The sequence below is a fragment of the Burkholderia sp. Bp9099 genome (assembly GCF_003857805.1).
Classification (GTDB): domain Bacteria; phylum Pseudomonadota; class Gammaproteobacteria; order Burkholderiales; family Burkholderiaceae; genus Burkholderia.
Window position 1 is genome coordinate 56,877 of record NZ_QTPU01000010.1, and the last position, 56,815, is coordinate 113,691.

The window sequence follows — 56,815 nt, forward strand, 5'->3', positions numbered from 1 at the left end:
CCGGTCTCGGTCGAGTTGTCGCGTGCGTCGGGCATCGACGGCACGTCGTGCCTTTCTTGTGCAATCCGGCTGACGAGCAGTGCCAGCGAAGCCAGCGTGACCAGCGGCATGAACTGGAACGACAGATGCGGCACCAGCACGAGGCCGGCGAGCGGCATCACCCACATCAGCAGCAGCCATTCGCGATCGAAGCGCCGCCAGCCGTGCGTCCACGCATAGCGTGCGTACCATGCGATCACGAGCCCGTACCAGGTCAGGTCGTAGTCGTACAGATAGGGGCTGACGATCAGGCATGCGCAGGCGAGCGTCGCGGCACGCAGCGCGTACGAACACGCGCCGCGCCATGCGTACACGACGGCGATCGCGGCGGCCGCGGCCGACAGCAGCTGCAGGCCGCGCGCGACGTAGACTGGCCAGCCGGCGAGGGTGGCGAGCGCGAAGACGGTCGGCATGCGCGCGAGCCGTGCGTGGCCGGCGCCGACGAGCTGCGCTGCGTCGTGAATTCCGTGTGCGAATGCGAACCACGCGCCGAGGCCGAACGCGAGCGTCGACAGCGCGAAGCCGCCGGCGATCGTTGCCGCCCACGCTGCCAGCGCGCGCCATTGAGCGGCGCACAGCAGCGCGAGCGGGAACAGGATCGCCATTTGCGGCTTCATCGTCAGCAATCCGAAGCAGATGCCGGCGATGACGGGACGACGATTCAGCATCAGCAGCCCGCAACCGGCGAGCGTCGCGCTCAGGAGGCTCGTCTGCCCGACGATCACCGTGAGAAACGCGCCGGGGAACGCGAGCGCGCAGAGCAGCGCCGCATCGCGCTGCACGGTCGCGCGGATCGTCACCGCGAACAGCACGTAGGTGACGCCGATCCACAGCACGAGCGCGAACATGTACGGCAGCCAGCCGAGCGGTAGCACGAACAGCAGCATGGTCGGCGGGTAGAGCCACGGCAGCGAGCCGTCCGCGGCGTTCATCGTCGGAATCGCGAGTTTCTCGATCGCGAAGAGCGACGGGAAATGCCACGCGTCGATCGCATGACCGTGCGCGGCGAGCCGTGCAGCGCTCCAGATCGGCGCGAGATCCTGCGCGAGCGGCCCGGGCACGGACGTATGCGACCCGTGCACGCGTGCGAGGTAGACGCAGAGGAACAGCAACTCGGTCAGCAGTACCGCTGCCGCATAGAGGCGTACCCGATCGCGATTGAGCCAATGCGGGAACCGGCGCGGGCCGGCGATCGGCAGTTCCGGGTGTGCGTCGAGCACCGAATCGCCGTGCAGAAGGGAGCGCGGCGATCTCATCACGCATTCCCCGATGCAAGGGTCGAGCGCCGCACGACGACGAACAGGACGGCGAGCAGCACGACCGGGCCGATCTGCGGCAGCTTCGTGATCCGGTTGAATATCTCGAATATGGGCAGCAGCCACGCGAGCACGATCACGATCTGGTCGCCCGGCAGCCAGCCTTCGTCGAGCCCGTGGGCGATCACGCAGATGAACGCGATGCCGAGCCACGCGAGTTCGTAATGCCAAAGATAGGGGGTCGTCAACAGCGTGGCGATCACCAGCGCCGCGCCGCGCAGCCGAATGTCGGCGGTGCGACGCCACACCTGGACGGCGGCGGCGATTGCGAGCAGCCCGACGGCGGCCTGGGCGGCGAGCGAGACCGGAATCGATGCGCCCGCAAGCCGCAGCGCCGCGAACGTCGTGGGCGAAACGAACCAGTAGGCAGGAAGGGTGAAATGCATGCCGCGCACGATCGACATCGCCTGAGCCAGGCCCTGCAGGGAGCTGGTGCCGGTCAGCGCAATGCCGGCCACGGTGAACAGCACCGTGGTGATCGCTGCCGACGCGAAGGTGCGCCACGAGCGGGTCGCGACCAGCACGAACGGAAACACCACCGCCAGCTGCGGCTTGATGGCGAGCAGCCCGATCAGCACGCCGGCGACGATCGGGCGTCGGCCGAGGAAATGCAGCGCGAATGCGGCGATGCCGGCGGTCAGGATGCTGTTCTGCCCGTACAGGACGGACGCGAACACGCCCGAGTAGGCGAGCACGACGAGCGCGGCGGCGCGCGGAGCGGGCAGGTGCGCACGCAGACCCGACAGTCGCAGGACTGCGTACGCATAGCATAAAAGACTGCCCGCAAAAAAGAGGAAATACGCGGGCAGGAAAGGCACGAGGGCGACCGGCGCGATGAACAGCAGCATCGTCGGCGGATAAAGCCAGGGCAGCGACTGGTGGCCAATGTAGGCACCGAATTGCGCGACCTCGGCATGGGAGAAGAGGACCGGATCGTAGATCGCGGCGGCATGGCCTTGCAGCACGAGCTGCGACGCGGTCCAGAAGACGGAGAAGTCGACACCCGGCCGTGCGGTGGTCTGTGACGTGAAGGCATCCGTCACGAAGCCCCAGGTGATCAGGAATCCAACACACAGCATCAGCATGATGCAGCTGTACGGAATGATCCGGTCGGCTGTCAGCCATTGAGCACAGCGTTTGGCGCGATAGCGCACTCCACGATTGGCTGTGTACATGATGCCCCGTTTGCGGTGAAGGCTGCTTCTCTGCCGCAGCCTTTTTGTGTTGCTGTGTATCCGGATCGAATCGCGTTCGATGGCGCTGTCCGGTGAATGCATTGTTGGAGAAAAAATCGCGTGACGCAAACCGCGGGCTGAATCGTGAGATATCGATTCGGCAGCGACAGCGCGGAAAACCGGGTTTTCACGTCTGAGAAAACCGTAGCGGCGCAAATGATGTTTCTCGCTTGAAACATTCCGGGTTTTTCGCCGGTCCGGCGGTGTGCGGAATTCGTGTCCGGCGACGGGCTGCATGGATTCGGGAAAATCCCGAGAAAATTTTTGGGTGCCCTTGCACAGCACGGCGGCGCCCCGCCGGCATCCCGGGCCGGCCTGCGTGCGTATATCAAATCTGAAACATTTTGTGCAGCGCGCCGAAATACGACTGACGGGGGGATCGCCGGAACCCTTGCTGCGTCTGGATTTCCTTCTGGCTGGCCTGCTCTTTGCGTCAAGGTCCGCACGAAAGTCGACGACGTGATGAACGACCGGTTGAAGCAACAGGCTGACAAGACCGGACTCAATCACCTGCGGAAAGCAACGGATCGGGGGCGCGTCGGGGAATACGCCGCCCAGGCCGTGAAAACCGCCGGAAACGTCGACCGAGCGAATAGGCGACGGCATCGTCCGCGCAACAAGAATCACATGACAGCATTTGGGGAATAAAAATGAAAGACCAGAGCACGTCGCGGCTCGCATGCCGCGAAGCATATCCGCAGCAGCATCGACGCGCTTGCGTCATCCGTTCAATCCGTATCCATGCACGGGGCGGTCGTTGCGCCGTTCTCGCTCTGCTCGATCGCGCCATTCGCCAGATCGCAGCGCGCATGGATATCGCACGCATCAGCCCACCGACAATCGTTCGCCCGGCCAGGCTCGTACCCTGCCGTGTCCGTCGCTGAGCGCCGCATCCGAATCCATTTGTTGTGCCGTTGTGCCGGTAGTGCCAGCTCCCCGCGTCGATACCCGACAACGGGATTTCAATAGTAGTGCGAAAGGAGATTAGCCATGTCCACGTTCATCCAGAAAGTCCGCGGTTTCGTCCAAGACGAGCAAGGTGTGACGGCCATCGAATACGGCCTGATCGCCGCGCTGATCGCAGTCGGCCTCGTTGCAGCATTGACGCTGGTCGGAAACGATCTCAAGACCGTGTTCAACACGATCGCAGACGACCTCAACGCGGCCATCTGAATGGCGGGGCGGCGAACGGTGAGTCCGGCCCGTTCGTCGTCATCCCGTCGCTCGATCAGGGCCGGACACCCAACCAACGGATGTCGAATGAACCGAACGGCGGATGACTCGGCCGGTGCACTGCTCGAGTCTCCCCCGCTCTCTTGATCAACCGAATCGGAGGTCGTCATGCGGACCAGGGGATGTGCGGTAGCGGTATCGCGATGGATCGCCGACGAGCAGGGGGTGACGTCGATCGAATATGCGCTGATCGCGGCAGTATTCGCCACCATCGTGCTGGGAAGCGTGGTCGTACTGAAGGGTTCGCTTGAAGACATGTACAACGCGATCGCGTCGATCGTGACCGCGGCGGTCAATACCGCACTGGGTCAGTGATCCTGATCATTACATCCCGTCGAGGTTCGCCATGTTGCCTGCTGCGCTGCCTTACCCGGTCCCGTTGTGCGTGACGCTGCTCGTCGTCGTCGCGGCCAGCACGGACATCACGAGCCGACGCATCCCGAACCGGCTCGTCGTGATCGGGCTGGCCGGTGCGCTGATTGCCCAGTGCGCGCTGCACGGCGTCCAGGCGGGTGCGCTCGCATGGCTTGCCGGCGCCGCGACCGGCTTCGGCCTGCTGCTGCCGTTCTATCTGCTGCGCGGGATGGCCGCAGGCGACGTGAAGCTGATGCTCGCGATCGGCGCGTGGGTCGGCGCCCAGATGACGTTCTACATCGTGCTGGCCGCCTTTCTGGCCGGCGGGATCGGCGCGATCGGTTTCGCGCTGCTGCGCGGACGCGTGCGCCAGATGTGGGCGAACGTCGTGGCGCTGATCGCGCGTCGCGCGTCCGGGGCGCGTGCAGGGGCAACCGACGGCCCCGTGGAGTTCGCGTCGGTCGGTGCGTTGCCGTATGGCGTGGCGATTGCCGCCGGCACGCTGGGCATGCTGTTCGTATCGTGCGCGTAGCGCGCCGAACCTGCAACGAGGATGGACCGAACATGAACACGAACCCCACCGAACCGAGACGCGACGCGCAGGTTGCACACCTGCCGCTTCCGTCGCCCATGCGGGAGGCGCACGCGAAGCCGGGCGCGCAACTGCCGGCGGCGCCGCGCTCGCTCGAGGAAACCGGACTGAGCCAGGCGTTCATCGCAGGGCTCGTGCTGAAGTCGACGCTGGTGCTCGGCCGCCCGTCCTACGGCGACCTGATCGAGCGTCACTGTCTCCCGCTCGCCGTGCTCGACGACATCTTCGCGTTCCTGGTGCGCGAGCATCTGGTCGAACTGACCCATCGCGGCAAGACGGACCTCGACGTGACGTTCCGCCTGACCGAGGCAGGCCGCCTGGCCGCGCTCGAAGAGCGCGCGCGCAGCAGCTACAGCGGCCCTGCGCCGGTGACGCTCGACGCGTATCTCGACTGCGTGTCCACCCATTCGGTGCGCAAGCTGCGCGTGGCCCAGAACGACGTGTGGGCCGTCTTCGACGGCGTCGTCATGGATACGGCGATCCTCGATTCGGCGGCCGCCGCGCTGAACTCCGGCCGTCCGCTTCTGATCTACGGCCCGGCCGGCAGCGGCAAGACGTTCCTCGCGGAGCGGCTCGGCGCGCTGATGGGCGGCCACGTGCCGGTGCCGTACGCCATTTGCGCCGCCGGCGAAGTGATCCAGATCTACGACCCGCTCGTGCATGTCGATGCGGCAGCGCAAGCGGACGGCCAATCGGTCGATCGCCGCTGGCGCCTGTGCGAGCGGCCGGTCGTGATGTCCGGCGGCGAGCTGACGCTCGACGAGCTCGACCTGCGCCGCGATGACGCGGCGGGCTTCTACCAGGCGCCGCCGCACATGAAGGCGAACATGGGCATGTACATCGTCGACGATCTCGGCCGCCAGCGTGTCGAGCCGCGCGACCTGCTCAACCGCTGGCTGCGCCCGCTCGATCGCGGCGTCGATTTCCTGACGCTCGAGTCAGGCAACCGCTTCGTGCTGCCGTTCGACGTCTGGCCAGTGTTCTCGAGCAACCTGGCGCCGGAGCAGTTCGCCGACGACGCGTTCCTGCGCCGGCTCGGCTCCAAGCTTCACGTCGGCGCATTGTCGATCGACCACTACCGCGCGGTGTTCGACGCCGCATGTGCGTCGCTCGGCCTGGTATCGACGCAGGACGCATTCGACTATCTGCTGCACCGGCTGCACCTGCCGACCGGCAAGGCCTATCTCGCATGCTTCCCGATGGATCTGCTGCGCCTCGTCGCCGCCGGCGCGCGGTATCGCGGCGATCCGCTCGAAGTGACGCACGACGCGCTGCACGACGCATGGGCCAGCTATTTCGGCACGGCGCCCGAGCGCGACGGCGTGTATCTGCCGCCTGCCGACCACGGCGGTCGCACGCACGTAACCGGTTGAGCCGTTTCTTTCACGATTCGTTGAGGAGCATTGCCATGAAAAACAGTCGAGCGCTCATGATGCTGATCGTCGCGATGGTCGCGGGGCTTGCCGCGGTCGTGTTCGCGTCCCGCTGGTTGATGAATACCTCCAGCAGCTCGATCACGTCGGTCGCGGTGGCGACCACCGACCTGAACCTGGGCGAGCCGCTCGGGCCGAACCAGATCCACATGGTGAGCTGGCCGTCGGGCAGCGTGCCGACCGGCGCGTTCACCGACACGAAGGAACTCGAAGGGCGCGTCGTGCGCACGAGCCTCGCCCGCGGCGAGCCGGTGATCGAGTCGAAGCTCGCGCCGGTCGGCACGAAGGGCGGCCTGTCCGCGGTGATCGCCGACGGCAGCCGCGCGATCACCGTGCGGGTGAACGACGTGGTCGGCGTCGCGGGCTTCGCGCTGCCGGGCAACTACGTCGACGTGATCGTCAACACGCAGGAACAGCAAGGCAAGACCGACGGGCAGAGCATCTCCAAGATCGTGCTCGAGCACATCCTCGTGCTGGCCGTCGCGCAGCAGGTCAGCCGCGACGACACCGCACCGAAGGTCGTCAACGCGGTGACGCTCGAAGTCACGCCCGACCAGGCCGAGCGCCTCGACCTCGCGCGTAGCGTCGGCACGCTGTCGCTCGTGCTGCGCAACCAGGTCGACCAGAAGACGCTGACCACCGACGGCGCGACCAAGCTCACGCTGCTCGGCAAGGCACCGGTACCCGAAGCGCCCGCACCCGCGCCGGTGAAGACCGTGCGCGTGCGTGTCGCATCCCATGCGGCACCGGGAGCACGCCGCGATTGCGTCGGGGTGCTGACCGGGGTACACGGCAGCGTCGAATGTTTCTGAATTCGTAGAACACGTGCAAATAACCACATTAACCAGATCGGCCGCCGTCAGGGCACGGCGGCCTTGAAAGTCGACAACCGGCGCCTCGCCGGTCACTCGGGGGATCAGACGAAATGAAGATCAATCCGCAACATTCAGGTACCGGCCCGGTGCGCACGCGTATCGCACGGGGCGCGATGATGGCCGCGATCCTCTGTGCCGGAACGCTGACCGTATACAGCGCACTGGCCCAGGAAGCCGCCGAATCGGCCGCGCTGATGAAGGGCGGTGCAGCCGCGCCGGCGGCGGCCGCCAAGGGGCCGATGCAGATGACGATCAGCATGACGCCGACTCCGGCCGCCGCGCCCGCCGCGGCGCCGGGGCCGCTGCGCGGGCCGAACTGCGTGGGCGCGGTACGCGAGTCGACCAGCGTCAGCGTGCCGCTCGGCAAGTCGCTGCTGGTGCCGATGCCGGAGCCGGTCCGCAACCGGACCATCGGCAACCCGGCCGTCGCGCAGGCGACGATGGTGTCGCCGCAGACGCTGTACATCCTCGGGCTGTCGGTCGGCACGACCAACATGATCGTGCAGGGTCGCAGCGGTGCGTGCCGCGTGATCGACGTGGCGGTCGGCGCGGACGCCGGCGGCCTGCAGGCGTCGCTGATGCAGCTGATGCCGAACGAACACGACATTCACGTGTCGACCGCCGCCGGCACGATCGTGCTGGCAGGCAACGTATCGAACTCGCAGGCCGCGCAGCAGGCGGTGCAGATCGCCCGTGCGTACAGCGACAGCGCCGGCGACGGCGGCGGCAAGGGCGCCGGCGTGCTGAACATGCTGGCCGTCACGTCGCCGCAGCAGGTGATGCTCGAGGTGAAGGTCGCCGAAGTGTCGAAGACGCTGATCAACCAGATGGGCAGCGCGTTCAACATCCAGGGCGGCTTCGGCTCGTGGAGCGGCGCGCTCGTCAGCAACCTGCTCGCGGGCGTCGCAAGCGGCGCGGTGTTCAACAAGGCGAACAACAGGCCGTTCAGCATCGCGGCCGATGTGCAGAACACCGACAACCTCGTCAAGATCCTCGCGGAACCGAATCTCGTGACGATCAGCGGGCAGGAGGCGACGTTCCTCGCCGGCGGCAGGATCTTCATCCCGGTGCCGCAAAGCAGCGGCAATGGCACGTCGTCGATCACGCTGCAGGAAGAGGAATTCGGCGTCGCGCTGAAGTTCACGCCGACGGTGCTCGGGAACGGCCGGATCAGCCTGAAGGTCGCGCCGGAAGTGTCGGAACTGTCGCAGACGGGCGTGACGCTGAGCGCGTCCAACATCGGCGGCACGTCGATCCTGCCGCTGATCACGACGCGGCGCGCGTCGACGACGGTCCAGATGGGCGACGGCGAGTCGTTCGCGATCGGCGGGCTGATCAAGGACAACGGGACCGGTGCGCTGAAGGCGATCCCGGGTGTCGGTGAAGTACCGGTGCTCGGCGCGCTGTTCCGCAGCACGTCGTTCCAGCAGGATCGCACCGAGCTGATCTTCGTGATCACGCCGCACCTGGTGAGGCCGCTGCAGACCGCCGACGTGCCGCTGCCGACCGACAGCTTCTCGAAGCCGAACGAAGCCGACGTGTATGCGACCGGCAACATGGAAGGCCGCAAGGGTGTCCGCCGGGCGGGCGCACAACCGGCGAGCGGCGCGATGGATGCACCGCAGACGCCGGCTCCCGCACCTGCTCCGGCGCCGCAATCGGCTGAGCCGGCCGCACCGGCCGCCGCATTGCCCGCACCGCGTGCGCCGCAGCCCGCCGATGCACCGGCGCCGGTGCCGGCGGAGCCGCAGAAGGCCGCGGCTGCCGACGCGGCTGGGACGGTGAGCGCCGAACCGGCGCCGGCCGCGCAGCCGCAAGAGCAACCGCAGTCGCAGCCGCAACAGCAGTCGCAGCCGCAGGCCGAAGCGGCCACCGCGGCTACCGCGGCGCGGATCGCGCGCATCGAAGCGGCTGCCGCGCGTCTCGCGGCCGCCGGCTCCGCCGCGCCGGCAAAACCCGCGCCGCGTTCGAAGCACGGCTTGCCGGCCGCCGCGCACGCGCAGATCGCGCGGGCGGGCACGGAACCCCAGTCCACCGATCGTTGAAGCCATTCAAGGGGAAGCTCATGAAATCCGCCTACCTCGTATTCGTGCGCCGCGCGGCGCTCGCCGTCCCGCTCGCGTTCGCGCTCGCCGGCTGCATGTCGTCGACGCCGGTGTGGGACACCCGCTTCGGCGATTCGGTCCGCGCCGTCACGCAAGCCCAGATCATCGATCCGCATGCCGCCGAACACGCGGCATCGAACCCGGGGGTCAACGGCAGCGCCGCCGCGTCCGCACTCGACAACTACGAAAAGTCGTTCAAGCAGCCCGAGCCGAAAGCCAATGCATTCGTGATCGGGATCGGCAAGTCGGCGCAGTAACACGCAGGCAAGCTCAGGGAGAACGCCATGTCCAGCGCAGCTCGTCATCCGAAACTCACGCGTCGCGGTATGCATCGCCAGCGAGGCGCCGTCGCGATCATCGTTGGTCTCGCACTGGCGGTGATGATCGGGTTCGTCGGTCTCGCGCTGGACCTCGGCAAGCTGTACGTCACGCGCAGCGAACTGCAGAACAGCGCCGACGCATGCGCGCTGTCCGCTGCGCGCGACCTTACATCGGCCATCAGCCTGCAGGTCTCGGAAGCGGACGGCATCGCAGCCGGCCACTCGAATTTCGCGTTCTTTCAGCAGAACGCGGTACAGATGCAGACGGATTCGAACGTCACGTTCAGCGATTCGCTGACCAATCCGTTCCTGACCAAGACGGCGGTTACCACGCCGGCGAACATCAAGTACGTGAAGTGCACCGCGCAGTTGAGCAACATCGCGCACTGGTTCATCGAGGTGCTCAACACGATTCCCGGCGTGCGGGTCGCGAACGCGGCCCAGGTCGCGGCGAGCGCGATCGCGACGGTCGGCGCCGGGCAGACCACCTGTGCGATTCCGGTGTTCGTGTGCCGCGCGGCGGCCGCCACGCCGTACAAGGTCGGCGACTGGATCTCGTCGCTGTCCGGTTCGACGACGACATACGGGCCCGGCAACTTCGGCTGGGCGGCGCTCGACGGCTCAACGAACGAGCCGACCATCGCCAGCGAACTGTCCGGCAATACCTGCAGCATCACGTCGCCGCCCGACCTCGGTTCGACGGGCCTGAAGTCCGCGTCGCTGCGCGCCTGGAATACCCGCTTCGGCATCTACACGAACGGCGCCAACGGCTCGAGCGGACAGCCGGACTTCACCGGCTATGCATACGTCGGCCCGAACTACGGGCCGCCGGGAACCGCGGGCATCGTCGGCGACGCCTACGCGCAGTTCGTGCTCGATCGCGCGAGCTTCAAGTCGTACCAGGGCGACGGCACGCCGCCCGCCGGCAGCGGCATCGCGACCAACGGGACCGCTACGGCCGGCAACTACCAGACGTATGGCGGCGACCGCCGGGTCGCGCTTGCCCCCGAGGGCGACTGCTCGACGCTGAACGGGGCAAGCAAAAAGCTGCACGTCACGCAGTGGGACTGTGTGCTGATGCTCGATCCGCTGCCGTTCAGCCCAGGCTCCGGCGGGATCGTGGCACACCTCGAATACCTCGGCTCGACGGCCTCCGGCACCACGCCGTGCGCGACGCACGGCCTGCCGGGCAGCGGCAGCCCGGCAGGCATCAAGGTGCCGATGCTCGTTCAATAGAGGAGACGCGATCATGAAAAGGCTCCCGATTCGCCGGTCACGCATGCGCGGTGTCGCCGCGGTCGAATTCGCGCTCGTGCTGATGCCGATGATCGTGCTCGCGACCGGCGTGGCCGAGTTCGGCCGCGCGATCTACCAGTACGAGACCCTCACCAAGGCGACGCGCAACGCGGCGCGCTACCTGTCGGTCTTTCTGCCGACCGACAGCGCGTATCCGCTCGCGGAGGCGCAGTGCCTGGTCGTGTACGGCAGCACCACGTGCGGCTCCGCCGGCACCGAGCTGGTGCCGGGGCTCACGACATCGATGGTGATCGTCTGCGACGCCGCGCATTCGACCGATTGCGCCGATGCGTCCGACCCGCCGCAGTTCGCGAACCTGCCGACGTACGACTCGACCAACAATGCGGCAAGCGGCACGGCGACCGGCAGCATCAACGTCGTCGAGGTGAAGGTGAAGGGCTACCAGTACCAGCCGATTCCGGCCTACCCGGGGCTGTCCTCGATCACCTTCGGCAACATCGTCACCGTGATGAGGCAAGTGTCATGAACGCGCGCCCCTTTCCGCTGTTGCGCCGGCGCACTCAACGCGGCGCAACGATCGTCGAGTTCGCGCTGATCGCATCGATCCTGATCATGCTGCTGATCGGCGTGTTCGAATTCGGGCGCGTGCTGTTCTACTGGAACACCGCGACCGAGGCCCTCCGGCTCGGCGCACGCACGGCGATCGTCTGCGACGTGAACGCCGCCGGCGTCGCGAAACGCGTGAAGTCGCTGATGCCGATGCTGTCGAACGCGAACGTGTCGGTGAGCTACACGCCGTCGGGCTGCGATGTGAGCTCCTGCTCGTTCGTGACGGTCAGCATCACCAACGTGACGGTCAGGACGATGATTCCGATCGCGAACGTCTCGATCACGATGCCGTCGTTCACCACGACGCTGTCGCGGGAAAGCCTGAATTCGTCGACGGGCGGCACGGCCTGTCAATAATCGAACCGACGAGGCACAGTCATGATCAATATCCTCGTAGCTGCCGACGATACCGCCCGGCTCACGCAGATCGCGCGCCTGGTCACCGAGAGCGGACACTATCGCGTGACGCGCGCGCACGGACGGCCGTCCCAGATCGAGCATCGAACCGACGGTCTCGATTCGTTCGACATCCTGCTGATCGACGGCGCGACGACAGACGCGGCCGAGCTGTCGGCGCTCGAGCGGATCTGCCGGCTGCACCCGGGCCTGACCGGCATCCTGGTGACCGCGGATGCGGCGCCGCACGTGCTGCTGGACGCGATGCGCGCCGGCGCGCGCGACGTACTGCAGTGGCCGATCGACCCCGCGGCGCTCGCCCGCGCGCTCGAACGCGCGGCCGCGCAAAGCACGCGGCGCGACAGCGACGATACGCGCTTCGTGTCGTTCATGTCGTGCAAGGGCGGCGCGGGTACGAGCTTCGCCGCGAGCAACGTCGCGTACGAGATCGCCGAAGGCCACAAGCGCCGCGTGCTGCTGGTCGATCTGAACCAGCAGTTCGCGGATGCCGCGTTCCTCGTCAGCGACGAGACGCCGCCGTCGACGCTGCCGCAGCTGTGCGCGCAGATCGAACGGCTCGACGGCGCGTTTCTCGACGCGAGCGTCGCGCACGTGACGTCGACGTTTCACGTGCTCGCCGGCGCGGGCGACCCGGTGAAGGCCGCGGAGATGCGCGAGGACGCGCTCGAATGGATCCTCGGCGTCGCGGCGCCGCGTTACGACTTCGTGATCTTCGACATCGGCGTCAGCATCAATCCGCTGTCGATGATCGCACTGGATCGCAGCGACCAGATCCAGCTCGTGCTGCAGCCCACGATGCCGCACGTGCGCGCGGGCCGCCGGTTGCTGGAGATTCTCGTGTCGCTCGGCTACCCGACCGACCAGTTGCGGCTGGTGGTGAACCGGATGACGCGAGCGAGCGAGCGGTCTCGTGCCGCGCTCGAGGAAGTGCTCGGCCTGCACGCCAGCAGCACGATACCCGACGACGCCGACACCGTGCGCGAAGCGCTCGACCAGGGGCATCCGGCCTCGCGCGTCGCACGCGGCGCGGCGGTCACGCGTGCGTTGCAGGCCTGTGCGAAGCAGATCGTCGAAGGGGACGTGCGCACCAGGCACGGCACGTCCAGCAGCGAACCGTTGATGTCCCGGCTGTTCGGCCGCAAGGCCACGCCGAAGCTCAAGTCCATGTGAATCTTGCGGGGAAACCATCATGTCATTGCGCGAACAGATGTCCTTGTACCGGACGCAGCCGCAGGCTGCGGGCACCGAACCGGCAGGTGCGACGCATTCGTCGGTACGCAACGCCTACCAGAAGCTGCGCCGCGAAATTCACCTGGCGGTGCTCGAACGCGTCGAGCTGGAGCGTCTGTCGCGCCTGCCGCAGGAACAGGTCCGGCAGGAAATCTCGGCGCTGATCTCGCGCATCCTCGACGAGGAGCGCCTGCTCGCGAACGACATCGAGCGGCGCCAGCTCGCGATCGACGTGTACGACGAGATGTTCGGTTTCGGCCCGCTCGAGGCGCTGCTGCGCGACCCCGGCATCTCCGACATCCTCGTGAACACGTACCGGCAGGTCTACGTCGAGCGTGCCGGCCAGCTCGAGCTGACCGACGTGACGTTCTACGACGACGCGCACCTGATGAAGGTGATCGAGAAGATCGTGTCGCGGGTCGGGCGCCGCATCGACGAATCGACTCCGATGGTCGATGCGCGTCTGCCGGACGGCTCGCGCGTGAACGCGATCATTCCGCCGTCGGCGATCGACGGGCCGCTGATGTCGATCCGGCGCTTCGCGGTCAACCCGCTGAAGATGGACGACCTCGTGAGTTACCAGAGCCTCACGCCGCCGATGGCGGAACTGCTCGATGCGCTGGCCCAGGCGAAAGTGAACGTGCTCGTGTCGGGCGGCACCGGCAGCGGCAAGACGACGCTGCTCAACATCCTGTCGGGCTTCATTCCGCGTTCGGAACGGATCGTGACGATCGAGGATGCGGCCGAGCTGCAACTGCAGCAGCCGCATGTGCTGCGGCTCGAAACGCGGCCGCCGAACATCGAGGGCAAGGGCGAGATCACGCAACGCACGCTCGTGCGCAATGCGCTGCGGATGCGGCCGGACCGGATCATTCTCGGCGAAGTGCGCGGCGCGGAAGCGCTCGACATGCTCAATGCGATGAACACCGGCCACGAAGGCTCGCTCGCGACGATCCACGCGAACACGCCGCGCGATGCGCTCACGCGGCTCGAGAACATGATTAGCGTCGGCGGCCTGACGCTGCCGCCGAAGACGATGCGCCAGCAGATCGCGTCTGCGATCTCGGTGGTGGTTCAGGCCACCCGGCTCACCGACGGCAAGCGCAAGATCGTCAGCATCCAGGAGCTGACCGGGATGGAGGGCGACATCATCAACATGCAGGAGATCTTCACGTTCAAGCGCACCGGCATGGATCGCGACGGCACGGTGCGCGGACACTTCTGCGCGACCGGCGTGCGGCCGAAGTTCGCCGAGCGGCTGCAGGCGTTCGGCATCAACTTGCCGGATTCGCTGTACGACCCGGCGCAGCGTTACGAGACGAAGTGACGACGCGCGGTCGTCTGATTCCGGGGAGGCCTCATGGACTCGATCTTTTACGGTTTTGTGATTCTCACCTTCGTCGCGGTCGTGCTCGCGATCGAGGGCGTCTATCAATGGTGGAACACGCGCCACGGTGCCGCGGCGCGCCGGATCGAATCGCGCCTGCGCGCGATGTCGGCCGGCGGCAGCGTGCAGCAGGAGCGGCTGTCGATTCTCAAGAAGCGGATGCTCGACGAGTCGAAGCCGTTCGACCGGCTGTTGTTGCGCATGCCGCGCGTGCAGTCGCTGGATCTGCTGCTGCAGCAGTCCGGGCTCGACTGGACGGTCGCGAAGCTGGTCACGCTCAGCGCCGCATTCCCGGTGGCGACGATGCTGGCCCTGACCCTGACCGTGTTGCCGCTGATCATCGTGGTGCCGATTGCGCTGCTGACCGTATGCATCCCGGTAATGTACGTGATGCGGCATCGCAACCGGCGGATGCTCAAGCTCGAGCGCCAGCTGCCGGATGTCTGCGACATGATCGCGCGCGCGCTACGCTCCGGCCACTCGTTTACGAGCGCGCTCGGGATGGTCGGCGAGGAGTTTCCCGATCCGATGGGCAGTGAATTCAGGATCACGTTCGACGAGATCAATTACGGCGTATCGCTGCACGATGCGCTGGTGAACCTCGCCACGCGCGTGCCGGCCCATGACCTGCGCTACTTCGTGATCGCGGTGCTGATCCAGCGCGAGACCGGTGGCAACCTGGCCGAACTGCTCGACAGCATCGCGTCGCTGGTGCGCGAACGCTTCAAGCTGTTCGACAAGGTCCGCGTGCTGTCCGCGGAAGGGCGGTTGTCGGCCTGGATCCTCGGCCTGCTGCCGTTCGGTACCGCGGGCATGATGGCGGTGTTGAACCGTGAGTTCCTGTCGGTGCTCTGGGAGGATCCGGCCGGCATCAAGATGGTTGGCGTGATGCTCGGGTCGATGGTATTCGGCCTGCTGTGGATTCGCCGCATCATCCGCATTCGCGTCTGACGCGTGTCCCGGGCTTCACGAACCGAATCGAGGCTGTCATGCAAAACCTGAGCGTAGTACATACCGTGATGCTGGCCGGCTTGTTCCTTTTCGTCGCCGGCGGCGTGCTGGTCGCGATGCTGCTGTTCGCGCCGCGCAACATGGAGCGCCGGATCCAGCAGGCGAGCGGAGCGAGCGTGGGCATCGGCACCGGTGCGAACGACGGCGGCGGGCAAACATCGCACTGGGTCGCGAAACTCGTCGAACTGTCGAAACCGATTTCCCGGCTGTCGCTGCCGCAGGAGGGCTGGGAGAACTCGCCGCTGCGGATCCGGCTGATGAATGCCGGCTGGCGCGATGCGAACGCGGGCGCGCTTTACTTCGCGGCGAAGACGGTACTCGCGCTGGCGCTGCCGGGCGCTGCGCTGCTGGCGCTCGCCACGACCCGCCTCGCGGGTCAACGCATGCTGCTGTCGTTCCTCCTCGTGGCGCTCGCCGGGATCGGCTACTACGTGCCGAACGTGATCCTCCGGCGCCGGATCGCGAAGCGTCAGCAGGTGATCTTCGAGGACTTCCCGGATGCGCTCGACTTGCTGACCGTATGCGTCGAAGCAGGGCTCGGGCTCGATGCGGCGCTGATGAGGGTGAGCGAGGAGCTGCGCTTTCGCAGCGAAGTGGTCGCGGGCGAACTCGACTTGCTGCTGCTCGAGATGCGTTCCGGGTTCACGAAGGATACCGCGCTGCGCAACCTGGCGCTGCGGACCGGCGTCGAGGACATCGAATCGTTCTGCGCGATGCTGATCCAGGCCGATCGCTTCGGCACGAGCATCGCGGAATCGCTGCGCGTGCTCTCGGACATGCTGCGCACGCGGCGGCGGATGCGCGCCGAGGAGCGGGCCGCGAAGATCGCGCTGAAGCTGCTGTTTCCGCTTATCTTCTTCATCTTCCCGGCGCTGATGTGCGTGTTGCTCGGGCCGGCGATGATTCACGTGTATCGCGTGCTGCTGCCGACCTTCACCAGCATCGGGCAGTAAGCGGCGGCGGGGGGCCGCGCGAACCGGATGTGCGTGTCGGCCCGGCGTCGCCGGCCGGCACGGTCACCGTCTTCATGGGAGGCTCCTTCTCCCCCCGGGCGGCGCCGCGAGACAGGTCGATCATAGCGGCGTCAACGCAACCCGGACCCATGGTCGGCCATGGACGCAGCCGTAGTCCACTGCCCGCGCGGGTGGCCCCCTACGGCTAACCCTCAAGGCCGCCCCTCGCTCGGCACATCGGCCGCCTTGCTGAGCTCGCCCATGATGATCCGTGCGATCTCGTTGGCCGGTGCGCGTCCGTCCGGGCCGGACGCCGTGTTCGCCCACGTGACGATCGTCGTCTTCGTTGCCGGATCGTAGCCCGCGAACGTATTGAAACCCGGTATTTCCCCGGTGTGCCCGTAGAACGTGCCGAACTTCGCGAGCCCCATGCAGTAGCTCGCCGACGCCGGATTCGACGGATCGATCGGCGTGCAGCTCGCGAGGCGTTGCGCCTGCAGGTCCGCATTCAGGTAGCCGCCGCCGACCATCCGCTGCACGTACGCACCCAGTTCGGCCGCGGTAGAGATGCCGGAGCCGGCCGTCCATGCCCACGACGTATTGACCGTCGTCACGTCGGCCGGCTGCAGCGTGCCGTTCTTCGCGGCGGCCTGGCGCGTGGGAGACAGCGCGTCGCCGTCGATCGTCTCCACGTTGGTGCCCCATTGATAACCGCGCGGCGCCGGCGCGGGGAGCGCCGTGTTGTCTTGCGGCGGCAGCGATGTCTCGGTCAGCCCGAGCGGCGCGAACAGCCGCGTCCGGATCGCATCGGCGGCGCTCATGCCGGTGCGCTGCTCGATGATCAGGCCGAGCAGCACCGTATTCGTGTTCGAGTAGCGAAAATCCGTGCCCGGCGCGAAATAGACGGGCTGGTTCTCCGCGATACCCAGCAGTTCGTCGACGGTCCACACCTTGTCCGGCTGCGTGTCGAGCGACTGGTTGAACGCAAGGCTGGTCGAGTAGTTGTAGAGACCGCTGCGCATCGTCAGCAACTGTTCGATCGTGATCGTGTCGCCGTTCGGCACGTTCGCGACGTACTGGCTGACATGATCGGTCAGGCGCAGCCTGCCTTCCTGCACGAGTTGCAGGATCACGGTGCCCGTCCACGTCTTCGTCACGCTGCCGATGCGAAAGTGCGCGTTCGTCGGGATCGGCGAGTTCGTGCCGCGCACGGCCGTGCCGAACGACGCGAGCCAGTTGCCTTGCGGCGACTGCACGTAGACGACCGCGCCGGGCGTCATCGTGCTCGCGAGCAGCGCATTGATCTGCGGGCGTGCCTGGGTGGCGTAGGCAGGCTCGTCGCTGTTCAGCGAGCTGTCGCCGCCGCAGGCGGAAACGGCGATGCCGACGGCCAGCGCCGGTGCAACCGTCGCCAGGTGATGCACCAGCCGCTGCGCGGCGCGCGGGAAAAGCCGGGGAGGAGCAGAGGTCGCCATCGCGTGTTCCCTTCCTTGTTGTGTTTAAGTGGTCTCCTTGCATCCCCGAAACTATAGGACACGCAACCGGGCTCCGAAGGTGCGCGATGCATTCGTCATACGATATCGGCCGGCAAGGCCGGCCTGGTTTGCGCGTCACTGAAAATGATGCACGTACCTCAACACCATCCGCGAACCCTGCGGCCGGTTGCGCGCAAGGACCTCGAAGTACGCGTTGAACAGCAGGTGATCCTGCGGCGAGAAACTGACCATCGCACCGGGCCCGATCGCGAGCACGGATTCCCGTGTGCCGGATACCGCCTGCCCGTTCGCCTTCATGTCGGTGGTCTGGCGCAGCCAGTAGCCGTTGAGCCCCAACCGCAGCCCGGGCCGCACTTCGTACTCGGTCGCGAAGTTCGCATGAACGGCCTGGCCGGCCTGCGTCGACGTCACGTCGGGTCCGAGCGCGGTCGCCGGCTCGTGATTGGTCGCATTCCACAAATAGTGCAGGCGCCACGACACGGTCCACTTCGGTGTGACCCAGAACGTCGCGGCCCAGTACGGATCGAACGACCAGAAATGGCTGCCCGGATTGATCGCCCGCGCCGGGTCGTATGCGCCGGTCGGCGCGATGAACTGGAATTCCACCCGCTGCGCGAAGCGCGGCCCCTGCGGGCCCATCACCGGATCGAACTGGATGAACGGGCCGATCAGCAGGTCGCCGAACCCGGCCCGCGAATTCAGCGCGACGTTGCCGATTCCGTCGTTCGTGTGCACGGACGCCACCCACGGCAGGATCACGTCGAGCCCCGGATGCATGCCGCCGAACGCCAGCGGCGACTGGTAGACGAGCTGGCTCAGCCCTGCGAACAGGTCGATGTCCTGCTTCGGCAGCCCGACCTTGTTGCCGGCATTGTCGTTGACGCGTCCGGCCGTGTAGTACTCGAGATACTGCGTGCCGTACCAGCCGGCACCGGCCGGCGGCATCCCGTCGAGGAAGCTGGTCATCCCCAGGTTGACCGATGGCAGGTCGGTCGCATGCGCCGGCACGTGCCCGGTCAGGCCGAAGCACACGAGGCCTGCGATCGCAAGCAGGCGAGAGCCGCAATTCATCATCACCACCTCCTGAATATTTGTTTGTATAACTAATCAAGCGGCACGAGAAAGATCGGGGTGTGCCGAGATCGCGCGATACTGGCCCGCATGGAACACGAGCGGTGCATGGCCGAACGCATCGAATGCCTCGATCTGGCCGATGAACAGCAGGTGGTCGCCGCCTTCGTAATGGCCGACATGGCGGCACACGAAACGCGCGCTTGCGCCGTCGAGACAGGGCACGCCGCCCGCATCGGCATCCACGTGCGGCACGCCGTCGAACTTGTCGGCGCTCGGCGTCGCGAAACGGCGCGACAGTTCGATCTGGTCGTGCGCGAGGATATTGATCGCGAAGTGCGTGGCCGCGACGAAATCCGGACGGCTCGGCGCGACCTTGCGCAGGCTCCACAGCACGAGCGGCGGATCGAGCGACAGCGACGAGAACGAATTGGCGGTGAGGCCGACCTTGCGCCCGTCCGGCGCGCGCGTGGTGATCACGGTGACGCCGGTCGGAAACTGCCCGAATGCGGCGCGCAATTGCTGCGGGTCGAGGCCCGGATTGCCGGAAGCGGTGGCGTTCATGTCGCTTACTCCGAACGTGCGGCGTGTTCGCGGATCAGCGCGGCGCAGGCCGTCGGCTCGAACCACCACGGCGCGAACCGGCGCGGATCGTCGAAGCCGTCGACGATCGTCGCGGCGAGCGACGGCAGCTGGCCGGCGGCGCCGAGCAGCTCGAGGATGTGCGGCGGCGGCGGCGTGAGCAGCGAGTTGGTCCAGCGCACGACGTGCTGTGCGTAGGCCCAGTAGCGTTCGAACGTGTCGTGCATCCAGGTTTCGTCGAACGGCTCGGCTTCGCGTGCGAGGATCGCGTCGCCGTACACCTTCGCGCATTTCGCCGCATTGTTCGAACCCTGGCCGGTGATCGGATCGTTGACGACCACCGCATCGGCCATGCCGAACACGGTGCGGCCCGACGGCAGGCGGAAGAACGGCTTGCGCACGGTCGGCGTGAAGCGCCCGGACAGCGTGCCGTTCGGATCGGTCAGCGCAACGTCGCGGCAGCGCTCGAATTCCCACGGCACGTACTGCTGCAGGAACGACAGGCTGCGGTCGAGATGCTGCTCGGGCGTCTTCACGTCGGCCCAGCAGTCGAGCGGGCCGCCGGGGATCCCTTCGAACACCATGATTTCGCACGGGCCCGTCGTGGTCAGCGCCGGAAACACGAAGTATTCGCCGATCCCGGGCAGCAGGTTGAAGCGCACGCGCGAATACGGCTCGCTAGGCGTCATGCCCGTCACGTAGGTGAGGGCCAGCGCGCGTTGCGGGCGCTCGAACGCGCTGCGTGCGTCGTCGCGGCCGAGCAGGTTCACGATTTCGCCCTTGCCGGCCGCGAGCAGCACGAGATCGTGGCTGCGTGCGAGCGCCTCGAGCTCCGGCACGCCGACGTCGCAGATGCGCACGTCGGCACCGCGGCGCCGGATCGCGTCGAGCCAGTCGGCCATCTTCACGCGCTGGTCGACCGATTGCGCGTAGCGGGTCAGCCGCGACGACCAGTCGATCGCCTTGCGACCGTTGCCTTGCGGATGCGGCACCGCGATGCCGATGCCGTCGATGGACGGGCACGCTTCTTCCCAGGCGTTCAGGCCGAGATCGCGTTCGATCTGCAGTGCGGTATGGAACATGCACTGGCTCGACATGACCTTGCCGGCGCGAATCTGTTGCGCGTCGCGATTGGTCGCGAGCGTGACGTGATAGCCGTGGTCGAGCAGCGTGAAGGCGAGTTGCAGGCCGGACTGGCCGGCGCCGACGATAGCGATGCGTTTCATGATGCAATCCTTTGCATGACGAATTAAATGGAGTGGAATGTGGGCGGGAAGGAACGGCCGGCGGTTATTCGGCCAACCTCGGAATCGCCGGCACCGCCTGCTCGGGGCCCATCGCGGAGTAGCCGCCGTCCACCGCGTAGTCGGCGCCCGTCACGAAGCTCGCCGCATCGCTGCACAGGAATGTGACGACCTGCGCGACTTCCGACGGATCGCCCACGCGCCCGAGCAGATGAAATGGCGCGGCCACGCGATCGGTTTTCGCGCGGTCGCCGTGCGTGAGCTCGTCCATCACGCGCGACCACGTCCATCCCGGCGACACCGAGTTGACGCGAATCCGGTCGGCGGCGAGATCCATCGCCATGCTGCGCGTGAGCTGGCGCATCGCGGCCTTGGATGTGGGATAGAGCCAGCGGCCGGTCTGCGCGCATTGCGCGGAGATCGAGCTGAAGTTCACGATCGCGCCGCCGCCGCGCCGGGTCAGGTAAGGGTGCACGGCCTTCACGAGCATCGCGGCCGAGACGACGTTGACGTCCATCGCCGCGAGCCAGTCGTTGCGCGTGGCCTGGATGCCGTTGTCGACGTAGCTGCACGCGAGGTTGATCAGCAGGTCGATCGAGCCGAAGCGTTCGGCGACGGCCGATACCGCGCGTTCGATCGCGCGGTCGTCGGTGATGTCGGTCGCGATGAACGTGCCGCGTTCGCCGAGCGTGTCGGCGACGCGCGCGCCGTTCTCCGCGTCGAGATCGAGGATCGCGACGCACGCGCCGGCGTGGCTCAGGTCCTGCGCGACGGCGGCGCCGATCAGCGTGGCGCCGCCGGTGACGATCGCGACTTTGCCAGCAAGGGCAGTCATGGGGAGTCTCCTGGAATGATTGAGCGCAGGCGGCGCGCGTTCGACGTGCCGCCCGGGTATCCGTCGATTACGCGCTGTCGCGCCAGCGCTGCATCAGGCCGTTGGACGGCACGGTTTCGTCGAGCAGCTTGCGCGCCGTTTCGACACCGGCGACGGGCAGCCCGGCCGCGTCGAGCAGGCCGATCTGCACGAGCACGCTCGCCTGGTCCCAATAGATGTGCTCGTGATACAGCTTGTCACCGCGGAACTTGACGATCGCGACGAGCGGGATCTCGACGCGCTTGCCGGTCGGCGCGACGCCGGGCAGCATCCAGTCGATCTCGGTCGTATGCGTGAAGCAGAACAGCAGTTCGTCGACGATCTGGCTCGCGCCGATCGTGCGCGAGATCGGCGTGATCGCGGTGTCCGGCGGGTTCGCATGCACGAAGTGATGCGTGTAGAAGCGCTTGAGTTCGTCGTAGCCGACGCCGCCCGTCAGTGTCGGAATATGGTTCACGTAGGGCTGCGCGACCATCGTGTCCATCGTCGCGTCGACGTTGCGCGTGTCGAATTCGTGCCGGAGATGTTCTTCCCACAGCGCGGACAGGTCGTAGCGCGGGCCGAGCGCCGCGCGGAACGCGGCGATCGCGCGCTGATGCGCCATCACCGCGGCCGCCTTGTCGAAATGATCGCCGCCGACGCGTGCGAACGCATGATCGACGCCCGGGTAGACGTACACTTCCACGCCGTCGCGCCCCGCGAGCGCCGCGGCGATGCGTTGCTGCGCGTCGGGCGGACAGAAGCGGTCCTGCGCGGGGATCTGCAGCACGAGCCGGCCGCGCAGATGAGCGGCCTCGTCGAGCGCATGCTCGATGCCCACGCCGTAATAGCTGACCGCGGCGGCCACCTCCGGCAGGCGGCACGCGGCGAGATACGCGAGCTTGCCGCCGAGGCAGTAGCCGAGCACGCCGGCCTGGCCCGTGCATTCCGGCCGTTGCGTGAGCACGGCCAGCGCGGCGGCGATGTCCTCGACGCCCTTGTTTTCGTCGTATTCGTGGTACAGCGCCATCGCACGCTCGAAGTCGGTGGCGGTGTAACCGAGTTCGATGCCGGGCGCCTGGCGCCAGAACAGGTCAGGCACGAGCACCGTGTAGCCTTCTTCGGCGTAGTAATCGGCCACGTCGCGCATCGTCGCGTTCGCGCCGAAGATTTCGTGGCACAGCACGATGCCGGGCCCCGTGCCGCCGGCCGGCGTGCTCAGGTACGCGCGAAACGCGCCGCCGTCCGGCGACGGGATCTCGATGTGTCGTCCTTGCATGTGTCTCTCCATTCTGTTCGTGACTGGCATGGGCCCAGTATTGGCGGACGAAACGCGCGCTTCTATCCGCTTTCTTCGACCGGTATCCGCGAATTCCGGAAACCTGCGGACCGGCCCGCCGCAGCGGAGCCGGGCACGGCGCTCTGCGGGTTTGTGCGGATGCGGAAGCGCCGCACAGTTTTCTACGATGCGCGAACGGTCCGCTTCTTGCATCGGGTGCGCAGGGCTTGCGTAGTGTAGCGAGGCGGACTGTCCGGATACTCCGGCCGCTATCCGGATCGTGCGACGGGATTCCCCGGAATCGGGAACGCGTGCACAGCGCAAGTGCGATCGAGCACGACGGGAGAACTTCGATGGGGCAATTTTCCGGAGCGGGCTGGCTGGGTGACGCCGCCTGTTTCAATCACGACACGCTGCTGCTGCAGTCGGATGACGTCGACGAGGTGCGCGCGCGGGTAGCGGACGTGTTCAAGCCGCACCGGCTCACACCGACCGGCGATTCGCGCGCGCTGCACAGCCGCATGCACCATGCTCGCTGGGGCAACCTGTCGCTGAATCTGCTCGACTACGGCGGCGAGGTGTCCATCGAACCGGGGCCGCTCGAGCACTTCTATCTGTTGCAGATGCCGCTGCGCGGCGACGCCGAGATCGAGTGCGGCGCGACGCGCTTCGTGTCGTCGCCCGACACCGCGTCGCTGCTGTCGCCGACGCTGTCGCTCAGGATGCGGTGGGGCGAGGCGTGCCCGCAAGTGATCCTGCGGATCGAGCGCGAGGTGATGGAGCGGCATGCGCAGCGGCATTTCGGCGACGAGCGGCGCGCGCCGGTGGAGTTCGAGCCGGAATTCAGCCTGTCGTCGCAGCAGGGCGCGTGCCTCGCGCAGATGCTGCCGATGCTGGCCGACGCGATCGCGACGGACGGGCATCCGCTGCGCCATCCGCTCGCGTTCGAGCAACTCGAATCGACGCTGCTCAACCTGTTGCTGTACGGCCACCCGAACACCGCGCGCAACGGCACGCGCCACGCGCCGGCGCCGCTCGCGCCGTTCTACGTGCGGCGCGTCGAGGAATACATCCGCGCGCATCTCGACGAGCCGCTGACGATCGAACGGCTCGCCGAACTCGCGGGCGTCAGCCCGAGCACGCTGTTCGCCGGCTTCCGCAATCGCCACGGCATCACGCCGATGGCATTCGTGCGCCAGTTGCGGATGCAACGTGTGCGCGACGAACTGCTCGACGATGCGACGCCCGGGCTCGCGTCGGTGACGGACATCGCGCTGAAATGGGGCTTCGCGCACCTCGGACGGTTCGCGATCGACTACAAGCGCGCGTTCGGGGAATCGCCGTCGGCCACGCTCCGGATGCGGCGCGTGCGGTGCTGACGGGGCAGCCGCGACACAGGCTCGCGGTCGAAAGCCGAGTCGCGCGCCGGACGACGGATCACGCAACGGTGATCGTTACCGGCTGGACGGAGGATGGGGTTCGGAGCATGCGTCGCGCCGGCCAAGCAACGTGGCTTGCCGGCGCACGCGCGCAACGGGCCGGTTGCGGCAACCGGCCTCCTCGCGCGTGGTTCAGAAATGCACGACGGTCCGGATGGACTTGCCTTCGTGCATCAGGTCGAACGCTTCGTTGATGCCGGTGAGCGGCTTCGTGTGCGTGACGAACGGTGCCAGCTGGATCGTGCCGGCCATCGCTTCCTCGACCATGCCCGGCAGTTCGGAGCGGCCCTTGACGCCGCCGAATGCCGTGCCCAGCCAGCGGCGACCGGTGACGAGCTGGAACGGGCGCGTCGAGATTTCCTGGCCGGCGCCGGCGACGCCGATGACCACCGACTGGCCCCAGCCGCGGTGCGCGCATTCGAGCGCGGCGCGCATCACGTTGACGTTGCCGATGCACTCGAAGCTGTGGTCGACGCCCCAGCCGGTCATTTCGACGATCACCTGCTGGATGGGCTTTTCGTGATCCTTCGGGTTCACGCAGTCGGTCGCGCCGAACACGCGCGCGAGGTCGAACTTGCCGGGGTTGGTGTCGATCGCGATGATGCGGCCGGCCTTCGCGAGCTTCGCGCCCTGGATCACCGCGAGGCCGATGCCGCCGAGGCCGAACACGGCCACGGTGTCGCCTTCCTGCACCTTCGCCGTGTTCTTCACCGCGCCGAGGCCCGTCGTGACGCCGCAGCCCAGCAGGCAGACCTGCTCGGGGTTCGCGTCCGGGTTGATCTTCGCGAGCGACACTTCGGCGACGACGGTGTATTCGCTGAACGTCGAGCAGCCCATGTAGTGATAGACCGGCTGGCCGTTGTAGCTGAACCGCGTGGTGCCGTCGGGCATCACGCCCTTGCCCTGGGTGGCGCGCACCGACACGCACAGGTTGGTCTTGCCGCTCTTGCAGAACAGGCACTCGCCGCATTCGGCGGTGTAGAGCGGAATGACGTGGTCGCCGGGTTTGACGCTGGTCACGCCTTCGCCGACTTCCACCACGATGCCCGCGCCTTCATGACCCAGCACGGCGGGGAAGAGGCCTTCGGGGTCGTCGCCCGACAGCGTGAACGCGTCGGTATGACAGACACCTGTATGGGTGATCTTGACGAGCACTTCGCCCTTGCGGGGCGGTTCGACGTCGATTTCGACGATCTGGAGCGGCTTACCCGCTTCAAACGCAACTGCGGCACGTGATTTCATGACAATCCTGTTGAAAAAATCATCGAATGGAGCGGAGCGTCGACGATCCTGCGCCGGTCAACGCAGGTAGGACCGGACGAGGGTCACGATATCGTCGATCGATTCGGAAGCAGGCCGCGGGGCCTCCGCGAGCTGGGTGAATTCCTCGCGCAGATGGCTTTCGAGCACGCCGGCCATCACGCCGTTGATCGCGCCGCGGATCGCCGCCAGCTGCTGCAGTACCGGACCACAGTCGGCGCCTTCCTCGAGCGCCTGCTCGAGTGCATTCAGCTGCCCGCGGACACGGCGCACGCGGGTCAGGACGCGTTTTTTCTCTGCGGGGGAATGGGGCATGGGATCGTGGTTTCCAGATACTGGGGGGCAGTATAGAACAATGCGGTGCCGGAGGTATACCCGGTCGTGCCCGGATGTCGCAGGGCCGCCGCCGGCGGGGTTCCCGATGCCGGAGCGCGATCGGCGTCAGATCAACAGCGAGAGCGTGCGGAACAGCGCGAGATCGTCCTTGCGCGCCGAGCGCGCATGCCGCCGGATCACCTGCAGCAGGCAGTCGATGAAGCAGCGCGCGGCGTCGCTCAGCGTGCTGCTGCGGCGCGTGACGACGCCGAGTTCGCTCGGCTCGAAGGTCTCCTTCAGCGACAGCACGCGCATCCGCTCGCCGAACGGCGGCACCGCCGCGAGGATCGTCGGGCACCACGTGCACATGCCGGCCTGTTCGAGCATCGTCTGCAGCATCGCGACCGACTGCGCGCGCACGATGCGCCGCTCGTCGATCTGCGCGCCGTGCCGCGTGAACAGGTAGTCGACGAGCGCGGCCTGGCCGTCGGCCGACGAATTCAGCACCCAGTCGCAATCGAGCAGGTCGTGCACCGACGTCGCGCGTTCGCGCGGATGCCCGGCGCGCACCATCACCGACGTCTCGTAGCGCAGCAGCGGCTCGAACGCGAACTCCTGCGCGCCGCTGCCGGCCTGCACGTGGCCGAGCGCGAAATCCATGCTGCCGTCGCGCAGCAGCGGTTGCGCGACGGCCATCAGCGCTTCGTACAGTTCGAGGCGCACGTCGGGCATCCGCTCGCGAAACTGCAGCACGGTTTCCGCGAGGAAGGTCATCGTCAGCCACGGCGTGACGCCGACGCTCAGCCGCCCCTCGACGCGCCCGCGCATCCGCTCGAGATCGCTTTGCGCGTGCTCGAGCTGCTTGAGCACGAGTTTCGCGTGCGTGAGCAGGGTCTTCCCGTATTCGGTGAAGCCGATGCCTTCCGGCGCGCGCACCAGCAGCGGCAGGCGCTCGCTGGCCTCCAGCTCGCGCAACGCGCGCGTGACGGCCGCCTGCGACAGCCCGAGCGTGCGCGCCGCGCCGCGGATGCTCCCGGCCTCCGCGCTCGCGACGAGCGCCTGCAACTGATGCAGCTTGATCGTGCTCATGGTGTGAAAGGTGCGAAAGGGTGTGATAGCTGACAACGAAAGGTTGTCATCATAACGAAACTGCGGCTGTTCGCCGGCTTTTTCGCTGCCTACGATCTCGCTCACGACCTGCCACTCCGGCAGTCGCCACGCGGCACCTGGAAAGGAGTAACGGGGTTGGATCGAGTACGCATTCCGCCTGAATTGGCGGCCATCGAGACGGAGATGATCGCGCTGCGCCGCCGGCTGCATGCCCATCCGGAACTCGGTTTCGACGAACACGCGACGAGCGGGCTCGTCGCCGATTGCCTGACAACATGGGGTTATCGGGTCACGCGCGGCCTCGGTGGCACCGGCGTGGTCGGCACGCTCACGCGCGGCGCCGGGAAGCGGCTCGGGCTGCGCGCGGACATGGATGCGCTGCCGATCCGCGAGACGACCGGGCTGCCGCATGCGAGCCGGCACGACGGCGTGATGCACGCGTGCGGCCACGACGGCCATACGGCGATGCTGCTCGCCGCCGCCCGTTGCATCGCGCAGCGCGGGCGCTTCAGCGGCACGCTGAACCTGATTTTCCAGCCGGCGGAGGAAGGGCTGGGCGGCGCGAAGCGGATGCTCGACGACGGGCTGTTTACGCAGTTCCCGTGCGATGCCGTGTTCGCGATGCACAACGTGCCGGGCCTGCCGGCCGGCGTGCTCGGCTTCTGCGACGGCCCGGCGATGGCGTCGGCCGACGAGGTGCGCGTGCGCATAATCGGCCGCGGCGGCCACGGCGCGGCGCCGCACACGACGATCGATCCGGTGGTCGTCTGCGCGTCGATCGTGATGGCGCTGCAGACGGTCGTGTCGCGCAACGTCAATCCGCAGGAACTGGCGATCGTCACGACCGGCTCGATCCACGCGGGCACCGCATCGAACGTGATTCCGCCGCATGCGGATCTCGAACTGAGCGTGCGGGCGCTGTCGCCGGACGTGCGCGCGCTGCTCGAACGGCGCATTCGCGCGATCGTGCACGGCCAGGCAGACAGCTATGGCGCGACGGCCGAGATCGACTATCGCCACGGTTATCCGGTGCTCGTGAATCACGCGGCGGAAACGGCGTTCGCGCGCGATGTCGCGCGCGAATGGGGCGGCGACGATGCGCTGATTCCGCATCTGCGGCCGATCGCGGCGAGCGAGGATTTCGCGTTCATGCTCGACGCGTGCCCGGGCAGCTACCTGTCGATTGGCAACGGCGACGGCGCGGCAGGCTGCGGGCTGCACAACCCCGGCTACGATTTCAACGATGCGTGCCTCGCGACGGGCGCGAGCTACTGGATCGCGCTCGCCGAGCGCTACCTCGCGTGACGCGGCCGGACCGATTCGATTTACCTTCAACGACGGCAACAAGGAGACTGGCAATGAAACAATGGATGGCGGCGCTCGCGGTGGCGCTGACGGCAACGACGGTGGCAGGCGCCGCGCATGCGGGTGACTGGACGGGCAAGGAGATCCGCCTCGCGGTCGATCCCACCTATCCCCCGCTCGAATACAAGCAGCCCGACGGCACGCTGACCGGCTTCGGGATCGACATTACGAACGCGTTGTGCGCGGAGCTGCATGCGCGCTGCGTGTGGGTCGAGTCGAGTTTCGACGGGATGATTCCGGGGCTGCTCGCGCGCAAGTTCGACGTGATCGCGTCGTCGATGACGATCACGCCGAAGCGCATGCAGCAGATCGCGTTCACGAACCGGATCTCGAACGCGCCGGCGCGGCTGGTCGCGCGCAAGGGTTCGCCGCTGCTGCCGACGGCCGCGTCGCTGAAGGGCAAGCGGGTCGGCGTCGAGCAGGGTTCCGCGCAGGCAGACTATGCGATCGCGAACTGGCAGCCGGCCGGCGTGCAGATCGAGTCGTACCAGAACCAGGACCAGGTCTATGCCGATCTCGTGAGCGGGCGGCTCGACGCGGCGTTCCAGGCGTCGATCGCGGCCAGCGACGGCTTCCTGAAGAAGCCGCAGGGCAAGGATTTCATGTTCGTCGGTGCGGCGATCGACGATGCGAAGTACTTCGGACAGGGCGACGGCCTCGGGCTGCGCAAGCAGGACACTGAGCTGCGCGATGCATTCAACCGCGCGCTGGCGACGATTCTCGCGAACGGTACGTATCAGCGGATCAACCGCAAGTACTTCGACTTCGACATCTACGGCACGAAGTAAGCAGAGCCGACCCGTATCGCAAGGGTTGGGATAACGATATCAATAAGGAAAACGAATGAACTGGAGATTGTTTTTCGTCGCGATGCCGGCACTGTGCGCGGCACCGGCGTTCGCGCAAAGCAGCGTCACGTTGTACGGGTTGATCGATGCGGGCATCGACTATACGAACAACGTCGGCGGCCACGGTGATTGGCAGATGGCGAGCGGCTTCGCGCAGGGCAGCCGCTGGGGGCTGAAGGGCACCGAGGATCTCGGCGGCGGCTACAGCGCGCTGTTCCAGATCGAGAGCGGCTTCAACGTGAACAGCGGCACGCTCGCGCAGGGCGGCCGCATGTTCGGGCGGCAGGCTTACGTCGGGCTCGGCAGCACGCGCTTCGGCACGCTCACGCTAGGCCGGCAATACGACTCGGTCGTCGACTATCTCGCGCCGACGACCGCGAACGGCAGCTGGGGCACTTATCCGTTCTCGCATCCGCTCGACAACGACAACACCGGCAACACGTTCCGCGTGAACAACACGGTCAAGTACGCGAGCCCGGATTTTGCCGGCTTCTCGTTCGGCGGCACGTACAGCTTCAGCAACGACACCGGGTTCGCGAACAACCGGCAGTGGAGTGTCGGTGCGCAGTACGAGCAGGGCGGCCTGCTCGTCGGCGCGGCGTTCCTGAATGCGGACAACCCGGGCGCGACGGCCGGCGGTGCGATCGCGGGCTCGGGGTCGGTCGGCGCTGATGCGAACTTCGCGTCGGCGCGGCTGCGGATTTTCGGGGCGGGCGTCAATTACACGGCAGGGCCCGCGACGATCGGGTTCGCGTATACCAACAGCAACGTCACGCGGCCGACCGCGAACGTCGGCTACCTGTTCGGCGACGAGACGATCGAACCCGTCACCGGGCCGCTCGCGGGCGGCACGGTCACGGCGATCAAGTATCAGAACTTCGAAGTGAACGGTAAATACCAGTTCACGCCGGCGTTCTTCGTGGGCGCGCAGTATGTGTATACGACCGTGCGTTATGAAGCGACCACCGGCAGCGCGAAACCGAAGATCCATTCGATCGGGCTGATGGCCGACTACAACCTGTCGAAGCGCACCGACGTCTACCTGATGGGCGCGTACCAGCGGGTTGCCGGCGACGCGACCGGCTCGTCGCTCGACCAGGCGTATGTCCCGGGGGCGGCCGATCTGTCGTCGACGTCGAAGCAGTTGATGGTGCATGCGGGGATCCGGCATAAGTTCTGACCGGATCGGGGTCGAGGGATCGAAGGGCGGGGTGGGCGGCCGGCCTGGCGTCGCCCGCCCGCACAAGCGGCGCATTCCGGCAAGGACCCGCCGCAGGCACGTCAGCAGCATTTCCGAGTTGCCTGTAGTAGTTTGCGTCGGCTTCAGCGGGCGGAATGGAGCCGAGCGGCTCCATCAGCCGATGATGGTTGTACCAGGCCACCCATTCCAGCGTCGCCAGTTCAACGGATTCTCGCGTTTTCCATGGGGCGCGCCGATGAATCCGTTCCGTCTTGTACAAACCGCTGATCGTTTCGGCCAGCGCGTTATCGAAGCTGCCGCCACGCGCCAGCCAACGATGCGACGGGCGAGCACGTCGATCACCAATGCCACGGTCGTTATTCACCGACCTTCGTTTCCGACTCGGCGCGTTTCGCTAGATGTTCGACCATTCTTTGTGCTGCGGGCTGGATAGTGTCAAAGGTCTTGAAACAGACGACGAAGCGGCGCCGGGCCCATGAATCGGTGAGGGGGATGACCCGTACGCCGAGCGACTGCCGGTAAGCGGCCGCAACTTCGACAGGGATGACGCTGATCCCCAAACCGGCGGCCACGACGCGAAAGGCTGCGTCGAAACTCGACACGATCACGCGATACGACACGGTCCGGCCCCGATCCGCGGCTGCTCGCCTGAGCATCGTGTGAACGGCCGTGGCGGGCGGCAGTCCGACGTGATCGAAGTCGAGCGTGTCGTCGAAACCGACCGATTGAAGCCCGGCAAGCGGATGCTCCGGGTGCACGGCGAGCGCCAGCCGATCATGCCGATATGAACGCGCCTGCAGTCCTTGCAAGTCGACGTTGTCCCAGCACACGCCGACCGCAGATGCTCCTTCGCGTACCTGCCGGACGAGGTCGCGCGACAGGCGCTCTTCGACGTCGACCGTGATGTTCCGGTTGGCGGGGTCGCGCATGAACGATGCGATGTCGTCCAGTAACACTTCCGCGATCGCGGACGCCGACGCGCAGATGCTCACGCGCCCCTGCAGCCCGTCGCCGATCGCGGTGACGTCGGCCGCGATCCGGTCCATCGTGAACAGCATGCTGCGCGCATGCTCGAGCAGCGCGACGCCGGCCGGCGTGGGCGTAACGCCGCGTCGCGACCGTGTCAGCGCCGGCGCGCCGAGGTCGCTCTCGAGCTGCGCGATGCGCTTGCTGATCGCCGAAGGCTCGATATGCGCTTCCTTCGCGGCTCGCGCGATGTTGCCGTGATCACACACGGCCACGAACAGTCGTAGTGTCTTGAGGTCGAGGTCGCGCATCGGTGCTGTCTCCATGAGTCGATACGTTCCGGGTCGGAAGTTTTCTGCCCGTTTCGGCCGGTATCCGTGTTCTTCGGGAACGTCGGAAATTACCACGACGACGTCCCGCCGGCGCGCCGTGCGGGTTTTCTTCAGAAGATTTCGTGACGACGGCCGGCCCGTTCGCAACGCGGACGCGGCCACATTTCTGAGATTCCGTTTCGGAACGTTATAGCTTCCAAATCGATACTTTACGTCGCTTTTGGAATCTATAGAGTAAGGGCTATCGCCGGAGTGCAATGACCGGCCACAGATTGCGGAGACAGCAACCCCATGCCTTCTTTTCCCTCCCATGTCGTGATTCGCGAGGTCGGATTGCGTGACGGCCTGCAGAGCATCCAGACCGTTCTGCCGACCGAGCGCAAGATCGAATGGATTGCCGATGCGTACGCAGCCGGCCAGCGCGAGATCGAAGTCGGTTCCTTCGTGCCGGCACGGCTTCTGCCGCAACTTGCGGATACGGCCGAGCTCGTCGCCTACGCGAAAACGCTACCGGGCCTCACCGTGTCGGTGCTGGTGCCCAACCTGAAAGGCGCGCAGCGCGCCATCGAGACTTGCGCCGACTTGTTGCTCGTGCCGGTGTCCGCGAGCCGCGAACACAGCCTCGCGAACCTGCGCAAGACGCCCGACGAAGTGATCGCCGAGGTTGCGCATATCCGCGCCGAGCGCGACGCCGCCGGATCGACGACGCTGATCGAAGGCGGCATCGGCACGGCATTCGGCTGCACGATCAAGGGGCGCGTCGAACCGGACGAAGTCTTGCGTTGCATGCAGGCGCTGCTCGATGCGGGCGCGGATCGCGTCAGCATCGCCGATACGGTCGGCTATGCGGGGCCAGCGGCCGTTCGTGACCTGTTCGAGCGTGCGCGTCGCATTGCAGGCGAGCGCTTCTATTGCGGCCACTTTCATGACACGCGCGGCCTCGCGCTCGCCAACATCTATGCCGCGCTGGAAACCGGTGTCGCGCGTTTCGACGCGACGCTCGCAGGAATCGGCGGGTGTCCTCATGCACCGGGCGCAAGCGGCAATGCGTCGAGCGAGGACCTCGCGTTCATGCTGGACGAGATGGGCGTCGACACCGGTATCGACCTGACGGCGCTGCTGGTGCTGCGCGCCAAGGTCGCGCGCTGGCTCGACGGCGAAACGCTGCATGGCGCGCTGTGGCGTGCCGGTCTGCCGAAAACGCATCTTGCATCGACAGCGCTCAATGCCTGAGGACCTCATGGAAACCAACGCAAGACTTCCGCTCGACGGTGTGCGCGTGATCGAGTTTACACACATGGTCATGGGGCCGACGTGCGGGATGATCCTCGCGGATCTCGGCGCGGAGGTCATCAAGATCGAGCCGCCCGGCGGCGACAAGACGCGCAAGCTGCCGGGCCTCGGCATCGGCTTCTTCCGCACCTTCAACCGCAACAAGAAGAGCGTCGTTCTCGACATCAACACACCGGAGGGCAGGGACGCCGCGCTCGCGCTGATCGGCACGTGCGACGTGATGCTCGAGAACTTCCGCCCGGGCTTGATGACGAAGCTCGGTCTCGACTACGACACGCTTTCGAGTGCGTTTCCACGGCTCGTCTACGTGTCGCACAAGGGATTCCTGCCCGGCCCCTACGAGAAGCGTCTCGCGCTCGACGAAGTCGTGCAAATGATGGGTGGACTGTCGTACATGACGGGGCCGGTGGGCCGGCCGTTGCGTGCGGGAACATCGGTCAACGACATCATGGGTGGCATGTTCGGCGCGATCGGCGTGCTGGCCGCGTTGCGCGAACGGGATGTCACCGGACGCGGACAGGAGGTACAAAGCGCGCTCTTCGAAAACTGCGTGTTCCTCTCCGCGCAGCACATGCAGCAGTATGCAATGACGCATGAAGCGCCGCCGCCGATGCCCGCGCGCGTGTCCGCATGGAGCGTGTATGACGTGTTCACGCTTGCCGACGGCGAACAGCTGTTCATCGGCGCCGTTAGCGACAAGCAGTTCGTCACGCTGTGCGACGTCCTCGGCCGCCCGGATCTGCCGGCGGAGCCGCGCTTCGCGAGCAACGCATTGCGTGTGGCGGTTCGGCCCGAATTGCTCGAAGCGCTCGGCGCCGTGCTCAAGGACCATCGTGTCGACGAACTGATGCCGAAGCTCGAGGCCGCGGGCATTCCGTACGCGCCGATCGTGCGACCGGAGCAGCTGTTCGACGACCCGCATCTGAAGGCCAGCGGCGGACTCGTGCCGATGGAGACCGACGACGGCACGATGACCGATGTTGTCTTGTTGCCGCTGACGATGGGAGGTCGGCGGCCGGGCGTACGGCAGGCGCTCGCTCGGGTCGGCGAACACACGCACGAGATTCTTTCGCGACTGCGCGGACGAGCGAGCGCATGACCTTCCAGGCGCACTCGCGAAAGCGGTGAGGGAACCGACGGACGAACAGGTTGCGAACCTGCTCGAGGACAGATCCGCCGAGGTGTCGTAGGGAAACACAGTTGAACAACGCGCTCCACGCATGACGTGCGCGGAGCGCGATACACCGGCAGACGGACCACGATCCAACAACAAGGCCGTCGACATTTGCCGTATCCAGGAGACATACATGCATTCCACCGCAACCGCGGATTCCCGTCCGCACGATCAACTCGTCGTCAACGTCGACAACTCGCCGGGTGCCGCAATCGCCGCGCGTATGGATCGTCTTCCGATCACCCGCCATCTATGGATGCTGGTGCTGCTGATCTCATTGGGTGGCTTTTTCGAAGTCTACGACCTGATCTTCACCGGCTACATCGCGCCGGGCATGACGAAGAGCGGGGTGCTGCAAACGACCACGCACGCGTTTTTCGGCTTCACCGGGATCGCCGGCTTCATCGCCGCGACGTTCGCCGGCCTGTTCGTCGGGACGTTCGGACTGGGCTGGCTGCCCGATCGATACGGCCGGCGCTCGGTGTTCACGGTCTCGCTGCTCTGGTATTCGGTCGGTTCAGTGATCATGGCCTTCCAGACCACCCCGGAGGGGATGATTTTCTGGCGCTTCATCACCGGCATCGGCGTCGGGGTCGAAATCATCACGATTGACAGCTATGTGACGGAGGTTGTGCCACAACACATGCGAGGCCGCGCGATGGCGTTCAACCAGAGTGTGATGTTCGCGGCGGCTCCAGTCGCCGCGATCCTGTCGTACTGGCTCGTACCGACCACGGTGTTCGGTATCGAAGGGTGGCGCATCGTGGTGCTCGCAGGCGCGGCCGGCGCATTGCTGGTGTGGTTCATCCGGCGCGGTGTGCCTGAGAGCCCGCGGTGGCTCGCCATACGCGGAAAACTCGACGAGAGCGACGCGATCGTGCGGAACATCGAGGCGATCGTCGAGCGTCAGTCGGGGCGGTCGCTGCCGCCCCCGTCGCAGGTCGTGGTGCAGCCGAAGCATCGACGTGCATCGCTTGCGGAGTTGTGGCAGCAACCGTATCGATCACGCATGGTGATTCTGATTGTCTTCAACTTCTGCCAGGCGATCGGCTACTACGGTTTTGCGAGCTGGGTGCCGACGCTGTTGATCAGCCAGGGCATCACGGTCACGAAAAGCCTGCTCTATTCGTTCATCATCGCGTTCGCGTTGCCGATCGGGCCGCTGCTGGCGATGGCGGTCGCCGACAGGATCCAGCGCAAATACCTGATCGTTGGCGGTGCGTTGATCGTGATCGTATGCGGGATGGCGTTCGCACATGCCAGGACGATGGCACCGCTGATCATCCTCGGTGTGTTGATCAGCTTCGCCGGCCAGATCATCTCGGTCTGCTATCACGCGTACCAGGCAGAGTTGTTCCCGACAGCGATACGGGGCCGGGCCAACGGCATCGTGTATTCGGCCAGCCGGGTCGGTGCGATGATGTCGGGCTTTCTGATCGCATTCCTTCTCCGTGATTTCGGCGTGCCAGGGGTATTTGCCGGCATCACGGCATGCATGCTGATGGTCGCGGTGTCAATCGGCCTCTTTGGACCGAAGACCAATGGTGTGCGGCTCGAGGAACTGAACCACTGACCAGTCACGATTATCTCGACAACCGCGACGCGTACAAGGGCACGTTGCGGTTTGATGGATCGAAGATCGGTCCGGCATGGGGATCTTGCCATCGCCAGGCCGACGATGCCAAGGCCGTCAAGTGGCAGCCGGTGTTCGGCGACGATTGGCCGGCGAACCGATAGTTCCGGCGTCCGAATCGAACCCTCACCCCCGCGCCACCCCCGTCGACTCCCGCACGACAAGCTCCGGCGCCCCGATCGTATGCACGGCGGCAGCCGGCTCGATCCCGTCGATCATGTCGAGCGTCAGCGCGATCGCCCGCGCGGCGATCTGCGACGTCGGAAACCGCACTGTCGTCAGCGCAGGGCGGAACTGGTGCGCGAGCTGGATATCGGTCATGCCGATCACCGACAGATCGGCCGGCACGCGCAGGCCGAGATCGGCGGCCGCCTGCATCGCGCCGATCGCCATCAGGTCGTTGGTCGCGAACAGCGCGGTGAGGCCGGGCTGCGCCCTCAGTAACGCAGCAGCCGCTTCGTAGCCGCCTTCGATCGAATCGTGCGCCGACACGGTCGTCAACGCGTCCGCCGGATGGCCGCGTGCCGCGAGTTCGTCGGCGAAGCCGCGCAGCCGCACCGACTGCGGGCCGCCCGATCCCCTGCCGACGAGCGCGCCGAACGCGCGATGCCGCAGCCCGGACAGGTGCGTGGCCGCCAGCGCCCCCGCCGCCGCGAAATCGACCGTCACGCACGGCAGCGTGCGCGACGCATGCACGTGCTCCCACATGCACAGCACGATCGACGCACCGTGGCGTGCGATGTCGGCCAGCTCGGCTTCGGCGAGGTCGGTGTTCATCACGATCGCGCCGGCGGCGAGCGTCCCCGCGATCCGCTCGAGGTAGTTGCGCGTGATGGCCGGATCGTCGTCGGTATTCGACACCAGCAGGTAATGGCCGCGCTTGCGCGCCTCGCGCTCCGCGGCCAGTACGAACTCCGGATAGAACGGGTTCGTGATGTTCGACAGCATCAGCGCGAGCGTCGACGTGCGGCCCTCGGCCAGCGCGCGCGCGGTCAGGTTCGGCCGATAGCCGAGTTCGCGGATCGCGGCCATCACGCGTTCGACGGTTGCCGGCTTCACCTTCTGCGGATTGCGCAGCACGTTCGAGACGGTCGCAGCAGTGACGTTCGCGCGCTGCGCGACTTGCGCGAGCGTCACCATGCGCGGCCTGCAGGTGGTCGGGAGAAGAGGCGCGACGGAAGGGAAGCGGGGGAGTGTCTGCTCATATTCTGGGAGTGCGTCCCACTAGTTGCACAAGGACAGGCGATACGCTAATTTCTCGGCACATCAGATCAAGGAGACGACATGGTACGGCGAACCGGGCGAACTGCACCACTGAAATTTAAGCGATTAAATTTCTCGATCCGTAGCGCCTGACCGGAAGAGGAGAGCGCAATGACCGCCATTTCATTGAAGGACGTCTCGAAGCGCTACGGCGACCATGCGCCGGTGCTGCGCGACGTGAACCTCGAGATCGCGTCGCACGAGTTCTGCGTGTTTCTCGGTCCGTCGGGGTGCGGCAAGTCCACGCTGTTGCGGATGATCGCCGGGCTCGAGGACGTGACCGAAGGCGAACTGCGGATCGGCGGTGCGCGCATGAACGACACGCCGCCCGCCGAGCGCGGCGTCGCGATGGTGTTCCAGAGCTATGCGCTGTTTCCGCACATGACCGTGTTCGACAACATCGGTTTCGGGTTGCGGATCGCAGGCACGCCGAAGGACGAGATTCGCCGCCGCGTGACCGAAGCCGCGCGCGTGCTGCAGCTCGACGCGCTGCTCGATCGCAAGCCGAAGGCGTTGTCGGGCGGCCAGCGGCAGCGCGTCGCGATCGGCCGCGCGATCGTGCGCGAGCCGCGCGTGTTCCTGTTCGACGAGCCGCTGTCGAATCTCGACGCGACGCTGCGCGGCCAGACACGCGTCGAGATTGCCCGCCTGCACGCACGCTTCACGCAATCGAGCTCCGTCTACGTGACGCACGACCAGATCGAGGCGATGACGCTGGCCGACCGGATCGTGCTGCTGCACGCGGGCGACGACGTCGCGCGCTTCGGCAGCATCGCACAGGCCGGTGCGCCGCTCGAGCTGTATCACCGGCCGGCCAACCGCTTCGTCGCGGGCTTCATCGGCTCGCCGCGGATGAACTTCCTGCCGGCGGTCGTCGAAGCGGGCGATGCGCATGGCTGCCGGCTGCGCCTGGATGGAACCGGCGAAACGCTGACGCTGCGCGATCGGCCGTTGCCGCGCCACGTCGGCAGCGGCGCGCGCGTGACGCTCGGGATTCGTCCCGAGCATCTGACGGTCGCCACGGCGGGCGATGCCGACCTGCCGGCGATCGTGCGTGACGTCGTACTCGTCGAGCAGCTCGGCGAAGCCGCGTACGTGCATCTGGACCAGCCCGGCGGCGTGCCGCTGCTCGCGAAACTGCCGGGCCAGGCCGCGTTGCGGCGCGGCGAACGGCATGCGTTCCGCGTGTCGCCGTCGTGCTGCCACCTGTTCGACGAGGCCGGCATCGCGTTGCCGGCCGTCCACGCCGAAGCGGCGTTCGCGTAGCGGCGCACTGCCGACCCGCCGCGCGCGACGCGGCACCCATCACACCAATACCAGGAGACAACGATGAGACTTCGTGCGAGCCGATTGCTGCTTGCCTTGATGACTGCCGCGGCATGCGCCGCGGGGACGGCCGATGCGGGCACGCTGAAGGTGAACGTCGCCGCGCGCGGCAACCAGCGTGCGACGTGGCAGGCGGCGTTCGACCAGTTCCACAAGGCGAATCCGGATATCGACCTGAAGGTCAGCTACGTCGGCGAGGAGGCGTACAAGGTGCAGATGTCGGGCTGGCTCGCGACCGATCCGCCCGACGTGCTGAGCTGGAACAACGGCGAACGGCTCGCGTATTTCGCGAAGCGCGGGCTGATCGAGGACCTGAGCGCCGACTGGCAGAAGAACGGCTGGAACGACACGTATGCGGCCGTGAAGCAGTCGTCGACCTACGGCGGCAAGCTCTATAGTTTGCCGCTCGGCTACGACGCGTATGGGTTGTTCTACCGCAAGGACCTGTTCGAGAAGGCCGGCATTCACGGCGAGCCGGCCGACTGGGCGCAGTTTCTCGACGCGTGCCGCAAGCTGAAGGCCGCGGGCATCGCGCCGGTCGCGGTGGCCGCGCGCGATGCGTGGACGCTGGCCGCGTGGTTCGACTACCTCGACCTGCGGATCAACGGCTACGCATTTCACCAGAAACTGATGGCCGGCGACGTCGCGTATACCGATCCGCGCGTGCGCGCCGTATACGCGGCCTGGAAGAAGCTGATCGACGACAAGTATTTCATCGACAACGCGCTGTCCTACGACGTCGATTCGCTCAGCCCGCTGATCGTCAACGGCCAGGCCGCGATGACGCTGATGGGCACCTGGTATTCGGCGGGCCTGCTGAGTGCGGCGCGCAATCCGATCGGCTTCTTCCGCTTCCCGGTGATCGATGCGTCGGTGCCGCTTGCGGAAGATGGCCCGGTCAACGTGCTGATCGTGCCGGCGAAGGCGCACAACAAGACGGACGCGCGCCGCTTCCTCGCGTTCATGGGGCAACCGGCCGTCAGCGGCGAGTTCGCGAAGGGAATGGGGCAACTGCCGTCGAACAACAAGGCGCCCGAGCCGCAGGACCCGATCTCGAAGATCGGCTTTCGCACGCTCGCGACGACGCCCGGCGGCATCGCGCAGTTCTACGACCGCGACATGACGAAGGAAATGGCGGACGAGGGGATGAAGGCGATGCAGCAGTTCCTGTCGGACCCGACGCAGCTCGACGCGATCCTGCAGCGCCTCGATCAGGCCCGCAAGCGGATCTACCGGAAGTAGCGCGCCATGCGGCCGGGCCGGCGCATGCCGGTCCGGTCCTTCGTTGCCACCGTTCGCAGAAGGTCACCTCATGTCAACCAGCCTGTCCGAAAGCGCCGCGCGCCGCGAAGCCGGCCCGCAGCGGCATGCGCGCGCGTCGCTCGCGCGCCGGCGCAACCGCGCGGCCCTGTGGTTCGTGCTGCCGGGATTCGCGCTCTTCACCGTGTTCGTGCTGTATCCGATCGTCAGCAGCATCTGGCTGAGCGTCCATCACTGGGACGGGATGACGCCGATGACGTATGCCGGGCTCGACAACTATCGCGAGCTGCTGCAGTCCGATACGTTCTACGTCGCGCTGAAGAACAACGTGCTGTGGCTCGCGCTGTTCCTCGCCGCGCCGCCGCTCGGCCTCGCGCTCGCGCTGTACCTGAACCAGGACGTGTTCGGCATCCGGCTCGTGAAGTCGCTGTTCTTCGCACCGTTCGTGTTGCCGGGCGTCGTCGTCGGCCTGGTGTTCTCATGGTTCTACGATCCGACGTTCGGGCTGCTGAAGCTGATCGTCGGACACGGGATCCCGGTGCTCGGCGATCCGCGCTATGCGACCTACGGCGTGATCGTCGCCGCGCTCTGGCCGCAGATTCCGTTCTGCATGATCCTCTACCTGACCGGGCTCACCGGCATCAACGGCGAGATCGTCGAAGCGGCGCGGATGGAAGGCGCGCGCGGCTTCACGCTGCTGTGGCACGTGATCCTGCCGCAATTGCGGCCGGCGACCTTCATGGCGGTGGTGCTGACCGTGATCGGCGCGCTGCGCAGCTTCGACCTGATCTCCGTGATGACGGGAGGCGGCCCGTTCGACAGCTCGACCGTGCTCGCGTACTTCATGGTCGACCAGGCGATCAAGTACTACCGCGAAGGCTATTCGGCCGCGATCGCGGTCGTGCTGTTCGCGATCATGCTCGTCTATATCGTGTGGCAGCTGCGCAAGCTGGTGCGCGTCGAATCATAAGGATCACCAACATGTATCCGATGCCTGTGTCCCGCTGGGGACGTCCCGCCCGCCTGCTGTACCGCCTGTCGCTGCCGTGCGCGCTCGCGCTGTGGCTCGTGCCGCTGCTCGCGGTGCTCGTCACGTCGATCCGCTCGACCGACGAGATCACGGCCGGCCATTACTGGGACTGGCCGAAGCAGTTCGCGCTGCTCGACAACTACGGCACCGCGCTCACGCAGACGCCGATGCTGCATTACTTCGCGAACAGCATCCTGATCACGGTGCCGTCGGTCGCGGCATCGATCCTGCTCGCGTCGCTCGCGGGGCACGCGCTCGCGAACTACCGGTTCCGCGGCAATCTCGTGCTGCTCGGGCTGTTCGTGGCCGGCAACTTCGTGCCGATCCAGATCCTGATGATCCCGGTGCGGCAGATCATGCTCGGCGTCGGCCTGTACAACACCGTGTGGGCGCTCGTGCTGTTCCATACCGCGTTCCAGACCGGCTTCTGCACGCTGTTCCTGCGCAACTTCATCCGCGAGTTGCCGTTCGAGCTGATCGAGGCCGCGCGCGTCGAAGGCGCGTCCGAATGGGCGATCTACTGGCACGTCGTGCTGCCGCTGGTGCGGCCGGCGCTCGCGGCACTCGCGATCCTCGTATTTACGTTCGTGTGGAACGACTACTTCTGGGCGCTGTGCCTCACGCAAGGCGACGACGCGGCGCCGATCACCGTCGGCGTCGCCGCGCTCAAGGGGCAGTGGACGACCGCCTGGAACATCGTGTCGGCCGGCTCGGTGCTCGCGGCGTTGCCGTCGGTCCTGATGTTCTTCGCGATGCAGAAGCACTTCGTCACCGGGCTCACGTTCGGCGCGACCAAGGGCTGACCCGTCCCATCCTCTTTCATCTGCAAGGAATCCACGATGCATCTCGGCGTTTGCTATTACCCCGAACACTGGCCGCGCGAACAATGGGAGCGCGATGCGCGGCGGATGGCCGAACTGGGCCTGACCCGCGTGCGGATCGCCGAATTCGCGTGGAGCCGGATGGAGCCGGAACCCGGCCGCTACGACTGGGCGTGGCTCGACGAGGCGATCGACACGCTCGCCGGCCAGCAGCTGAAGATCGTGCTCGGCACGCCGACCGCCGCGCCGCCGAAATGGCTCGTCGATCGCCATCCGGAGATCCTGCCGATCGGCGCGGACGGCGCGGTGTGGCAGTTCGGCTCGCGTCGCCACTACGATATCGCGAGCCCCGTGTATCGCGAGCACTGCGTGCGCATCGTGGACGCGATGGCGCGGCGCTACGGCGCGCATCCGGCGGTGATCGCATGGCAGACCGACAACGAGATCGGCTGCCACAACACGCTGCCGAGCTATACGCGTGCGGCGCTCGAAGGTTTTCGCGCGTGGCTCGCGGTGCGCTACGGCGATATCGGCGCGCTGAACCGCGCGTGGGGCAACGTGTTCTGGAGCATGGAGTATCGCGGCTTCGACGAGATCGAACTGCCGCGCCATACGCCGACCGATGCGAATCCCGCCCATCTGCTCGACTTCCGCCGCTATCAGTCGGATGAGGTCGCGCGGTTCCATGCCGTGCAGGTGGATGCGATCCGCCCGCACGCACCGGGCCGCGACGTGCTGCACAACTTCATGGGCTTTTTCACCGAGTTCGATCACTACGCGTTCGCGCGCGGCGGCCTCGACGTGGCCGCGTGGGACAGCTACCCGGTGCCGCGCACCGAAGTGCTGCCGCTCGACGAATCCGACAAGCGGCGCTGGGCCCGCACCGGGCACCCGGACGTGTCGGCGTTCTCGCACGACCTGTATCGCGGCGTCGGCAACGGCCGGATGTGGGTGATGGAGCAGCAGGCGGGGCCCGTCAACTGGGGGCCGTACAACCCGGTGCCGCACGCCGGCGCCGTGCGGCTATGGACGTGGGAAGCGTTCGCGCATGGCGCGGAGCTCGTATCGTATTTCCGCTGGCGGCAGTATCCGCATGCGCAGGAGCAACTGCATTCGGGGCTCAACGCGCCGGACGACCGGCTGTCGCCGGGCGGCCACGAAGTGGCGCGCGTCGCGCGTGAACTGGCTGCGCTGGATCCCGGGTGCTTCGCGGGTTCGGAACCTCCGGCGCGCGTCGCGCTGCTGTTCGACTACGAGGCGGACTGGATGATCCGGATTCAGCCGCATGGCGCCGACTTCGACTATCAGCAACATGCGTTCGACTGGTATCGCGCGCTGCGCGAACTCGGGATCGACGTCGATATCGTCGCGGCCGGTGCGGACGTGTCGCGTTATGCGTTCGTCGTCGCGCCGACGCTGCCGGTCGTCACGGATCGCATCGTCGAGCAGGCCGCGCGTGGCGATGCGCAGTGGCTGTTCGGGCCGCGCACGGGTTCGCGTACGGCGGCATTCGCCATCGCGCCGGGCCTCGCACCCGGCAAGCTGCGTGACGTGCTGCCGGTGCGGATCGGCCAGGTCGAATCGCTGCGGCCGTCGCTCGCCCCGCGCGTCGCGTTCGACGGCATCGACGGCCACGCGCTGAAATGGCGCGATCACGTCGATATGGAATCGATCACCGGTGTCGACGTGCTCGCGGCCTGCGACGACGGCGTGCCCGCACTCGTGCGGCGCGGCCGCGTGACGATGGCGACCGCCTGCTTCGATCGCACGCTGTTGCGTGCGATCGTCGGCCGCTGCGCGCGCGACGCCGGACTGCCGGTGCGTGCATTGCCGGACGGCGTGCGCTTGCGCCGGCGCGGGCGCGTCGTATTCGCGTTCAACTACGGCGACGCAACGTGCACGCTGCCCGCGCCGGACGGTGCGCGTTTCGTGCTCGGCGGCCGCGAACTCGGCGCGGTCGACGTCGCCGCATGGGTCGAGCCGGACTGACGCGATGCAGTCGTTGCGGCCGCTGCGATTGCAGTTCGCGCGCCTCGCCGGGATCGCGCATTTCGTGCCGCTGTCCGCGGCGGCGCTGATGCTCGGCGTCGCGATGTCGTTTACGGCGCCGTACCTGTCGCTGTTCGGCGTGCAGGCGGCAGCAATGTCGCCGTCACTGGCCGGCGTATTCATGACGCTGATCGCGGCGAGCGGTGTCGTCGCCAGCACGTGGGCCGGACGCTGGTCCGATCGCCGCGACCGCCACCGGCCGTTGCTCGTCGTATCGCTCGCCGCTGCAGCGCTTGGTTTCGCGCTGCTGTGCGTGCTGCGCGCGCACGGGCCGGTGATCGCGGCCGGCACGATCCTGCTCGGCGCGGGGGCCGTGTCGTTGTCGCAGATCTTCTCGTTCGCGCGCGCGGTGCTGCCGGTCGATGACGACGCACAGCGCGAGCTCGCGTCGGCCGCGCTGCGCACGATGCTGTCGGTCGCGTGGGTGTTCGGGCCCGCGCTCGGCGCACTGATCCTCGCGCAGACGGGTTTCACCGGGCTCTTTCTCGCGGCTTCGGCGGGCTTCGTCGCGTGCGCGGCGATCGTCGCTCGGATTCCGGAGCCTGCGCGGCGTCCGGCCGCCGTTCACGTGCGCGCGGTCGACCACGCTCCGGCGCCGTCGGGCGATGCTGCGTCGGTCGTCGTCACGCCGCGCGCGCGCGTGCTGCGGACCCTCGTCGCGCTGACGCTAATGGGGCTCGCCGCGAACGCGACGATGATCGTGCTGCCGCTGTACATCGTGCGCGGCCTTGGCGGCACGCCGGCGAACGTGTCGGCTGCGCTGGGCCTGGCCGCGTTGCTCGAGATTCCGATGATGCTGTGGCTCGGCATCCGCTCGACGCGGCTCGACAAGGCACGCTGGCTGACCGCATGCGCGGTCGTGCATGCGGCGTATTTCATCGGGCTCGCGACAGTGACGCGAGTCGACCTGATCCTGCCGCTGCAGTTGTTGAGCGCTTGCGTGGTCGCGATCACGTCGTGCCTCGGGATGACGCGCGTATGCGACCTGATGCCGACGCGCCCCGGCACCGCGACCGCGATGTTCTTCAGCACCGCGCGCGTCGGCTCGATCGCGTCGGGTGTGCTGTCGGGGGCGTGCGTCGACCTGTTCGGCTATCGCGCGACGTTCGCGGGGTGCTGCGGGCTCGCACTCGTGGCGTGCGTGCTGCTCGCGCTGGATGCGCGCGGCGAGCGGGGCGGTGTGAGCGGAACGGCGCAGCGAGCGGTATGAGCGACGCAAGCGACGCAAGCGACACAAGCGACACAAGCGACACCACACTGCCCGCACGACACCGCTTCAACCTACCGCACTGACGCACGATGCGCCGGTGCGGTGAATCGGCGATGCCGTGAAGCGTCAACGCTTGCGATACGCGTCGAGCGACGCCAGCGCATTGCCGTGGAAGTCGAACAGCGTATTGTTGTCCCACTGATCGCCCGCGCCCAGCTTCCAGCCGACACCCGGCGTCGGGATCCATTCCGGCTCCCACCAGAACACGCCCTTGCCGCGATTGCCCGGCACGCCCTTTACGATATCGACGACCGCCGCGAGGAACTGCGCCTGGCCGGCCGGCGACGGCGGGAACGCGGTCGAGCCGGTGTTCGTCATCGCATTCGGCTCCGAGTCGCCGTCGCTGGTGGTCCACGGATACGCGGTCTCGACGACGATCAGCTCCTTGTCGTAGCGCACGGCGAGATCGTTCGCGTTGGTGCGCAAGTCGTCGAGCGCGCCTTGCCACTGCGGGTAATACGACAGGCCGATCACGTCGAACGCGACACCGCGTTGCGTCGCGCTGTCGAACCACCAGCGGCTTTTCGCGTTGTCGCCGCCGCTGTCGATGTGCAGCATCACCTTGATGCGCGGATCGACGGCCTTCACCGCATCGTGGCCCGTCCTCAGCAGTTGCGCGAGGTTATCCCACTGGTCGTAGCGGCCGAGCGGCCACAGCATGCCGCCCGTGATCTCGTTGCCGATCTGCACCCACTCGGGCCGCACGCCGGCGCGCTGAAGCTGGCGCAGCACGTCGGTCGTATAGGCGGACAGCAGCGCGCACGTATCGGCGAGATTCTTGCCGGCCCATGCATGCGGCGGGTATTGCTTGCCGGGGTCGGCCCACCAGTCGCTGTAGTGGAAGTCGATCAGGATGCGCATGCCGAGCGCGGCCGCGCGCTTCGCGAGCGCCACGACATGGGCCGCGTCGTTGTAGCCTGCCGCATCGCTCTGGTTCGCGGGGAAGAAATCCGGATTGCCGGGATCGTTCCATACCTTGATGCGGATCGAATCGACGCCATGCGCATGCAGGATCTTCAGGCAGTCGCGCGGCTGCCCGCGGTCGAAGTACCGTGCACCGTGCGCCTCGAGTTCCGGCAGCGTCGACACGTCGGCGCCCATCGCGAACGGGATACCCGCGCTGCCTGCGGCGCGCGCGACGCCTTGCGCGACGGCCGGCAACGCGCCGGCCAGGTCGACGCATGCGAGCGCCGCGGTCGAGACGCTCCAGCGCAACATCGATCGTCTGTTCATCGTCATCCTCCAGTATCGGGCCCGGTCGATCGATCGCAGGATCGCGGGCTCCATCGGTTTAAGCGCTTAAATTTCGGCCTCGACACGAGGCCGGATCGAGCGTAGCGCAGCCGCCGATGCCAACGCAAAGAACGCGTGCGTTGCCTACTATCTGGCGACGGGCGTGGGGACGGAGAGGAGAGACAGGCGGATCGATGTTGCGCCCGGTGCAGAGCCGTGCTTTTTCTCAGGTGCCGTTCGTGGCGAATCTGTCGAGATATGACCGGGCTGCGACGGCCTCGCCGTCAATCAAACCCCGAAGAACGCCAAGCCCGCGATCACGATGCCGATTGCGGCCACGCCAATCGAAAGGCCCTGCATCCATGAACGGCGCGTGAGGATCGTGATCGCCGCCAGCGCGATCGAGATCTGGATGACGGTCGTCGCCTGCGACCACCGATGGTGTCGGTGCATCCGCGCCTCGCTGGCCGCGTTGTTCTTCTCGACTTCCTTTTCGAGCGCCTCGGCTTGCGCCCGGATCGGTTCCTTGTCGGCGCGGTATCGTGCGGCGTCCGCCTCGAACCGCTTTCGCTGCGGCGACGATTCCGGGCTCAACGCCGCGCCGAGTTCGGCGAGGTTCTGCTTGTTGCCCTTCGCCTGATAGTAGGCCCACTGGTTCGCAGCCTCGGTTTTCCGGATCGCGGCGTCATTCTTGTAGAGCAGCGCGAGGCTTTCGTCGGCACCGCTCTGGTAGGCCGATATCGCACCGAAGCAGGCAAGCACGGCCGTCAGCACGGCGATGCGCGACGTACCTTGATCGCCGCCGTGAGCCGCATGATGTTCCACCGCATGGTCGTGAGGGCCATGAACTTCGTATTCTTCAGACATCCGTAAGCAACCCGCAAGAGTTGAATGAAATCCGGCGCCGGCCGACTGCGCACGGACGCTCGATCGCACATGGGAGTCTGACACAGGTTTGCGTGCTGGCGATGCTTTCGCGAGACGCGCCAGCCGGCGAGTCTCGCGCCATGTTCAGCGACGGATCCGGATCCTCTGGGACCGCATCGCGGCGGATAAACGATAAACCTCAGGCGGCCGCTGCCTGGACGGATTCGGTATCCCGGTTGACGTGATTGACCCAGTGGTTTCGGAGTGGGCATGCCGACCGGTGTACATGGCAGTTTGCGGACTGGCGCGTTCGCATGCGACCCGACCCGACCCGGCCCGACGTGTCCGCTACCGCTACCCGCGAACGCCGACCCGATACCGCGTCGTCTGGCGATAGGTCCGGCCCGGACGAAGGATGGTTTCGTCGCGCAACGCGTCCATGTTGACCTGGTTCGGAAAGCACCCGGCTTCGACGCACAGCGCCGCGTGCCGCCGGCACGCCACGCCGCCGCTCACGCGCACGCCGTCCAGATAGTTGCCCGTATAGAGCTGCAGCCCGCGCTGGTCCGTCGACACGGCAAGCTCCCGGCCGCTTTCCGGATCGTAGATCGATGCGACGGGCCGCACGCCGCGCCCAGGCTCGCGCAGCACATAACAATGGTCGAAGCCGCGCCCGCGCGTGAGCTGCGCATGCGGCCAGTCGAGGCGCGCGCCGATCGGCGCGCTCTGCCGGAAATCGAACGCGCTACCCGTCACGGCGGCGGTGCCGGTCGGGATCAGCGCATCGTCCACTTCGACGAACGCGTCGGCGTCGATCTGCAGCAGATGGCCGCGCACGTCGCTGCCCGCGCGCCCGCTCAGGTTGAAGTAGCTGTGATTGGTCAGGTTCAGCGGCGTCGGCGCATCGGTCACGCCCGCGTAGTCGATCGTCAGCGTGCCGTCGTCGTCGAGCGTATAACGCACCTGCACCGTCACGTTACCCGGAAATCCCGCATCGCCTTCCGGCGAATCGAGCCGCAGCGTCAGCCCGCCACGGTCGTCGACCACGTCCCAGCGCGCGCGGTGAAAGCCGCTCGCGCCGCCGTGCAGCAGGTTGCCGTTCTCGTTGCGGTCGAGTGTGTGGTCGACGCCGTCGAGCGCGAAGCGCGCATTCGCGATCCGGTTCGCCCAGCGGCCGACCGTCGCGCCGAGGTAGGCGCCCGATTCGACGTAGTCGGCCGGCGTGTCGTGCGCCAGCACGATATCGGCGAAGCGCCCGGTGCGGTCGGGGGCGAGCCACGACACGACGGTCGCGCCGAGATCGCTGACGACGACGCGCATCCCGTGCGCGTTGCGCAGCGTGTAGCGCCGCACCGGATCGCCGCCGGGCAGCGTGCCCCACGGTTCGGACGGAATGCGGCCCGCGTCGGATGCCGGGCGGGGAGAGTCGGTGTCGATATGCATGAGTGGGTTCGCTCGTGAGCGGTGAATTCAGTGGGCGGGCGCGGTGCGCTCCTGGTATTCGCGCGGGGTGCAGCCGAGTTCGCGGCGGAATACCGCGTACATGTATTGCAACGACGTGAAGCCGCAGCGGATCGCGACTTCCGCGCTCGACGCGTTGCGGCTCGCGAGCAGCGCCTGCGCGGCCTCGAGCTTGTGACGCAGGATTTCCTGGTGCACGGTGCGCTGCAGTTCGCGCCGGAAGTGTTCTTCGAGCAGCGAGCGCGACACGCCGACATAGTCGGCGACCTGTTCGGTCTTGATCCCCTGGCACGCGTACTGCCGGATGAAATGCCGCGCGCGCATCACGTGCGGGCTCGCGAGCGGCTGGTGGCGCGTCGATTCCAGCACGTTGATGCCGACCGGCGGCACGAGGATGCGCTGCCCGGGAAAACGGGCGCCGCGCAGCATCCGGTGCAGCAGGTGCGCGGCGGTGCGGCCCATTTCCTCGGTGCCCTGGATCACCGACGACAGCGGAATGCGCGTCAGCGTGCGCGTGAGCGGATCGTTGTCGATGCCGATGATCGCGACCTGTTCCGGCACCGCGATGCCGGCGAGCAGGCACGCCTGCAGCAGATGCCGCGCGCGCGCATCGGTGACCGCGATCACGCCGACGGGCTTCGGCAGCGCATGCAGCCAGCCGATCAGCTGCTCGATCGCGTGATTCCAGCCCGACGCGCTCGTCGACAGGCCGCGGTAGATCGGCGCGTCGAGCCCGTCGGCGCGCGCGAGGCGATCGAACGCGAGCTCGCGCTGCTGCGCCCAGCGGTTCTCCTGCGCGACCGGCAGGCTGTACATCGCGAAATGCGCGAGCCCCGCGCCGATCAGGTGCGTATAGGCGAGCGACACGAGCTTCGGGTTGTCGGTCGCAATATATGGGACGCCGTGCGGATACTGCGCGGGATCCTCGTACGACGAGCCGACCGCGACGATCGGCAGCGGCGAGCCGGCGAGCGCGTCGGCGACGGCCGGATCGTCGAAGTCCGCGATGATGCCGTCGCCGTCGAAGCGTTCGATGCCGGCGAGCCGGCAGCGGAAGTCGTCCTCGAGGAACAGGTCCCACACGACGCGCGTCGTGTGCAGGTACTGGCCGATGCCGCTGATGATCTCGCGGTCGTAGACCTTGTTCGCGTTGAACAGCAGCGCGATGCGGTGCGGTGTCTGGGCGGAAGAGGCGCGGGTCATGTCGGTCTCGGGGCGGGCGCCGCTCGGGCGTCTTGCCGTTGTCTCCGGGGCGCGCGGACGGTGCCGCGCGATGCTCTGGTGTCCGGCGATTGTAGGCCGGAACGCGCACCGCGCGCAGCGGCTGGCAAGAAACGTTAAGCATGCTGCGCAATTTCGCAATTGCCGGCCGGCAGGCGCGCGGGCACGATCCAGCCAACCGGATTCGGCCGCGTGCGTCGTCGTCGCGACGCGCGTTGCGCCGCAACAAGACCCTGCACGGAGACGCCATGTCGTATTTCGAACACATTCCCGCGATTCGCTACGAAGGTCCGCAGTCGGACAACCCGCTGGCTTACCGCCATTACGACGCCGAGAAGCGCGTGCTGGGCAAGACGCTCGCCGAGCATCTGCGGATTGCCGTCTGCTACTGGCATACATTCGTGTGGCCGGGGCACGACATCTTCGGGCAGGGCGCGTTCCAGCGGCCATGGCAGCAGCCGGGCGACGCGCTCGAACGTGCGCGCATGAAGGCGGACGCGGCATTCGAGTTCTTCACGAAGCTCGGCACGCCTTTCTATACGTTCCACGACACCGACGTCGCGCCGGAAGGCGACACCCTGCGCGAATACGCGGCCAACTTCGCGCGGATGGTCGACTATCTCGGCGAGCGCCAGCAGGCGAGCGGCGTGCGGCTGCTGTGGGGCACCGCGAACCTGTTCTCGCACCCGCGCTTCGCGGCGGGCGCCGCGACGAACCCGAACCCGGACGTATTCGCGTGGGCCGCGACCCAGGTGTGCCATGCGCTCGACGCGACGCACCGGCTCGGCGGCGAGAACTACGTGCTGTGGGGCGGCCGGGAAGGCTACGAGACGCTGCTCAATACCGACCTGAAGCGCGAGCGCGAGCAGTTCGCGCGCTTCCTGTCGATGGTGGTCGAGCACAAGCACCGGATCGGCTTCACGGGCGCGCTGCTGATCGAGCCGAAGCCGCAGGAGCCGACCAAGCACCAGTACGACTACGACGTCGCGACCGTGCACGGCTTTCTCGTGCAGTATGGACTGCAGAACGAGATCCGCGTGAACATCGAGGCGAACCACGCGACGCTCGCCGGTCATTCGTTCCATCACGAGATCGCGAATGCGTTCGCGCTCGGCGTGTTCGGCAGCGTCGACGCGAACCGCGGCGATCCGCAGAACGGCTGGGACACCGACCAGTTCCCGAACAGCGTCGAGGAGCTGACGCTCGCGTTCTACGAGATCCTGCGCCACGGCGGCTTCACGACCGGCGGGATGAACTTCGACGCGAAGGTGCGGCGCCAGAGCGTCGATCCGGAAGACCTGTTCTACGGCCATGTCGGCGCGATCGACGTGCTCGCGCTCGCGCTCGAGCGCGCGGCGGTGCTGGTCGAGAACGACCGGCTCGACGCGCTGCGCCGGCAGCGCTACGCGCAGTGGGACGACGCGTTCGGCCGCAAGATCCTGTCGGGCGGTTACACGCTGCAGTCGCTCGCGGACGACGCGCTCGCGCGCGGCGTGGACCCGCGGCACGCGAGCGGCGCGCAGGAGCGGCTCGAGAACATCGTGAACCAGGCCATCTACGGGCTGCGCTGACGCCATGTATCTCGGACTCGATCTCGGCACGTCGGGCGTGAAGGCGGTGCTGCTCGACCGCGACGGTGCGGTGCGGGCGAGCGCGAGCCACCCGTTGACGGTGAGCCGGCCGCGGCCGCGCTGGTCGGAACAGGCGCCGCACGACTGGTGGGACGCCGCCTGCGGCGCGCTCGCCGCGGTCGTCGCCGAAGCCCGCGCGGGCGGCATCGATCCGCGCGGCATCGCCGCACTCGGGCTCACCGGCCAGATGCACGGCGCGACGCTGCTCGACGCGCATGGCGACGTACTGCGCCCCGCGATCCTGTGGAACGACGGCCGCGCCGATGCGGAGTGCGCGGAACTCGAGCGGCTCGCGCCCGCGCTGCGCACGGTGGCAGGCAACGTCGCGATGCCGGGCTTCACCGCACCGAAGCTGCTGTGGGTGCGCCGGCACGAGCCCGATGTGTTCGCACGCATCGCGCACGTGCTGCTGCCGAAGGATTATCTGCGCTACCGGCTGACCGGTGCGTTCGCAACCGATCCGTCGGATGCCGCCGGCACGCTGTGGCTCGACGTCGCGAAGCGCGACTACGACGACACGCTGCTCGGCGCGTGCGGGCTGTCGCGCGCGCAGATGCCGGCGGTGTTCGAGGGCAACCGCGTGACGGGCACGCTGCTGCCGGCCGTCGCGCGCGCACTCGGGCTGCGCGAGATCCCGGTGGTGGCCGGCGGCGGCGACAACGCGGCCGGCGCGGTCGGCGTGGGGATCGTGCGGCCCGGCGATGCACTGCTGTCGCTCGGCACGTCGGGCGTGTATTTCGCGGTGTCCGACGGGTTTCGCGCCAACCCCGAATCGGCGGTGCACAGCTTCTGTCACGCGTTGCCCGATACGTGGCACCTGATGTCGGTGATGCTGAACGCGGCCGGCTGCATCGACTTCACCGCGCAACTGACCGGTTACGACGACGTCGCGGCGCTGCTCGCCGATGCCGAGGCGAACGCGCGCGCGAGCCGCCCGTGGTTCCTGCCTTACCTGAGCGGCGAGCGCACGCCGCACAACGACGTGAATGCGAAGGGCGTCTTTTATGGGATGACGCCCGATACGCAGCGTGCGGATCTCGCGAACGCGACGCTCGAAGGCGTCGGCTTCGCGCTGCTCGACGGCATCGACGCGCTGCATGCGGCCGGGCTCGAGCCCGCCGGCATCACGGTGATCGGCGGCGGCTCGCGCAGTGCTTACTGGACGCAGATGCTCGCGGACCTGAGCGGACGCGCGCTGACGCTGCGCGCGGGTGGCGAAGTCGGTCCGGCGCTCGGTGCCGCGCGCCTTGCTCGCCTCGCGCTCGAACCGGATACGCCGCTCGGCGACGTGTGCCCGCAACCGCCGGTCATCGCGGTGCGCGAGCCCGATCTCGCACGGCACGCGTGGTATCGCGACATGCGGCGGCCGACGTTTCGTGCGCTTTATCGCGCGCTCGAACCGGTGTTCGCGACGGGTGCGTGACGCGCGGATGGCGAGCGCGGTTCGCATCGCACGATGCCGCGCGTTGCGAGGACTCGATGCGGGCGGCGCACTCATGCGCCCGCCCGATGTTCGTGAGGTTGTTCGACAATTTCGATAACAAGGAGTGGAGACAATGAAATCCGTGACGCGTCGTACCGTATTGAGTTCGCTTGCCGGCGCCGCTGCGCTGGCGATGTTCGCGCTGGGCGCGCCGCTCGCGCATGCGAGCAAGGACAAGCCCGAGATCGGCTTCTGCATCGATGACCTGCGCGTCGAGCGCTGGTCGCGCGATCGCGACTATTTCGTCGCGGCCGCGACGAAGCTTGGCGCCAAGGTATCCGTACAGTCGGCCGACGCGAGCGAGGCGCGGCAGATCTCGCAGATCGAGAACCTGATCTCGCGCGGCGTCGACGTGATCGTGATCGTGCCGTTCAATTCGAAGACGCTCGGCAACGTCGTCGCCGAAGCGCGCAAGGCCGGCATCAAGGTCGTGTCGTACGACCGCCTGATCCTCGACGCGGACGTCGACGCGTACATCTCGTTCGACAACCAGAAGGTCGGCGAGCTGCAGGCGCAGGGCGTGTTCGACGCGAAACCGAAGGGCAATTATTTCCTGCTCGGCGGCGCGCCGACCGACAACAACGCGAAGATGCTGCGCGAGGGCCAGCTGAAGGTGCTGAAGCCGGCGATCGACCGCGGCGACATCAAGGTCGTCGGCCAGCAGTGGGTGCCGGAGTGGAGCGCATCGACCGCGCTGCGGATCGTCGAGGACGCGCTGACCGCGAACAACAACAAGATCGATGCGATCGTCGCGTCGAACGACGGCACCGCAGGTGGCGCGATCCAGGCGCTCGCCGCGCAGCATCTGGCCGGCAAGGTGCCCGTGTCCGGGCAGGATGCGGACCTCGCGGCCGTCAAGCGCGTGATCGCCGGCACGCAGACGATGACCGTCTACAAGCCGCTGAAGCTGATCGCGAGCGAAGCCGCGAAGCTCGCGGTCGATCTCGCGAAGGGTACGAAGCCCGCGTTCAACGCGCAATACGACAACGGCAAGATGAAGGTCGACACGGTGCTGCTGCAGCCGACGCTCCTGACGAAGCGCAACGTCGACGTCGTCGTGAAGGACGGCTTCTACACCCAGGCCCAGCTCGCGAGCCAGTAACCGCTCGATGGGCATGATGCACGCGGCCGGCGAGGTGCGGCCGCACATGGTCCGGCCGCGTGCGCACTGCGAGGCAATGAACGTATGACCGAACCCTTGCTGACGATGCGCGGCATCGTCAAGGCATTCGACGGCGTGAAGGCGCTCGACGGCATCGACCTGACCGTGCGCCCCGGCGAGTGCGTCGGCCTGTGCGGCGAGAACGGCGCCGGCAAGTCGACGCTGATGAAAGTGCTGTCGGGCGTCTACCCGCACGGCACGTGGGACGGCGAGATCCGCTGGGAAGGCGCGCCGCTCGTTGCGTCCGGCGTGCGCGACACCGAACGCGCGGGCATCGTGATCATCCACCAGGAACTGATGCTGGTGCCCGAGCTGTCGGTCGCCGAGAACATCTTCCTCGGCAACGAGATCACGCTGCCCGGCGGGCGCATGCACTATGCGGAGATGGTGCGGCGTTCGGAAGCGCTGCTGCGCGAGCTGCGGATCGACGCGATCAACGTCGCGCAGCCGGTGATGAACTACGGCGGCGGCCATCAGCAGTTGATCGAGATCGCGAAGGCGCTGAACAAGCGCGCGAAGCTGCTGATCCTCGACGAGCCGTCGTCGTCGCTGAGTGCCGCCGAGACGCGCATCCTGCTCGACATCGTGCGCGACCTGAAGCGCCGCGGCGTCGCGTGCGTATACATCTCGCACAAGCTCGACGAAGTCGACGCAGTGTGCGACACGGTGACCGTGATCCGCGACGGCCGCCATGTCGCGACCGAGCCGATGCGTGCGCTGACCACCGACCGGATCATCGCGATGATGGTCGGCCGCGAGATCCGCAACCTGTATCCGCGCGAGCCGCACGAGATCGGCGACGTCGTGCTGGAGGCGCGCAACGTGACCTGTCACGACGTGGCGAACCCGCGCCGCAAGCGCGTGGACGACGTGTCGTTCAGCGTGCGGCGCGGCGAGATCCTCGGCGTCGCCGGGCTCGTCGGCGCGGGTCGCACCGAGTTGATGCAGGCGATCTTCGGCGCGTATCCGGGGGCGAGCACGGCGACCGTGCGGATGAACGGCCAGCCGCTCGCGATCCGCTCGCCGGCCGATGCGATCCGCGCGGGCATCGCGATGGTGCCGGAGGATCGCAAGCGCCACGGGATCGTGCCGCAACTCGGGGTCGGCCACAACATCACGCTGTCGGTGCTGCGCCGTTTCGCCGCGCGCGGGCGGATCGACGCGGCCGCCGAGCTCGATGCGATCCACACCGAGATGCAGCGGCTGTCGGTGCGCGCGGCACACCCGTTCCTGCCGATCGCGAGCCTGTCCGGCGGCAACCAGCAGAAGGCCGTGCTCGCGCGGATGCTGCTGGCCGACCCGCAGGTGCTGATCCTCGACGAACCGACGCGCGGCGTCGACGTCGGCGCGAAGGCCGAGATCTACCGGCTGATCTTCGCGCTCGCGAAACGCGGCGTCGCGCTGATCGTCGTGTCGTCGGAGTTGCCGGAAGTGCTCGGGCTCGCCGATCGTGTGCTGGTGATCGGCGAAGGCGAGCTGCGCGGCGATTTCGTCAACGACGGTCTCACGCAGGAACAGATCCTCGGCGCCGCGCTGAAGCCCGCGCGGCAGCCGTCCGAACCCATTGCAGCGAGTGCGTCATGAATACCGAACTTTCTTCTTCCCCCGCCGTGCCGCCGGGCGCCGACGCGCGTCGCACGCACGGCCATCCGCTGCGCCAGGTGTTCGTGCGCTACAAGGTCCTCGCGCTGCTGTTCGCGGTCGCGGCGATCTGGGTGTTCTTCTCGGTGCTGACCGACGGCGCGTTCGTCACGCCGCGCAACGTGTCGAACCTGCTGCGGCAGATGTCGATCACCGGGATGCTCGCGTGCGGCATGGTGTTCGTGATCATCGCGGGCGAGATCGACCTGTCGGTCGGCTCGCTGCTCGGGCTGCTCGGCGGTGTCGCGGCGATCCTCGACGTCAATCGGCACTGGCCGGTCGCCGTGACGGTGCCGGCGGTGCTCGCGCTCGGCGTGCTGGTCGGGCTGTTCAACGGCTGGTGGTCGACCTACCGGCGCGTGCCGTCGTTCATCGTCGGGCTGGGCGGGATGCTCGCGTTCCGCGGGATCCTGCTCGGCGTGACGGGCGGCTCGACGATCGCGCCGGTGTCCGACGGCTTCGTGTTCATCGGCCAGGGCTATCTGCCGCGCGCGGCCGGCGACGGCCTCGCAGTGCTGCTGTTCGCGCTCGTCGCGCTGCTGGTGCTGCGGCAGCGCGCCACGCGGCACCGCTACCGGCTCGCCGTCGCGCCGCTGTGGCAGGACGTCGCGAAGGTCGTCGGCGCCGGGGCCGTGCTGTTCGCGTTCGTCGCGACGCTCGACCGCTACGGCGGCATTCCGGTGCCGGTGCTGCTGCTGCTCGCGCTGCTCGGCGCGTTCTCGTGGATCGCGACGCAGACCGTGTTCGGCCGGCGCATCTATGCAGTGGGTTCGAACCTGGAGGCGACGCGGTTGTCGGGAGTCGACACCGATCGCGTGAAGCTCGCGATCTTCGCGCTGATGGGGCTGATGTGCGCGTTCGCGGGCATCGTCAACACCGCGCGGCTCGCGGCCGGCTCGCCGTCCGCTGGCACGATGGGCGAGCTCGACGCGATCGCCGCGTGCTTCATCGGCGGCACGTCGATGCGCGGCGGGTCGGGCACCGTCTACGGCGCGCTGATCGGCGCGCTCGTGATGGCGAGCCTCGACAACGGGATGTCGATGCTCGACGTCGACGCGTACTGGCAGATGATCGTCAAGGGCGCGGTGCTGGTGCTGGCCGTGTGGATCGACGTGGTGTCGCGCTCGAACCGGCGCTGAGGCGGCGTTCTACCGCGCCTGCGCCTCGATGAAATCGACGCACGCCCGCGGCGGCGCCGGCGCGACGCGCCGCTGCGGGTAATACGGATAACCCCGCGCGGGCGTCCGGCGACGGGCCGTTGACCTGCGCG

General features: G+C 67.2%; 49 protein-coding genes and 1 pseudogene (1 of these 50 running past the window's edge). 32 read left to right on the forward strand and 18 right to left on the reverse strand.

Features of this window, described 5'->3' with window-relative positions; all coding sequences use genetic code 11:
* Positions 1–1,295: the 5' portion of a glycosyltransferase family 87 protein gene (locus tag DIE17_RS13205; RefSeq protein ID WP_124920965.1), read on the reverse strand. Its footprint begins 85 nt before the window's first position; 1,295 of the gene's 1,380 nt are visible here — the first part of the coding sequence; the start codon lies at positions 1,293–1,295; its stop codon lies beyond the left edge, outside the window.
* Positions 1,295–2,530 carry a glycosyltransferase family 87 protein gene (locus tag DIE17_RS13210; RefSeq protein ID WP_124487375.1) on the reverse strand — a complete coding sequence of 412 codons (1,236 nt, stop codon included), beginning with the start codon at positions 2,528–2,530 and terminating at the stop codon, positions 1,295–1,297. Before DIE17_RS13210 ends, DIE17_RS13205 begins: the two co-directional genes overlap by 1 nt.
* Positions 2,531–3,580: 1,050 nt before the next feature.
* Between DIE17_RS13210 and DIE17_RS13215 the strand changes: the two genes are divergently transcribed.
* The 14 genes from DIE17_RS13215 (at position 3,581) to DIE17_RS13280 (ending at position 16,366) form a co-directional block, all read left to right on the forward strand.
* Positions 3,581–3,763 carry a Flp family type IVb pilin gene (locus tag DIE17_RS13215; protein ID WP_011880534.1) on the forward strand — a complete coding sequence of 61 codons (183 nt, stop codon included), beginning with the start codon at positions 3,581–3,583 and terminating at the stop codon, positions 3,761–3,763.
* A gap of 168 nt (positions 3,764–3,931) precedes the next feature.
* On the forward strand, positions 3,932–4,138 hold the full coding sequence (locus tag DIE17_RS13220; RefSeq protein WP_044844309.1) for a Flp family type IVb pilin: 207 nt from the start codon (positions 3,932–3,934) through the stop codon (positions 4,136–4,138).
* Between the two features lie 31 nt (positions 4,139–4,169).
* The gene (locus DIE17_RS13225) at positions 4,170–4,709 is read left to right on the forward strand and encodes a prepilin peptidase (protein ID WP_124487332.1); all 540 of its coding nucleotides are present in this window, start codon (positions 4,170–4,172) and stop codon (positions 4,707–4,709) included.
* 32 nt (positions 4,710–4,741) lie between these two features.
* On the forward strand, positions 4,742–6,142 hold the full coding sequence (locus tag DIE17_RS13230) for an ATP-binding protein (protein ID WP_124487331.1): 1,401 nt from the start codon (positions 4,742–4,744) through the stop codon (positions 6,140–6,142).
* Between the two features lie 35 nt (positions 6,143–6,177).
* The gene (gene cpaB / locus DIE17_RS13235; RefSeq protein ID WP_044844306.1) at positions 6,178–7,014 is read left to right on the forward strand and encodes a Flp pilus assembly protein CpaB; all 837 of its coding nucleotides are present in this window, start codon (positions 6,178–6,180) and stop codon (positions 7,012–7,014) included.
* A gap of 113 nt (positions 7,015–7,127) precedes the next feature.
* Positions 7,128–9,122 carry a type II and III secretion system protein family protein gene (locus DIE17_RS13240; protein WP_124487330.1) on the forward strand — a complete coding sequence of 665 codons (1,995 nt, stop codon included), beginning with the start codon at positions 7,128–7,130 and terminating at the stop codon, positions 9,120–9,122.
* Between the two features lie 20 nt (positions 9,123–9,142).
* Positions 9,143–9,439 (forward strand): hypothetical protein, encoded by a 297-nt coding sequence (locus DIE17_RS13245; protein ID WP_044844304.1) that lies wholly within the window; start codon positions 9,143–9,145, stop codon positions 9,437–9,439.
* 27 nt (positions 9,440–9,466) lie between these two features.
* Positions 9,467–10,738, forward strand: coding sequence for a pilus assembly protein TadG-related protein (locus tag DIE17_RS13250; protein WP_124920966.1), 1,272 nt, complete (start codon positions 9,467–9,469; stop codon positions 10,736–10,738).
* A gap of 13 nt (positions 10,739–10,751) precedes the next feature.
* Entirely contained in the window at positions 10,752–11,285 is a 534-nt protein-coding gene (locus DIE17_RS13255) for a TadE/TadG family type IV pilus assembly protein (RefSeq protein ID WP_124487327.1), read from the forward strand.
* A complete protein-coding gene (locus DIE17_RS13260; protein ID WP_124920967.1) occupies positions 11,282–11,725 on the forward strand; it encodes a TadE/TadG family type IV pilus assembly protein in 444 nt (147 codons plus the stop codon). The genes DIE17_RS13255 and DIE17_RS13260 overlap by 4 nt, the downstream gene beginning before the upstream one ends.
* Positions 11,726–11,746: 21 nt before the next feature.
* Positions 11,747–12,955 carry an AAA family ATPase gene (locus DIE17_RS13265; RefSeq protein ID WP_124487325.1) on the forward strand — a complete coding sequence of 403 codons (1,209 nt, stop codon included), beginning with the start codon at positions 11,747–11,749 and terminating at the stop codon, positions 12,953–12,955.
* 19 nt (positions 12,956–12,974) lie between these two features.
* Complete coding sequence (locus DIE17_RS13270; RefSeq protein ID WP_124487324.1) at positions 12,975–14,342, forward strand: CpaF family protein; 1,368 nt, start codon at positions 12,975–12,977, stop codon at positions 14,340–14,342.
* A gap of 33 nt (positions 14,343–14,375) precedes the next feature.
* On the forward strand, positions 14,376–15,353 hold the full coding sequence (locus tag DIE17_RS13275) for a type II secretion system F family protein (RefSeq protein WP_124920968.1): 978 nt from the start codon (positions 14,376–14,378) through the stop codon (positions 15,351–15,353).
* A gap of 38 nt (positions 15,354–15,391) precedes the next feature.
* Positions 15,392–16,366: a type II secretion system F family protein gene (locus DIE17_RS13280; RefSeq protein ID WP_124487322.1), complete on the forward strand. Its 975-nt coding sequence runs from the start codon at positions 15,392–15,394 to the stop codon at positions 16,364–16,366.
* Positions 16,367–16,578: 212 nt separating this feature from the next.
* On the opposite strand, the gene DIE17_RS13285 is transcribed toward DIE17_RS13280, so the two are convergent.
* From DIE17_RS13285 to DIE17_RS13310, 6 genes are all read right to left on the reverse strand, one after another.
* Positions 16,579–17,841 carry a serine hydrolase domain-containing protein gene (locus tag DIE17_RS13285; protein WP_124920969.1) on the reverse strand — a complete coding sequence of 421 codons (1,263 nt, stop codon included), beginning with the start codon at positions 17,839–17,841 and terminating at the stop codon, positions 16,579–16,581.
* 135 nt (positions 17,842–17,976) lie between these two features.
* Entirely contained in the window at positions 17,977–18,936 is a 960-nt protein-coding gene (locus DIE17_RS13290) for a transporter (RefSeq protein WP_124920970.1), read from the reverse strand.
* A gap of 33 nt (positions 18,937–18,969) precedes the next feature.
* Positions 18,970–19,497 carry a flavin reductase family protein gene (locus tag DIE17_RS13295; protein ID WP_124487309.1) on the reverse strand — a complete coding sequence of 176 codons (528 nt, stop codon included), beginning with the start codon at positions 19,495–19,497 and terminating at the stop codon, positions 18,970–18,972.
* A 5-nt stretch (positions 19,498–19,502) separates the two neighbouring features.
* A complete protein-coding gene (locus tag DIE17_RS13300; RefSeq protein ID WP_124920971.1) occupies positions 19,503–20,741 on the reverse strand; it encodes a styrene monooxygenase/indole monooxygenase family protein in 1,239 nt (412 codons plus the stop codon).
* Between the two features lie 64 nt (positions 20,742–20,805).
* Positions 20,806–21,594, reverse strand: coding sequence for an SDR family oxidoreductase (locus DIE17_RS13305; protein WP_124487307.1), 789 nt, complete (start codon positions 21,592–21,594; stop codon positions 20,806–20,808).
* Between the two features lie 67 nt (positions 21,595–21,661).
* The gene (locus tag DIE17_RS13310; protein ID WP_124920972.1) at positions 21,662–22,891 is read right to left on the reverse strand and encodes a dienelactone hydrolase family protein; all 1,230 of its coding nucleotides are present in this window, start codon (positions 22,889–22,891) and stop codon (positions 21,662–21,664) included.
* 353 nt (positions 22,892–23,244) lie between these two features.
* Here DIE17_RS13310 and DIE17_RS13315 point away from each other — a divergent pair, with 353 nt between their 5' ends.
* Positions 23,245–24,270: an AraC family transcriptional regulator gene (locus DIE17_RS13315; protein WP_124893822.1), complete on the forward strand. Its 1,026-nt coding sequence runs from the start codon at positions 23,245–23,247 to the stop codon at positions 24,268–24,270.
* A 192-nt stretch (positions 24,271–24,462) separates the two neighbouring features.
* Here DIE17_RS13315 and DIE17_RS13320 read toward each other — a convergent pair whose 3' ends face one another.
* The 3 genes from DIE17_RS13320 to DIE17_RS13330 all read right to left on the reverse strand — a co-directional run bounded on the left by DIE17_RS13320 (position 24,463) and on the right by DIE17_RS13330 (position 26,994).
* Complete coding sequence (locus DIE17_RS13320) at positions 24,463–25,572, reverse strand: S-(hydroxymethyl)glutathione dehydrogenase/class III alcohol dehydrogenase (RefSeq protein ID WP_124487304.1); 1,110 nt, start codon at positions 25,570–25,572, stop codon at positions 24,463–24,465.
* 57 nt (positions 25,573–25,629) lie between these two features.
* Entirely contained in the window at positions 25,630–25,905 is a 276-nt protein-coding gene (gene frmR, locus DIE17_RS13325) for a formaldehyde-responsive transcriptional repressor FrmR (RefSeq protein WP_044844290.1), read from the reverse strand.
* A 126-nt stretch (positions 25,906–26,031) separates the two neighbouring features.
* Positions 26,032–26,994: a LysR substrate-binding domain-containing protein gene (locus tag DIE17_RS13330; RefSeq protein WP_124487303.1), complete on the reverse strand. Its 963-nt coding sequence runs from the start codon at positions 26,992–26,994 to the stop codon at positions 26,032–26,034.
* A 156-nt stretch (positions 26,995–27,150) separates the two neighbouring features.
* Here DIE17_RS13330 and DIE17_RS13335 point away from each other — a divergent pair, with 156 nt between their 5' ends.
* From DIE17_RS13335 to DIE17_RS13345, 3 genes are read left to right on the forward strand one after another with little or no spacing between them, the layout of a single operon-like run.
* The gene (locus tag DIE17_RS13335) at positions 27,151–28,320 is read left to right on the forward strand and encodes a M20 aminoacylase family protein (protein WP_124920973.1); all 1,170 of its coding nucleotides are present in this window, start codon (positions 27,151–27,153) and stop codon (positions 28,318–28,320) included.
* Positions 28,321–28,373: 53 nt separating this feature from the next.
* Entirely contained in the window at positions 28,374–29,168 is a 795-nt protein-coding gene (locus DIE17_RS13340; RefSeq protein WP_044844287.1) for an ABC transporter substrate-binding protein, read from the forward strand.
* Between the two features lie 55 nt (positions 29,169–29,223).
* Positions 29,224–30,408 carry a porin gene (locus DIE17_RS13345; RefSeq protein ID WP_124920974.1) on the forward strand — a complete coding sequence of 395 codons (1,185 nt, stop codon included), beginning with the start codon at positions 29,224–29,226 and terminating at the stop codon, positions 30,406–30,408.
* A gap of 103 nt (positions 30,409–30,511) precedes the next feature.
* Here the strand turns inward: DIE17_RS13345 and DIE17_RS13350 are convergent.
* A pseudogene (locus DIE17_RS13350) lies at positions 30,512–30,736 on the reverse strand (integrase core domain-containing protein); the annotation flags it as partial.
* Between the two features lie 49 nt (positions 30,737–30,785).
* Complete coding sequence (locus DIE17_RS13355; protein ID WP_124646204.1) at positions 30,786–31,706, reverse strand: LysR family transcriptional regulator; 921 nt, start codon at positions 31,704–31,706, stop codon at positions 30,786–30,788.
* Positions 31,707–32,018: 312 nt separating this feature from the next.
* Here DIE17_RS13355 and DIE17_RS13360 point away from each other — a divergent pair, with 312 nt between their 5' ends.
* The 3 genes from DIE17_RS13360 to DIE17_RS13370 all read left to right on the forward strand — a co-directional run bounded on the left by DIE17_RS13360 (position 32,019) and on the right by DIE17_RS13370 (position 35,767).
* Entirely contained in the window at positions 32,019–32,960 is a 942-nt protein-coding gene (locus tag DIE17_RS13360; protein ID WP_124529549.1) for a hydroxymethylglutaryl-CoA lyase, read from the forward strand.
* A 7-nt stretch (positions 32,961–32,967) separates the two neighbouring features.
* Positions 32,968–34,119, forward strand: coding sequence for a CaiB/BaiF CoA-transferase family protein (locus tag DIE17_RS13365; protein ID WP_124519960.1), 1,152 nt, complete (start codon positions 32,968–32,970; stop codon positions 34,117–34,119).
* A 208-nt stretch (positions 34,120–34,327) separates the two neighbouring features.
* Complete coding sequence (locus DIE17_RS13370; RefSeq protein ID WP_124487297.1) at positions 34,328–35,767, forward strand: MFS transporter; 1,440 nt, start codon at positions 34,328–34,330, stop codon at positions 35,765–35,767.
* A 186-nt stretch (positions 35,768–35,953) separates the two neighbouring features.
* Here DIE17_RS13370 and DIE17_RS13375 read toward each other — a convergent pair whose 3' ends face one another.
* The gene (locus DIE17_RS13375; RefSeq protein ID WP_124487296.1) at positions 35,954–36,967 is read right to left on the reverse strand and encodes a LacI family DNA-binding transcriptional regulator; all 1,014 of its coding nucleotides are present in this window, start codon (positions 36,965–36,967) and stop codon (positions 35,954–35,956) included.
* A gap of 234 nt (positions 36,968–37,201) precedes the next feature.
* Between DIE17_RS13375 and DIE17_RS13380 the strand changes: the two genes are divergently transcribed.
* The 6 genes from DIE17_RS13380 (at position 37,202) to DIE17_RS13405 (ending at position 44,786) form a co-directional block, all read left to right on the forward strand.
* A complete protein-coding gene (locus DIE17_RS13380; protein ID WP_124487295.1) occupies positions 37,202–38,356 on the forward strand; it encodes an ABC transporter ATP-binding protein in 1,155 nt (384 codons plus the stop codon).
* Positions 38,357–38,419: 63 nt separating this feature from the next.
* Positions 38,420–39,658, forward strand: coding sequence for an ABC transporter substrate-binding protein (locus DIE17_RS13385; protein WP_124920975.1), 1,239 nt, complete (start codon positions 38,420–38,422; stop codon positions 39,656–39,658).
* 70 nt (positions 39,659–39,728) lie between these two features.
* Positions 39,729–40,646, forward strand: coding sequence for a carbohydrate ABC transporter permease (locus DIE17_RS13390; RefSeq protein ID WP_124519877.1), 918 nt, complete (start codon positions 39,729–39,731; stop codon positions 40,644–40,646).
* An 11-nt stretch (positions 40,647–40,657) separates the two neighbouring features.
* Entirely contained in the window at positions 40,658–41,509 is an 852-nt protein-coding gene (locus DIE17_RS13395; protein WP_124920976.1) for a carbohydrate ABC transporter permease, read from the forward strand.
* 36 nt (positions 41,510–41,545) lie between these two features.
* Positions 41,546–43,516, forward strand: coding sequence for a beta-galactosidase (locus tag DIE17_RS13400; RefSeq protein WP_124529537.1), 1,971 nt, complete (start codon positions 41,546–41,548; stop codon positions 43,514–43,516).
* A 4-nt stretch (positions 43,517–43,520) separates the two neighbouring features.
* Positions 43,521–44,786 carry a sugar efflux transporter gene (locus DIE17_RS13405; RefSeq protein WP_124519874.1) on the forward strand — a complete coding sequence of 422 codons (1,266 nt, stop codon included), beginning with the start codon at positions 43,521–43,523 and terminating at the stop codon, positions 44,784–44,786.
* Between the two features lie 126 nt (positions 44,787–44,912).
* Here DIE17_RS13405 and DIE17_RS13410 read toward each other — a convergent pair whose 3' ends face one another.
* From DIE17_RS13410 to DIE17_RS13425, 4 genes are all read right to left on the reverse strand, one after another.
* The gene (locus tag DIE17_RS13410; protein WP_124646169.1) at positions 44,913–46,079 is read right to left on the reverse strand and encodes an arabinogalactan endo-beta-1,4-galactanase; all 1,167 of its coding nucleotides are present in this window, start codon (positions 46,077–46,079) and stop codon (positions 44,913–44,915) included.
* Between the two features lie 288 nt (positions 46,080–46,367).
* Positions 46,368–46,946, reverse strand: coding sequence for a DUF4337 domain-containing protein (locus DIE17_RS13415; RefSeq protein ID WP_124487374.1), 579 nt, complete (start codon positions 46,944–46,946; stop codon positions 46,368–46,370).
* Between the two features lie 354 nt (positions 46,947–47,300).
* Complete coding sequence (locus tag DIE17_RS13420; protein ID WP_124920977.1) at positions 47,301–48,389, reverse strand: aldose epimerase family protein; 1,089 nt, start codon at positions 48,387–48,389, stop codon at positions 47,301–47,303.
* A 27-nt stretch (positions 48,390–48,416) separates the two neighbouring features.
* Positions 48,417–49,610 (reverse strand): XylR family transcriptional regulator, encoded by a 1,194-nt coding sequence (locus DIE17_RS13425; RefSeq protein ID WP_124522717.1) that lies wholly within the window; start codon positions 49,608–49,610, stop codon positions 48,417–48,419.
* A 266-nt stretch (positions 49,611–49,876) separates the two neighbouring features.
* Between DIE17_RS13425 and xylA the strand changes: the two genes are divergently transcribed.
* The 5 genes from xylA to DIE17_RS13455 all read left to right on the forward strand — a co-directional run bounded on the left by xylA (position 49,877) and on the right by DIE17_RS13455 (position 56,684).
* Complete coding sequence (gene xylA, locus DIE17_RS13435; RefSeq protein ID WP_124570963.1) at positions 49,877–51,199, forward strand: xylose isomerase; 1,323 nt, start codon at positions 49,877–49,879, stop codon at positions 51,197–51,199.
* Positions 51,200–51,203: 4 nt separating this feature from the next.
* The gene (gene xylB / locus DIE17_RS13440) at positions 51,204–52,682 is read left to right on the forward strand and encodes a xylulokinase (protein ID WP_124920978.1); all 1,479 of its coding nucleotides are present in this window, start codon (positions 51,204–51,206) and stop codon (positions 52,680–52,682) included.
* A gap of 133 nt (positions 52,683–52,815) precedes the next feature.
* Complete coding sequence (gene xylF / locus DIE17_RS13445) at positions 52,816–53,844, forward strand: D-xylose ABC transporter substrate-binding protein (RefSeq protein ID WP_124487285.1); 1,029 nt, start codon at positions 52,816–52,818, stop codon at positions 53,842–53,844.
* 84 nt (positions 53,845–53,928) lie between these two features.
* Entirely contained in the window at positions 53,929–55,488 is a 1,560-nt protein-coding gene (gene xylG / locus DIE17_RS13450; protein WP_124570961.1) for a D-xylose ABC transporter ATP-binding protein, read from the forward strand.
* On the forward strand, positions 55,485–56,684 hold the full coding sequence (locus DIE17_RS13455) for a sugar ABC transporter permease (RefSeq protein ID WP_044844279.1): 1,200 nt from the start codon (positions 55,485–55,487) through the stop codon (positions 56,682–56,684). Before xylG ends, DIE17_RS13455 begins: the two co-directional genes overlap by 4 nt.
* Positions 56,685–56,815 lie beyond the last annotated feature (131 nt).

What these genes read in the sequence shown, in the direction of transcription:
- DIE17_RS13210 (WP_124487375.1), bottom strand. Translation starts at nt 2,530, where the DNA reads ATGTACACAGCCAATCGTGGAGTGCGCTATCGCGCCAAACGCTGTGCT.
- DIE17_RS13215 (WP_011880534.1), top strand. Translation starts at nt 3,581, where the DNA reads ATGTCCACGTTCATCCAGAAAGTCCGCGGTTTCGTCCAAGACGAGCAA.
- DIE17_RS13220 (WP_044844309.1), top strand. Translation starts at nt 3,932, where the DNA reads ATGCGGACCAGGGGATGTGCGGTAGCGGTATCGCGATGGATCGCCGAC.
- DIE17_RS13225 (WP_124487332.1), top strand. Translation starts at nt 4,170, where the DNA reads ATGTTGCCTGCTGCGCTGCCTTACCCGGTCCCGTTGTGCGTGACGCTG.
- DIE17_RS13230 (WP_124487331.1), top strand. Translation starts at nt 4,742, where the DNA reads ATGAACACGAACCCCACCGAACCGAGACGCGACGCGCAGGTTGCACAC.
- cpaB (WP_044844306.1), top strand. Translation starts at nt 6,178, where the DNA reads ATGAAAAACAGTCGAGCGCTCATGATGCTGATCGTCGCGATGGTCGCG.
- DIE17_RS13240 (WP_124487330.1), top strand. Translation starts at nt 7,128, where the DNA reads ATGAAGATCAATCCGCAACATTCAGGTACCGGCCCGGTGCGCACGCGT.
- DIE17_RS13245 (WP_044844304.1), top strand. Translation starts at nt 9,143, where the DNA reads ATGAAATCCGCCTACCTCGTATTCGTGCGCCGCGCGGCGCTCGCCGTC.
- DIE17_RS13250 (WP_124920966.1), top strand. Translation starts at nt 9,467, where the DNA reads ATGTCCAGCGCAGCTCGTCATCCGAAACTCACGCGTCGCGGTATGCAT.
- DIE17_RS13255 (WP_124487327.1), top strand. Translation starts at nt 10,752, where the DNA reads ATGAAAAGGCTCCCGATTCGCCGGTCACGCATGCGCGGTGTCGCCGCG.
- DIE17_RS13260 (WP_124920967.1), top strand. Translation starts at nt 11,282, where the DNA reads ATGAACGCGCGCCCCTTTCCGCTGTTGCGCCGGCGCACTCAACGCGGC.
- DIE17_RS13265 (WP_124487325.1), top strand. Translation starts at nt 11,747, where the DNA reads ATGATCAATATCCTCGTAGCTGCCGACGATACCGCCCGGCTCACGCAG.
- DIE17_RS13270 (WP_124487324.1), top strand. Translation starts at nt 12,975, where the DNA reads ATGTCATTGCGCGAACAGATGTCCTTGTACCGGACGCAGCCGCAGGCT.
- DIE17_RS13275 (WP_124920968.1), top strand. Translation starts at nt 14,376, where the DNA reads ATGGACTCGATCTTTTACGGTTTTGTGATTCTCACCTTCGTCGCGGTC.
- DIE17_RS13280 (WP_124487322.1), top strand. Translation starts at nt 15,392, where the DNA reads ATGCAAAACCTGAGCGTAGTACATACCGTGATGCTGGCCGGCTTGTTC.
- DIE17_RS13285 (WP_124920969.1), bottom strand. Translation starts at nt 17,841, where the DNA reads ATGGCGACCTCTGCTCCTCCCCGGCTTTTCCCGCGCGCCGCGCAGCGG.
- DIE17_RS13290 (WP_124920970.1), bottom strand. Translation starts at nt 18,936, where the DNA reads ATGATGAATTGCGGCTCTCGCCTGCTTGCGATCGCAGGCCTCGTGTGC.
- DIE17_RS13295 (WP_124487309.1), bottom strand. Translation starts at nt 19,497, where the DNA reads ATGAACGCCACCGCTTCCGGCAATCCGGGCCTCGACCCGCAGCAATTG.
- DIE17_RS13300 (WP_124920971.1), bottom strand. Translation starts at nt 20,741, where the DNA reads ATGAAACGCATCGCTATCGTCGGCGCCGGCCAGTCCGGCCTGCAACTC.
- DIE17_RS13305 (WP_124487307.1), bottom strand. Translation starts at nt 21,594, where the DNA reads ATGACTGCCCTTGCTGGCAAAGTCGCGATCGTCACCGGCGGCGCCACG.
- DIE17_RS13310 (WP_124920972.1), bottom strand. Translation starts at nt 22,891, where the DNA reads ATGCAAGGACGACACATCGAGATCCCGTCGCCGGACGGCGGCGCGTTT.
- DIE17_RS13315 (WP_124893822.1), top strand. Translation starts at nt 23,245, where the DNA reads ATGGGGCAATTTTCCGGAGCGGGCTGGCTGGGTGACGCCGCCTGTTTC.
- DIE17_RS13320 (WP_124487304.1), bottom strand. Translation starts at nt 25,572, where the DNA reads ATGAAATCACGTGCCGCAGTTGCGTTTGAAGCGGGTAAGCCGCTCCAG.
- frmR (WP_044844290.1), bottom strand. Translation starts at nt 25,905, where the DNA reads ATGCCCCATTCCCCCGCAGAGAAAAAACGCGTCCTGACCCGCGTGCGC.
- DIE17_RS13330 (WP_124487303.1), bottom strand. Translation starts at nt 26,994, where the DNA reads ATGAGCACGATCAAGCTGCATCAGTTGCAGGCGCTCGTCGCGAGCGCG.
- DIE17_RS13340 (WP_044844287.1), top strand. Translation starts at nt 28,374, where the DNA reads ATGAAACAATGGATGGCGGCGCTCGCGGTGGCGCTGACGGCAACGACG.
- DIE17_RS13345 (WP_124920974.1), top strand. Translation starts at nt 29,224, where the DNA reads ATGAACTGGAGATTGTTTTTCGTCGCGATGCCGGCACTGTGCGCGGCA.
- DIE17_RS13355 (WP_124646204.1), bottom strand. Translation starts at nt 31,706, where the DNA reads ATGCGCGACCTCGACCTCAAGACACTACGACTGTTCGTGGCCGTGTGT.
- DIE17_RS13360 (WP_124529549.1), top strand. Translation starts at nt 32,019, where the DNA reads ATGCCTTCTTTTCCCTCCCATGTCGTGATTCGCGAGGTCGGATTGCGT.
- DIE17_RS13365 (WP_124519960.1), top strand. Translation starts at nt 32,968, where the DNA reads ATGGAAACCAACGCAAGACTTCCGCTCGACGGTGTGCGCGTGATCGAG.
- DIE17_RS13370 (WP_124487297.1), top strand. Translation starts at nt 34,328, where the DNA reads ATGCATTCCACCGCAACCGCGGATTCCCGTCCGCACGATCAACTCGTC.
- DIE17_RS13375 (WP_124487296.1), bottom strand. Translation starts at nt 36,967, where the DNA reads ATGGTGACGCTCGCGCAAGTCGCGCAGCGCGCGAACGTCACTGCTGCG.
- DIE17_RS13380 (WP_124487295.1), top strand. Translation starts at nt 37,202, where the DNA reads ATGACCGCCATTTCATTGAAGGACGTCTCGAAGCGCTACGGCGACCAT.
- DIE17_RS13385 (WP_124920975.1), top strand. Translation starts at nt 38,420, where the DNA reads ATGAGACTTCGTGCGAGCCGATTGCTGCTTGCCTTGATGACTGCCGCG.
- DIE17_RS13390 (WP_124519877.1), top strand. Translation starts at nt 39,729, where the DNA reads ATGTCAACCAGCCTGTCCGAAAGCGCCGCGCGCCGCGAAGCCGGCCCG.
- DIE17_RS13395 (WP_124920976.1), top strand. Translation starts at nt 40,658, where the DNA reads ATGTATCCGATGCCTGTGTCCCGCTGGGGACGTCCCGCCCGCCTGCTG.
- DIE17_RS13400 (WP_124529537.1), top strand. Translation starts at nt 41,546, where the DNA reads ATGCATCTCGGCGTTTGCTATTACCCCGAACACTGGCCGCGCGAACAA.
- DIE17_RS13405 (WP_124519874.1), top strand. Translation starts at nt 43,521, where the DNA reads ATGCAGTCGTTGCGGCCGCTGCGATTGCAGTTCGCGCGCCTCGCCGGG.
- DIE17_RS13410 (WP_124646169.1), bottom strand. Translation starts at nt 46,079, where the DNA reads ATGAACAGACGATCGATGTTGCGCTGGAGCGTCTCGACCGCGGCGCTC.
- DIE17_RS13415 (WP_124487374.1), bottom strand. Translation starts at nt 46,946, where the DNA reads ATGTCTGAAGAATACGAAGTTCATGGCCCTCACGACCATGCGGTGGAA.
- DIE17_RS13420 (WP_124920977.1), bottom strand. Translation starts at nt 48,389, where the DNA reads ATGCATATCGACACCGACTCTCCCCGCCCGGCATCCGACGCGGGCCGC.
- DIE17_RS13425 (WP_124522717.1), bottom strand. Translation starts at nt 49,610, where the DNA reads ATGACCCGCGCCTCTTCCGCCCAGACACCGCACCGCATCGCGCTGCTG.
- xylA (WP_124570963.1), top strand. Translation starts at nt 49,877, where the DNA reads ATGTCGTATTTCGAACACATTCCCGCGATTCGCTACGAAGGTCCGCAG.
- xylB (WP_124920978.1), top strand. Translation starts at nt 51,204, where the DNA reads ATGTATCTCGGACTCGATCTCGGCACGTCGGGCGTGAAGGCGGTGCTG.
- xylF (WP_124487285.1), top strand. Translation starts at nt 52,816, where the DNA reads ATGAAATCCGTGACGCGTCGTACCGTATTGAGTTCGCTTGCCGGCGCC.
- xylG (WP_124570961.1), top strand. Translation starts at nt 53,929, where the DNA reads ATGACCGAACCCTTGCTGACGATGCGCGGCATCGTCAAGGCATTCGAC.
- DIE17_RS13455 (WP_044844279.1), top strand. Translation starts at nt 55,485, where the DNA reads ATGAATACCGAACTTTCTTCTTCCCCCGCCGTGCCGCCGGGCGCCGAC.